This window comes from Paenibacillus typhae (genome assembly GCF_900099765.1).
GTDB lineage: Bacteria > Bacillota > Bacilli > Paenibacillales > Paenibacillaceae > Paenibacillus_AQ > Paenibacillus_AQ typhae.
The window spans coordinates 1-57,671 of sequence record NZ_FNDX01000033.1; the positions used below are offsets into that span (position 1 = coordinate 1).

Here is a 57,671-nt window from a genome sequence, read left to right on the forward strand (position 1 = left end):
CTTTTTTAGCATTTCATTTTCTGCCTCAAGGCGCTTAATCTTGGCCTCTGGATCTTCAGGACGTGTTCGGGGTCTGCCCATTCCTGGCCCTTTTGCCTTCCCTCTTTTTTCTCCAAGGCCCTTTACGCCCTCTGCCTCAAAGTGCTTCACCCATCGACGAACCAGTGAGTCGTTAATGCCCATTTCACGCGCGACACTCTTATACCCCAATCCCTTTTTGAGATAGAGGTCAACTGCCTTTTTCTTGAACTTCTCATCATACGTTCTTCTCATTTCGCCCATAAAAAATCCCCTCCATAGTAGACAGATTAAACGGCTTGCTTTTTTCTGTCTACTATAGGGGGATCATATCAAACCGGGGTGGTTTTATTTATTTTGGACTATGCGTATGCCGCTAAGGAACAGGTACATAATCCGTATGATAGCGGCCCTTTGGTACAATCATGGGGGAGCCGGCAACCGGGTCCTTGATTACCGCACAATCCAGTCCGAAGATGTCCTTAACCAGAGTGCTTGTAATGACTTTATCCGGCATGCCTTCAGCGACCAGCTTGCCTGAATGTAGGGCAAAGATATGGTCGGCGTACCGTGCAGACAGGTTAATATCATGCAGCACCATCACAATGGTAGTGCCGTGCTTGCGGTTCAGATCGGTCAGCAGGTCCAGAATCTCGACCTGGTAGGTGATATCAAGGAACGTTGTCGGTTCATCGAGGAACAGGATGTCCGTCTGCTGTGCCAGTGCCATGGCGATCCATACACGCTGGCGCTGGCCGCCGGACAGCTCATCAATATGATGATTGGCGAACTCCGTAATCTTCATAATCTCCATCGCTTCAGCCACGGCCTCATAATCCTTTTTGCTCCAGCCTCCGAACAGCGACTGGTGCGGGAATCTTCCCCGGCCGACCAGATCGGCGACAGTGATGCCTTCCGGGACAATCGGTGATTGCGGCAGCATTCCAACTATGCGGGCCAGGGGTTTAGAGGCGATCTTGGCAAGCGGCTTTCCGTCAATGGTGATGGAACCGGAGGAAGGCTTGATTAACCGGGCCATCGTTTTCAGGAGCGTTGACTTGCCGCAGCCGTTCGAGCCGATAATGACGCTGATCTTGCTGCTCGGCAGCACAAGGCTGACATCCTGGATGACCGTTTTATTCTCATAGCCTGCTACGAGGTGTTCGACTTGAAAAGTATGCGCCTGATTCATTATAGTTCTCCCTTCCGGTTCATCTGGATCAGCAGGTAAATCAGATACGGCGCTCCGAGCAGCCCGGTAATAACCCCAACCGGAAACCTGGTTACGAAGGCAAACTGTCCGATCAGATCTGCAGCCAGAACCAGAACAACGCCGACAAGCCCTGCCGGGATAACGCCGGAGAAGCCGACACCGACCAGTCTTTTGGCTATCGGTCCGGCAAGGAAGGAGACGAAAGCAATCGGGCCTGTTGTAGCGGTAGCAATCGCAATCATGCAAACGGAGGCTACGATAAGCAGGATTCGCGTTTTGTCGGTATGTACACCGAGCGAAGACGCGGATTGCTCTCCAAGCTCCAGTATATCCAGGTGCTTACCGAGCAGGGCAATGACAGGTGCGCAGATCAACACCGTCAGGACAAGCGGCGGAAGCTCGCTCAACTGCGAGCCGTTGAGACTGCCGGTCAGCCAGCGGATTGCTGTAGGCACATCCTTCTCGGAGCTGATCAGCAGGAGATAGGAAATGACCGCATCCAGCATCGCCTGTATACCAATCCCGACCAGGATCAGCCGCCCGATCGAGAAGGCTCTTCCCCGTGACAGGAAATAGATCAGAATGACGGTAGCCAGACCGGCAATCACTGCGGCAAAAGAGACCACAGCCCCGCCGGCATGCAGAATGACGATGCAGAACACAGCTGCTGCACTGGAACCCGATGTAATGCCGATTACATTCGGGTTAGCCAAAGGGTTACGCAGCATGGTCTGAAACGTATAACCGGCGACGCCAAAGGCAAACCCGGCAAACAGACCGGCCAGCATCCGCGGCAGGCGGATCGTATTGACGGCAAAGGATACACCCTTGAGCTGCTCCCCGGACAGCGCCCGGAGAACCTTGGACAGCGGATAGATGGTGTTCCCCAGCAGCAGCATAGCGATGCAGAGCGAGCAGGCCAGCACAGCAAGCAGGCCTGTAACCAGTATCCAGCGGCGGCGTCTGAGCCGCCTGCCTGCCATAATGAATTCAGTTGAAGTTGGATGTTTTGTCATAAGGACCGCACTTTCGATCTCATAGCTAATAGGATTAATATCGGTGCTCCGATGAACGCTGTCACTACGCCGACTTCAAGCTCTCCGGGACTGCCCAGCAGCCTGCCGATGACATCGGCCACGGTTAGAATAATAGCGCCCGCAATCGCGGACATGGGAATAACAAAACGCAGATCAGGGCCAAGAATCAGGCGGATTACATGAGTGGCGAGCAGTCCGATGAAGCCGATAGGCCCCGCGAGTGCAGTTGTCGCACCGCACAGGACAACACCGGCAAAAGCGGAAATAAACCGCAGGAAGCCCGTCTTTACACCCAGACCGGTGGCCACATCATCCCCCAGAGCCAGCGCATTAAGCGCAGGGGCGGTCAGCACAGCAATCAGCATGCCTGCAATCAGAAAAGGGAGGAAGGTGGAGATATTATCCCAGCTTCCTGAACCGACGCTGCCCACCTGCCAGAACCTGAATTTATCCATGACATAGGAACGCGGAATCATAATGGCGGTGACCAAAGAGGAAAGGGCTGCGCTGGTGGCAGCGCCCGCCAGAACGAGCTTAATGGGGGTGGCTCCGCCACGCCCCATTGAACCGATTCCGAATACGAACACTGCAGTCAGCGCAGCTCCGGCCAAAGCCAGCCAAATATATTGGCTGGCTGAGCTTATGTTCAGGAAAGCAATCCCGCACACCACAAACAAGGCGGCGCCGGTATTGACTCCAAGTATACTCGGGTCCGCAATAGGATTGCGGGTGACCGATTGCATAAGCGCTCCGGACACGCCGAGCGCCGCTCCGCACATTAAGCTGAACACGGTGCGGGAAATCCGTTTGCGGACTACGTTAGCCCCGAAGGACTGGACATCCGGATGGAATAACCCGTCCATCAGCTCCCGGAAGCTGGTCACCCGCGAGCCCAAGGCCAGCGAGGCTATCACGCATAAGCCCAGCAGGATGAAGCAGATGACCAGAACCAGCGTGAAGTTGCGCGGTGTATGCGCGGCAGGCTGTTTTTGTTCGGAAACTGTAGAACTATTCATTAATTTTGTCGATAGCTCCGCCGATCAAAGCCAGATACTCATCAATAGTGTAGGCGATGGACAGCGGGTTAGGCGTTCCGGCAGCTACCAGTGGTGTGTCGCTGTCAATGAAGGCAACAGATCCGCGCTCGATAGCCGGAATTTTGCCCAGCAGGGAATCAGCCTGGAGAGCTTTCAGCAATTCGTCATTGCCGTAGCCTACGATCAGGTCAGCATCATTCAGGGCTTCAACATTCTCGGCACTCAGGTTCAAAGAGTAGCTGGTAGGATCGGTAATCTGGGAGGTGATGCTCTCAGGGTATTCCATTCCCAGCTCGTACAGGAAGGCAACACGGGAATCAATCGGCGCATAGATGTGCAGCTGGGACAGGTCGTCAGCGGAGAAGTTCACCCATACAACCTTTTTGCCGGCAATCTGCGGGTAGGCGGCCAGCTTTTCTTTTACCATATCTTCAGTGTCCTTGATCAGCTGCTCGCCTTCTGCCTTCATGCCCATGCCTTCAGCATTAAGCAGAACCTGCTCGCGCCATGTGGTTGTCCAAGGGGAAGTCGGGTAAGCGACAACCGGAGCGATCTGGCTCAGGGTATCGTAATCTTCCTGCGTAATACCGGAGTATGCGGCAAGAATAACATCCGGATCTGCATCGGAAATGGCTTCAAAATCAAGGCCGTCTGTATCCTGGAACACGTTAGGTTCCGTTACGCCCAGCTCGTCCAGCTTCTCCTTGGTCCAAGGAAGCAGCCCGCTGCCGTCCTGAACGCCGAAGTTCGCAGCAGAGAAGCCTACAGGAACAACACCAAGTGCAAGCGCGACGTCATGGTTGGCCCACTGAATAGTAACTACACGCTCAGGCTTGCTCTCAATTACAGCCTCGCCAAGCGCAGTCTTGATGGTAATCGGATATTGAGATGCATCTGTAGCAGCAGGAGCTTCTGTAGCAGCAGGAGCTTCTGTAGCAGCTGGTGCAGTTGTAGCCGCAGCGTTTGTAGGGGAAGCAGCGTTATTTGATGCATTGTTGTTACCGCAGCCTACCAGCGCAAGGGTTAGCGCAAGCGGAGCAAGCAGTGTTCTAAACGTATACTTCCTTGCTATGTTCATGTGTTTCATTGGTGTGACCCCATCCTTTATGTAGTATATTTAGCAATACTTGATAACGATTCTCATTATCGAACAATATATATGCAATCGGGACCGGTGTCAATAAAAAAGTGGTAAATTAAATTTGGATTGATGGCATTTATGACCATTTTAAGTTGTCAATATCAACTGGAGCATTTAGCTCCGGCTTTGCGGACATAGTATAATAGGAGAGGATTTTTAAAAGAAGATTGGAGAGGAGCCTGCTTACATGGCACAATCATTGCAAGGAAAAGTAGCAATCGTAACCGGAGCTGCAAGAGGAATCGGAAAGGCAACCGCTGTTGCGCTTGCCAAGGAGGGCGTCAGCGTAGGTCTGCTGGCCAGAAGTGAAGCTGCACTGCAGGCACTGGCTGCTGAGATTGAAGGCTACGGAGTTAAGGCCGCTTTTGCTGTTGCTGATATCTCTTCCAAGGAACAGGTAGATGCAGCGGTTGAAGCGCTCAAGAGCGAACTGGGAGCTGCGGATATTCTGATTAACAACGCAGGGATCGCTACGTTTGGCACACTGCTGGAAATGGACCCGGAAGAGTGGAAGGGCATGATCGACGTCAACCTGATGGGCACCTATTATGTAACCCGTGCCGTACTGCCGCAGCTTATCGACAAGAATGCCGGAGATATCATCAACATCTCCTCAACTAACGGACTTAACGGCGCAGCCACCTCCAGTGCATACAGCGCCTCCAAATTCGCCATGATCGGCTTGACCGAATCGCTGGCCCAGGAGGTCCGCCGCAACAACATCCGTGTATCGGCGCTGACGCCGAGCACCATTGCTACAGATCTGGCGCTGGACCTGAACCTGATCAAAGAGAACAATGACGCGAAGTTCGTTCAGCCTGAGGATATCGCGGAGTTCATTATCGACCAGCTGAAATTGAACCCGCGTGTGTATGTGAAGACAGCGAGCTTTATTGCTACGAACCCGTTCTGATTTATCGTACGGATATAGGGTTAAAGGCCGTCCCGGAAGGGATGGCCTTTTCTGCTTACCGGCTGCTGCATAGCTCAGCCTACCCCATCCCTTTCTAATAAGGAGTAGAAGTTGTCACGATCCCGGTCATCGAATCTGCCGAGTGTACTTACCCTGACGAATTCATGCCCGCCATAGATGTCCATTTCCTCTCCGTCTTTGGTATAGAGCGCAATCATGTTCCCCTCCCGGTTGAGCTCCATGTAGCCGTAACTGTCTGCTTGAGGAGTTTCACCATAAAAGAGCGTAAATCTGATTTTGTCCACACTGTGCATGCGGGTTCTCCTTTCCTAATGATCATCCTGGGCTAAATTGTACTAGACGATGCAGGTGTTGGAAAAAGCCGACAGGTCGTATATTCTGCGGGATTACTTCTTTTATCAGAACTCTAATGGGGAGTTACCTGCACTTCCGTTTATTCGCTAATTTTTTCTTGACGGGAGGACATTAGGCGGTTAGTATACTGTGCCGTAAAAGCGGCGGGCTACCCATAGATTCATTTAATACGGTAAAACGGAGGGTCCCAGCAATTTAGTTGGATTTTTGCTACTTAGATCTGCAGTTTCTTAAGATTTATAAGCATTAGGTGTACAATCGCTACTTATTTGGGCCGCAAGCACTCCGCATACCTAAAATGAGCAGAACTAAGTAGCCTTTTTCCATTTATTATCCTCATTCATTGGTTTCCCCTGAAATTAGGTGGCGATTTTCCACTTAGTTTGTTTGATCCGGTCTATGCCATCCTGGAAAGTTTTCTAAAGCAGCTTTTGGAGTTATAAAAATACTGTAAGGAACAAATTTTCCCCGTATTCCCCACTCTCGTAATACTTCCGCCCTGTTTACACGCCTCCCCGTATGCGATGATAAGCACATCAAACGGCCGGGTTCACGGAATCCGGGACGCTTGAACTTCAGGCTATTGCGGTCCTTCCTTCTAACTCACTGTAAATGACATAGGGCCGCTGCTTTCCTGAAGGATGCTTATCCAGAGAGGAGGCGTCCAGGCTATCGTATTCCTTCCTTCTATACCCAGAGGATGATTCTAAATAGGGATACGGCTTTCCTGGACACTTTTACTATGAAAATAAACTCGATTTACTTACGAAGAGCCCGCAAGATCATTGTTGATCAAAATAACGGGAACGGACGGCTGCCGGAAGGGTATTTGGCGGCGGCGGCCCGCAATCTGGAAGCGCTGGGCTTTGCCTTGTCTCCTGCATTGTTCCGCGCGGTGCGTGAGCTGACGAAGGAAGCATTTGAGGCGCTGTACCAGCAGCTGGTTGCTGATTTAAAAGTAATGGTTGGTGCGCATGTAAAATATGTACCGATGTATCCCGGGTTTCCGGAGCAGGTGATGCTGGAGCAGGATGCCATCCTGTACCTAAACGCCATGTACCATTACTATACGTGGGATCTTCCACAATACGATGGGGCCGTAAAGAGACCGCCGCTGCAGGAACAGGGAAAGCTGAAGGTGATCGAGCTTGGAAGCAACGAGGATTTCTTCGCGATGATCCGCCGGCTTATTCTGGCCAAAGGCTCGATCTCCGCAGCCGATAAAGACGATATTGATGCTGTGATAGCGGCGCTCGAACCGGAGGAGCTGGATGAAATCCTTCCGGAGGAAATCCCGTTCAAGGAAAATGCCTCATTTGTGGCATCATCGCTATTGAGGCATGATAAGGCTGATCTGGCGCGGCTGGGCCGGTATTTCAAAACAGCGACCGATGTGCTGCGCCTCGCTGCGGCGTGGTCGGACGGCGATGTCAGCCTGGCGGTGCCGGCGCGTTTCCGTAAATTCAAGCGCAGCGAACGCCGTCTGCTGCTTGGGTTACTTGAGCAGTGTCATCCGGTTACCGAGGATATGCTGAGATATAAGGAACGCTGGATCCGCCTGGGTGAAATCCTGCATCCGTCTGAATACAAGCAGCGATATATGCGCTGTGAAGAAGCCTTTGATATCCTGCGGAATAACAAGCCGTTTGCAACCTTTAACAGCAGTGTGGAGCTGGCGATAAAGTACAAACAGGTCTGGGATGCGCTCGATCTGCTGATCAAACGTCCGGGCGAATTCGCGCGTAGACTGGATCAGCTGCTGCGCTCTACGGAGCATACTGATTACGTTGTGCTGGCCTTTGGCGAGGTGGCGGGGCAGGTAGCGACTCCGGTGCTGCTGCAGGTGAAGAACCATTTTGCCCATCGGCTGGATTCGCCTGAGCTGCGCGTCTTTTTTCCGAAAGGAAATGTCGCCAAAGCCTTTGCAGTCCCTGATACGCTGCCGGAGATTGATGCCGGAGTCTGCCAGGACATTGTAAACGTATGTGAGCAGGCGTTGATCGGGCGATTCGCGGCGCTGCCGCCTTTAGGAATGACATATGTGGATGAGCGGCTAAAAAGCTACCATGTTCCCTTTTCCCAGAGATCGGCCAGCAAAGCACTGCATACGCTTGTCCGGGGAAGCCGGCTGCCGGTGGGCGAAGGGGATACGATCCGCTTTTTCAGCTGGTGGAAAGAGGGGAAGGTTAACGGGGTTTCTACAGGCCGGGTCGATATTGACCTGTCTGCGGTCATGTATGATCAGAGCTGGAACTATGTGGAGCATATCTCTTATACCAATCTGCGCTCGTCCAACTATCTGGCAGCGCACAGCGGGGATATTGTCTCGGCGCCTCACGGGGCCTGCGAGTTCATTGATCTGCATATTCCCTCTATCGTCGAATATGGCGGAAGATATGTGGTGGCGTCGCTGAATGCCTTCACGGAGCAGCCGTATTGTGATTTGCCGGAATGCTTTGCCGGCTGGATGATGCGGAAGAAGCCCGGCTCGGGCGAAGTTTTTGAGCCTTCGACCGTAGCCAATAAGATTGACGTTACAGCCGATACACAAATAGCAATCCCTGTTATATTGGATCTGGTTGAACGGACGGTCATCTGGACCGATCTGTCGCTGACGAGAGCCCCCCAGTACTACAATAATGTGGAGGGTAACCAAAAGGGAATGGTACTGATCGGCAAAGCGATGACCCCTCGCTTAAAAAGCCGGATCTGTACGATTTGTTCATGCTCCATGTCAAAGCCCGGGGACAGCTTGCCGAATCGCCGCGCCATGCCGATACTGTATTCTCGGTGGAGCAGGGTCTGACTCCGTTTGATATCGAGCAGATTATGGCTGATTATGTGGTGTAGCACATACAAGAAACAGCGGCTGCCGTATAATGATCAGCCTAACTGATGAATCGGAGCGTTGTGATGGATTTTAAAGAAATTTTTATCGTAGCTGCTGGTGTAATCCTCTTTCTCATTGCCGGGTTAATTATCAATAAAGCCGGGGGCAATGACCATTTGAGGCTATTAAAATGGTGTTTGCGTATGACTACAGCGCTGTTAATTATCAGTGTGCCCGTAAGCTTGTATGGAGACTACCATAACGATAAAGCTTTTGATTTTTATGCTTTTGGTATACATGATTCTAAGGAATTTTTCAAAAGTTATCTCTTTGTGGCCCTTAATCTCTTCATTCTTTTCCTTCATATTCTCATGACAAGATTAGTGCGGTGGAGAGGTGTAACCAATATCTCAACAGAACAAAAGCTGAATATGCACATTACAACTACGCTGGCCGTATTACCGTTACTGCATGTATGGGCTTTTGGCTATCTGTTAGGATTCTGGTAGTCCGTTCGCCTCCCGCAGCACCTCAGCCCCGCCCGCTGCCATAAATTCCTTAACAAAGCTGTCGAACGCCTCAAGCGGACGTTCGCCGGTAATGAAGGCGATGTAAGCCTCGTTCCGCAGCTGAATCAGCTCCGGCCCGTTCTTGACCAGGGAGGGCGTTGCGACCTCCAGGGCATTGTAAATCCCGTCACGGTCGAGACCCAGCGTCGCCGCCCACTGCTCCCTGCGGTCGCCGGGCATAACCGGGACCGTCATGCCAAGACCGGCGCCGATGGTATTCTGATAGCTGAAGGTCTGGTCATACGGCGGAAGCACCACCACCTCTCTGTTCAGGCTGTCTGCCCACTCCCAGTGCTCCCCTTGAATGCCGAATTTCATTGCTGTGTCTTCCTGCGGGTCGGGATTGGCGCTGACGTAGTCAAGAATCTGCAGGATGGTCTCCAGCTTGCCCGGCTCCTTCACGGCATCCGCACCGATGGCGGTGAAGCTCATCAGCATATCGTAGGCTTTGGAGCCGCGTTTGCCGTCAGGCCCGCTTACCGGCCGGCCGAATACAATCCGCGCCTGCGGATTTTTGACGGTCAGCTCTTTCACGTTAAAGGTGGCGGCAACCGGCGTCTCCACGGTTTTTCCCAGCTCATCCGTTGTCCATGTGGAATAATCCCCGTTCTGAATCCAGTGGTAGTAGTTGCCCATGGAGGTCATGCCGATCCGGCCGTTAATAAAAGCATGGGAGAGATGCTTGTAGCCGCCTTTATTCTCCCCGGTGATAAACTCCGGATCAATAACGCCGTCCTGATACCACTTGCGCAAATAGCGCAGCGCCTCCTTCATTTCCGGCTGCAGGGCACCGATCCCCAGCTGCTGATCCTGCCTGCTGAAATAGAGCTGGTCGGCAAAAACAATCTGCCCGAACGCCCCGAAGACAACATTCATCCCTTCCAGCGACAGACCGTACGTATCCTTGACGCCGTTGCCGTCCGGGTCCCCATTAGCGAACGCATAAATCACCTTCTCAAAATCAGCCAGCGTATCAGGTACAGACAGGCCAAGCTTATCCAGCCAGTCCTGGCGGTAGACAACAGGAATCCGGTAGATGTTAGTCGGGTTAACAACGGGAATGCCGTAGTAGGCACCGTTAATGATGCCTGAATTCTGATAAGCAGGCGCATTCTCCCGGATCGCCTTCATGATATTAGGCGCATAGGTGCTCAGCACCTCCTGCGGAATTTCCGCCAGCACGCCCTGCTGCTGGTACTTCAGCAGATCCTGGGTCTGCCTGATCCGAAACAGGTCAGGAACCGCCCCCTGCACCAGCTCTAGCTCAAGCAGGGATTCATATTTGTTGTTTTCCAGATTCCAGACATCGAGATCGACGCCGAATTTCTGCTCCACTTCACGGACCACCGCCGCATCCTCAGGGACCGGGAGGTTCTGATGCATCGTCCACGAGATCGTGTAACCTGGGGCAGGAGAATCTGCGCTGCCGTCAGCAGCCGGTTGTTGTGCCGAAGCAGAGGACCGATTTACATCGGTTACGCCCCGCAGATCACAGCCGCTGAGCAGACCCAGAGCTGTGAGGATAACGGGTATTATCAGAAGAATGGCACTCCAACGGTTGTTCATTCTCATCCGGGTGTTCCTCCTGTCAGCTATGCCGGCGGCCGCTTGCGGACTAACCCTCATTAAGGGTACGCAAATAGTTACCGGGGGTGCAGCCGTACATTTCTTTGAACCGTTTGATAAAATAAGCCGCCGTCCCGTAGCCCACGCTGCCTGCGATCTGCTCAACGGTCATGCTGCTTTTCTCAAGCAGTGCTTTGGCATGTTCCATCCGCCGGGCGGTGACATAGTCGGTGTAGGTGATTCCAAGCTCTTCTTTGAAGAGTCTGCTTAAATATTTCGGACTGATATACACCTTGGACGACACGGCGTCCAGTGACAGATCACCGGCCAGATGCTCCGAGATATACTGCTTGGCCGCTTCAATGGCAGATACGGCCCTATCGCTGTTACGCTTGTCTGTTTCATTAACAAAGTCAGTCAGTGAGCCGGTGAGCCAGCTCTGAAAGCTGAGAATGTCGGGCATTCCGATATACTGCTGATACAGATCACCGGGCTTATAACGGACGCTTTTCAGATAATCCGAGTAGACAAACACGGTATTTCCCAGAATAAAGTGGCAATAATCCGCCGGATATAATTCTTCCCGCATGGCGGAGACGAGCTGCGCGACAATGGCTGCAAGCTCATCCAGCTGGCGGGATTGCAGCTTATCTTTGAATTTAACAAGCAGCGCCTGCGGAATTTCATCCAGACTGCTTTCCCGCTCCAGCAGGCTGCTGCCCTTCAGGACAGACTGCTCCGGGAGAAAGTAAGCATATTTCATCAAAAGCTGTGCTTCAGAATAGCTGTTGTGGAGGCCGGCAGCCTCCTGCACCCAGCAGCCCCAGGCAAGCTGGACTTCTGACTGAAACAGCTGTCTCCCTTCCCTGGAGATGAGCTGCGAGAGCTGGTCCAGCAGACTGTCCGAAGCGCTGCCGGCACACACGATGACGGCAATCCGCTTATCCGGCAGCTCCTCGGCAATGATCCGGCACTCCGGCAGGCGGACGGCCTCCAGCGCTCCGATGATGGTGCTCATCATATTCTGGGTATGCGCTGAGCTCATATGGCTCCAGGCTCGCTCTGTATTCACAAGCAGGCAGCAATAATGATTGTAAGCCCGCGAAATCCCAAGACATTGAAGCGCCTCGGCTTTCTCCTCCCGGCCGGAGCTCATGTGCAAAAGGCTTAACACAGCATTATGCTTGAGCACCGGCGCGCTGGCCTGCAGGCTCTCTTCCAGGCTGCTGACCTGCTCGCTGAGCCGGGTGAAGGCTGTATGGATCAGCCTGTATTCATTGGTCGCAGGTTCAGGCGCATGGCCATAGAGGTCCCGGATTCTGCCGACGAGCCTTTTGATCGGCGTATAGTTGGCTTTGGCCAGAATCCCCGACATAAACAGCCCAAGCAAGATGGCAAGCAGGCATAGTCCGGCAATCAGCTGCTGCATCCCGTTAGAAGGCGCATAAAAAAAGCTGGCGGGTACAGCGCTGACTATTTTCCACCCGGCGGCCGGCAGGGTCTGATAGGAGATGACATAGGGAGTACCGCCAAGCTTGCTGTCGAAGCTGCCGGCTTCCGCCGCAGACTCAAGCGGCACGCTGATACTTGCGCTATAGCTGCTCACCTGGTCTGAAGAGGTATCCGGAATGACCATCAGGCCGTTAGGGTCTACAATAAAAGTCCCTTCATATTGCGAGGGCATCATATTCTGAATAATAGCGCTGACCGCGCTCTGTTTAACATCTATAGCGACAATCAGATCACTCTCAGCCCCGGAGGACTGAAAAGGATAGCTATGGGCATAGGTAATGAGCGTATTGTGCTTGCCGCCCGGCACGCTGGAGTAAATATCCTCAGGCACTTCGCGGGCCGGAGTCCAGAGACTGCTCCCGGAGTTATTACGCATTCCGCGGATCCAGTCCATAAAAGCTGCTGCGCTGTCCCCCTGGTCAGCCTGGTATCTCAGCCCATACAGCGATGACAGCATGACCTGCTGCTGCGGAGCATACAGATGAACCGCCTGGATGAGATCGGAGTTGCCGGCAACCTCGGTTTTCAGCAGATTTTGCAGCCCGCTCACTTTACTGAGATTATGCTGAAAGGTAGGGTCACTGAATAAACGCAGAGCCGAGGTTCTGTCCAGGGAGAGCTCCAGGTAAATCTGCTGAACCCGCTGAAGCACCGAGGTGTCAATAGTCCGCGCGGTATTCTCCAGCACCAGCCGGTTGCTTCTGCGCAGCTCTTCTTTATAATGTCCCGAGAAATAGACAGAGAAGACGGAGCAGAGCAAGAGAACAATAACCAGAACAACGGACAGATAGGAAATAGCGAGGCCGGTAAATGCTGAGTTCCATTTTTTCATGGCGTATTCTCCTCCCAGGCGGATTATACACTACCCTCTGACAAGCCTATTCACGATTTATGTTAACAGAATATTAAATAACAAGATCTTCCCGTAATGCTCCCAAAGTGATACAAAAGCGAAATCGTCTTATTGCCGGTTAGCGCGGCCTGATGCTACATTGAGACCGATTCGAATCGACTACAATTGACGATAGGAGCCAATCACTTGAAAACAAAGACTGCCAAAAAGCTGTTATCTGTTGCTGCCGGACTCGCCATCCTTAATAACGCTGTTGCGCTGCAGCCTGCAGCGGCTGCTCCCGCGGATTCATCCATCCCGGTGCCTGCGGCTCCCGAGTGGGGACATTTCGTAGACAGCTACAAGAACAACACTTCTGTTAATCAGGCCGTTTATGCCAACCCTGCCATTGGCATTCTTTCCGGATTTCTTGAGCTGTGGAAGCCGGGTACCTCCTGGAATAACGGCACCAAGCTGAACAGCAGTGTGCTGGATGCCAACATTCAATATGTAGCCAACGTCGCAGCCACCCGGACCAAGGCAGAGGAAGACATGGCCTATTTCGATGACCGGCGGAATCAGACTTACGGTGCTGTTGACGGCCTGGGTTCCCTCTCGGAGGTATACCGCGCTAAATCAGGCACGTATACGACGATTACCGAAATTCCGGCCGATGCGACTTCAGTGAAATATACGGACGGCAACGGATCGAACAAAGCGGGAGATTCCGCCTCCGAGCTGGGCAAGATGGTTGACCTCATCGGCACCATCCGCGGCAATTATGCTTCAAGCAATCCGTCAAAAACGTTCTACAGCTATATGCGTCCATTCCGCTGGCTGGACACCTCCGTCATTGTGCCTACGCTTGTGCCTGCGATGAGCAATACACCTGCAACGGACGGCGGATTCCCGAGCGGCCATACCAATGCTTCGTATCTGGCTGCACTGTCGCTGGCGTATGCGGTGCCTGAACGGTTCCAGGAGCTGCTGACACGCGCTTCGGAAATGGGGAACAGCCGGATTGTTGCCGGAATGCACTCCCCGTTTGATGTAATGGGCGGCCGGGTATTGGCAACGGCTCTGGCAGCGGCGGCACTGGCTGATCCGGATAATGCGGAGCTGAAGAAGGCTGCTTATGATCAGGCTCATGAGAAGCTGCTGACCGAATCGGGAACGGCAGAGGACCGGTTCACTGATTATGCCAGAAATAAAGCGCAGTTCACCCAAAGGCTGACCTACAACTTCCCGCAGATTAATTCTACTGTTAAGCCTGCCGTGGTTCCCAAAGGGGCGGAGGTATTGCTGGAGACCCGCCTGCCTTATCTGAGCGCAGAGCAGCGCCGTGCGGTGCTGGCTACAACTGCAATCCAGTCCGGCTATCCGCTGCTTGATGATCCGGAGGGCTGGGGCCGGCTGAACCTGTTCGCTGCAGCTGACGGCTACGGAGCATTCAACAGCGATGTAACGGTATCCCTGGATGCAGCAAAGAGCGGCTTCTATGCAGCCGACCGCTGGCGCAATGATATTTCCGGCACAGGCGGACTGACCAAGGAAGGTACCGGAACGCTCAAGCTGGCCGGCAGCAATTCCTATTCGGGCGGCACCGAGGTGAAGGCGGGTACGCTTGAAGGCGATTCAGCTACAGCCTTTGGCAGCGGCGATGTTGTGAATACACATGGCTCTGTAGTGGAGAATGTCTATGGAAAAATAACAATCGGCGGAGCCTTCACGCAAGCGGCTGAAGGCACGCTGGAGCTGAACCTTACCGGCGCGGGCGATGTGCTCGACGTCAAAGGCAAAGTAGCAGCAAGCGGCAAGCTGCAGATCGATTTCGAAAACAGCTACGTGCCTGCCGGCGGCTTGATTCCGCTGATCACGCATGGCGACAACCAGCGGTCCGGCCAGTTTACTTCTGTCCAGATTAACGGTCTGCCAAGCACACGCAGCGCCCAGGTCGTCTATCAGTCCAACCAGGTTGCCCTGCTGGTTACCGATACAACCAGCGGCAGCAACTCCGGCGGCTCCCTGCCGGGCGGCTCGAACAATAATACTGGCGGAACCACAGGCGGTACAACTGCACCTGTAACTCCAACTGAGCAGCCGGGCGCCACAAACCCGGTAACAGCTTTGAATCCGTTCCAGTCTGCCGTAATTAGCCAGCAGGCTGTGCTGAAGACGGTGAGCGATGCCATTGCCAGAACACAGAACACGAATACGTCGTTCAGTGATACTGCAGGCCACTGGGGCAGCAAGGCCATTGCAGCGGCTGTGAAGCTGCAGATTATCAGCGGGTACGAGAACGGCTCCTTCCGTCCGGATACTGCAGTCAGCAGAGCGGAGTTCTCCGCTATGATCGCCCGTGCCTTCGGGCTCGCGGATAGTCCGGCTGCCGCCGGCTTCAGCGACACCGGCACAAGCTGGGCTGCCGGAGCTATCGGTGCCCTGGCCGGTAAAGGAATCGTAACCGGCTACGCGGACGGCAGCTTCAAGCCGAATGCGACCATCACCCGGGCGGAGATGGTGACGATCCTCTCCCGTGTCTTGAATTTCGGCGTACTTGAAAGCGGCGGTGCGGCTGAGTTTACCGATGTAAGCAGCAATTATTGGGCTGCCGCAGCCATCAAGCAGGCTGCTTCGGCCAAGCTGGTGCAAGGGGTGTCGGCTTCCTCGTTCGCACCGGGTCACAATGCGACCCGTGCTGAAGCTGTAACGCTCATTATCCGTGCCCTGGAGACCGACAGCTCGGTAAAGGCGTTAATCGCGGGACTGTAACAGGAAACGGAATCGTATAGGGTAGTTAAATAGCGCGTTTTGCAGGAGAGCGGTTCTTCCTCTTTTTTTGAGGCAGGACTGCTCTCCTGTTGTTATGTAATTGCTGGCGTATTGGCATTATAATGAGGCTGAGAGGAGAGGATCGTCCGTTGAAGCCTTTGGATTATGTGAGGAATATTGAGAAAATTGAGGTTGAGCTAACCCGGCTGAATGCGGCGCGTTCACTGGTTAATATACCGCGTCAGCTGGAGGTGCTGCCTGCAGGCGGGACTGTTCTGCTTCGTGACCGCACGGATGCGGGTTCAAGCTACTATAACCGGATCAAAGGCTTCGGTCCCGAGGACCTTGCTGAGCTTGATACGCTGTTAAGCCATTATCCTGAGGCAGCTCCCTGCTTTGATATGACTCCCCATTATATGACGGAAGAGGTAGCGCGGGCGCTCTGTGAGAAAGGGTTTATTCCCGCTGAACAGCTTGCCTTTCTATATGTGCATCCGCAGGCCATGGTGGAGCAGTCCACGGGCTTTCAGATTGAACGGGTTACGGAGGAGACGGCGGAACAATATATTGAGTGGATCCGAAAATCTGCCGGCGGGCTGAGGGTTACCAGGGATATGATTGCGCGGTCGCGGGAGTATTTTTACAGGGAGGATTTCCTGAATTATATGTTAAGCATAGACGGGAAGCCTGCCTCTATGGGCTCGCTGTTTCTGAGCGGGGAAGATGGTTATCTGGCTAACGACTACACGTTTCCGGAATACCGGGCCAGAGGCTGCCAGTCCGCACTGATTAAGCGCCGTCTCACAGACGCTGTAGCGCGCGGTGTCACAACCGTATATACCGATGTAGAATTCGGCTCAGCCAGTCATGCCAATATGGAGCGGGCCGGGTTCAGGATGGCTTTTCTCAACACGTACTGGATTGCCAAATAAGCGGCCAAGTATATTTGAACCTGTATGTGCTTAAAAAGAGGGCAGTCCCATTCAGCCGTTATCCGCCCGGGACTGCCCTTTGTCTTGTCAGGCATTAGGTGTAAAGATGCTGTTTTTGTACGACATAAGCGGTGCCAGCCAGACCATGCCGGTTCCTCGGTAGACGTTGACAAGACCTTCGCCGGAGGCGGCAGAGCCGAGCTTGGTTTTGCCGGACTTTTCCACAGTGAAATCAAGGGTATTGGACCACATCAGCGCAAAATTGCCGTCCACCTTCAGCACATCATTGTTAAGCTCGACCACAACCGCTTCTTCGGAAGGGATCGGCGCCTCCAGCGCGAGAATGCCCTTGCCGCGGGCGCTTAAGTTGAACAGGCCTTCGCCGCCGAGTGCGGCCGAGGACAGATTTTTGCGGGCAGAGACAGAAAGCTCAAGAGAGCTCTCACAGGCCAGGAACATGCCGTCATCAATAACAATATGATCGTTGTCGACATCAATCAGCCACAGGTATTTGTAAGTGGTCTCCAGCAGAATCGTTCCGGTTCCTTTGTACTGCGGCCTAATGGCTGTTGTTCCGGTTACCGCACTGGACATGATATTGCGCATCAGCCCGCCGACACCCTTCACACCAGAGGTCATTTCAATATTCCCGACCATATACTGCATAGCGCCTGCGCTAAGCACAACCTCGCTGTTATTCAGCTCAATCATCAGCTGCTTGTTGCGCATATTGCTTCTGCTCATAAAATAGTTGAATTGCGCTTCCATCATGCTGGTGCTGCTCAGATCCTCTTTATATTCAATCACTGTAAAACCGCCAAGCTGCTCCTTGATAATAACGTTGCTGTTGTCTTTGAGATTATTAATGGTAAAAGCCATAATGAGTCCTTCCTCCTGTCGTGTTCAGTGTGTAGTTGTTGCTACTTGCAAAATCCGCGTTCAGGCATAACTATTCGACAAAACTGCCCCATTACCTTTAGCGCGGGCGGCAGCCCGGTTTTCATTCTCTGTTCCCGGTCTGATAGAATAAGAGTATCATATTTTCGCTGGGAGGCAGACTGCAGACTATGGATAAGGATCTAAGCGCACAACTGGCACAGTGGCATGAAGAAGACGAGCATCAAAAAATAGTAGATACAATAAAAGAAATCCCTCCGGCGGAGCGCGGTTATGCAATCATCAGCAGCCTCGGGCGGGCATATAACAATTTAGGCCGGTATGAGGAGGGACTGGAGCAGTTTCAGCAGGTTGCGGCAGAAGGGGAAGAGGACCCGCTGTGGCATTTCCGCACCGGCTATTCCTATTACTATCTGGACCGGCATGAAGAGGCTGTGCAGGCGTTCAGTACGGCGATTGCGCTTGATCCGGGCGATGAGCAGTCCGCTATGCTGCTGGACTGGAGCCGGCGGAAGCTGGAGCAGGAGCGGCTGATTGCGGCTAACCGGGAGCGCAGCAGGGCCGGAGAGCGCAAGGGTGAGCTTTTTGAAGGAATGGACCTGGCGTCCTTCTGGGATGACAGCGATTATGCGCTGGATGCTTATGTTCTGGCGCCGCCGGACGATGAGCTGATCGTCTCGGTGGAGGAAGAACTCGGCTACAAGCTGCCGGCTTCTTATATTACGCTGATGAAGCAGCATAACGGCGGTGTTCCGCACAACACCTGTTTTCCAACCCTGGTGCCTACCTCATGGGCAGATGATCATGTCGCCATCACCGGGATTATGGGGATCGGGCGGGACAAATCCTATTCGCTGTGCGGCGATCTCGGCAGCCCGTTCATGATTGAAGAATGGGGTTATCCGGATATCGGAGTGGTTATCTGTGACTGTCCGTCCGCCGGGCATGATGTCATTATGCTGGATTACCGCCACTGCGGAAAAGACGGGGAGCCTGAGGTCATTCATGTGGACCAGGAAGCCGATTACGAGATTACGTATCTGGCACCGGACTTTGAGACGTTTATCCGCGGGCTGGTGCATGAGGAGTTATACGATACATCTGCAGAGGACAGGGAAGAGGATCTGCGCAAGGTACAGGAGGGCGAATTCTCGCCTTTGCTTGCCGAGCTGTGCAGCAGACAGCCTGATCCGGACCAGCTGGAGACACAGATTAGGGCTGTATGTACCCGTGTAGTCCGTGAGAAGGGCTATTTCTCCTTCCATGCCGATGAGCTGTCGCTGCTGATGTACGATGTGCAGTTCTGGCTGTATACTGCAAGCTATCCGCAGCCAAGCCGGGACGAATATCTGGAGGCCTATCCGAAGATGATTGCCTTCGGCGGCGCGTTCGGGCAGGGCGGCTATGCTCCCGGGTTCATCAGCGACTGGCTCGACCGGCGGATCAAAGAGGGGCAGATAATGAAGTCGCATGGAAAGCTGGCCTTCACTGATGAGGCGCGGAGCCATGTGAAGGAACGGCTGGAGGCAGCTGCATTGGCGGCGGAGCAGCCGGAGGAGGATGCAGCGGGGACAGTGGATCCGGCGACGGCAGCGGAAGTCGCCCCCTTTAAGCTGATTGGCCAGGCTGACGGCGGGATGTCCGTCATTCTGGTTGTCGGCAGCTACAGGCAGGAGGTGTTTGCTGCGAGGGCCGACGAGGGCTTTGAGGGCAACGGATACGACTGGGCCTCACTTGCCGCAGTATTCCTTGAAGAGCAGATGCCGCAGCTGCAGGAGCAGATTCATTTTGACCCTGAAGCGGATATGTTCTGTGCCTATTCCTCAGACGGGGCGGCGCTGCAAGCCTTCATCACCGGATTTAAGCGGGCCTGCGAGAATGAGGAGCTGATCGGGGAACTGTTTTCCCGGGCGGAGCTGGATTAGAGACTGTCCTTATTCCTTGAGGACCGCGCGAAGTTTTGATTTTTTATTTGCTTCAAATTGTATATAATTATTTGATAACAGCCGATGAACCTTTTAATAGATTTCCTGAGTGGAGCCACGCGTCCTGCAGCCTTCAAAGCGGCCTGGCTCTTTTGGCAAATTCAAAGAGATAAGGAAGGTTTTTTAATGAGCAGCGAACACAAAAAAACAGACGTTATCTTGATTGGTGCAGGAGTCATGAGTGCGACTTTGGGAGCCCTGCTGAAAGAGCTGGCACCGGACTGGAACATTAAAGTGTTTGAGAAGCTTGCAGGCGCGGGAGAGGAGAGCTCCAACGAATGGAATAATGCGGGTACCGGTCACGCTGCACTCTGTGAGCTCAACTATACCTCCGAAAAGCCCGACGGGTCGGTCGACATCAGCAAAGCGGTCAAAATCAATGAACAGTTCCAGCTGTCCCGGCAATTCTGGTCTTATCTGGTGCAGCATAAGCTGATCCGCCGTCCGCAGGATTTCATTATGCCAATCCCCCATATGAGCTGGGTCGAGGGCGAGAAGAATGTGGCATTTCTGAACAAGCGATTTAAAGCGCTCTCACAAAATCCGCTGTTCCAGGGCATGGAGTACTCCGAGGACCCCCGGAAGCTGAAGGAGTGGGTTCCGCTGATGATGGAGGGCCGCACCTCGCAGGAGCCGGTTGCTGCCACGCGGATTACTTCGGGGACGGATGTTAACTTCGGCGCGCTGACCCGGCTGCTGTTCGACCATCTGCAGAGCCGGAAGGTTGAGGTTCACTACAGGCACGCCATTAAAGATATCAAGCGTACCGGGGACGGTTTATGGAAGGTTAAGGTGCACAATCTGAGCAGCGGGCAGACGGAATCCCATTCCGCCAAGTTTGTTTTTATCGGCGCGGGCGGCGGGAGCCTGTCTCTGCTGCAGAAGACCGGGATACCGGAATCCAGGCATATCGGAGGCTTCCCGGTGAGCGGGCTGTTCCTGGCCTGCGACAATCCGGAGGTTGTGGAGCGGCATCATGCCAAGGTGTACGGCAAAGCCAAGCTGGGCGCCCCGCCGATGTCGGTGCCGCATCTGGATACCCGCTACATCAACAACAAGAAGGCCCTGCTGTTCGGGCCGTTCGCCGGCTTCTCGCCGAAGTTCCTCAAGACCGGCTCGAATCTCGATCTGATCGGCTCGGTGAAGCCAAACAATCTGTTTACGATGCTGGCAGCCGGCGCCAAGGAAATGGCGCTGACCCGGTATCTGATCCAGCAGCTGATGCTCTCCTGCGAGCAGCGCATGAACGAGCTGCGCGAGTTCATTCCGAACGCCAAAAGCGGTGACTGGAAGGTGGTCGTAGCCGGCCAGCGGGTGCAGGTCATCAAGGATACGCCTGACGGCAGGGGGACGCTGCAGTTCGGCACCGAGGTGGTCAGTGCCGCTGACGGCTCGGTAGCCGCCCTGCTCGGTGCGTCGCCGGGCGCATCCACGGCGGTTCACGTTATGCTGGAGGTGCTCAGCAAGTGCTTCCCGCAGCATATCAAGTCCTGGGAGCCGAAGATCAGGGAGATGATTCCTTCCTACGGCATCCCGCTGGCGTCCCGGCCGGAATTGCTGAAAGATATTATGGCCTCGGTGAACCAGACCCTGGGGCTGGGTGAAGAGGAGCCGCAGAAGCAGGCTAATTTCAGATAAAATAGGTAAAGGCAGGCCCCGGTTCAGAGGGGCCTGCCTTACTGCGTTTCTGGAGCTGTGTGCTGTGAGCTGTAAGCTGTGGCTGTGAAAAACGGATAAGGCCTGGGTTGCCGACTTGGGAGCGTCGTTAGCGGCCGCCTGAAAGCGTTTCGTAGAAAAGCTAGCATCGGAAGTATAGGCAGTCTGCAGATTTCAACCGCGGACAGCGGGAAGTAGACGGTTAGTTGGATTTTCGCCACTTAATTCTGGCGCTTCCCGTTATTTCCGGCGATTAGTTGGAAAAACGCCATCTAAATTGTGCAATTTACTGCTCCAGGAGCTATTTCGGCGCAATTAAGTGGCGTTTTTCCAACTAGTTTGCGGGCAGCAGAGTTTACTGAAGAATTAGATCGCGAATTTCCACTTAGCTAAGCGTAACGCACACGTTATATCTGACAAACTGCAGATTTTCCGGAAGCTATGCGCCTCCGGGGAGCCCGCTATTCCTCATCCCGGTACCTGCTGCGGTATACTGCAGGCGTAAGATGCTCAAACTTCTTAAAGGTCTTGATGAAATAGCCCGCATCGCAGAAGCCGAGAGCATCACTGATCCGGTTAACGGGCTGCTCCGTAGCCTTGAGCAGCTGTTTGGCCCATTCGATCTTCAGCCGCGGCGCGAACGCGGAATAGTTCTCGCCGGTTTCCCTGGTGAAGATCCGGCTGAAATAGCTTGGACTGATATGGCATTGTCTGGCCAGGTCGGCCAGGGTCAGATTTTTGTTCTTATGCTGGTAGAGATAATCAAAGGCCGGCTGCAGCAGCGGATTGGCGGCGCGGTACTGGCTCACGCTCAGCTCTTTGATTGAATGCTCGACCAGCGTGTTGGTTAGCTCGTTCTGTATCGCCTGCAGGCCGCCGACAGCCGGCACGGGAGAGGCGGCATAATCAACTGCCGGGCTCAGAGGCGCCTCGGGAAGCAGTGTTTTTTTGTACATTTGAATGGTGGCATTCTTGGTGATTGCTTCTTCAACTATATAATTGCAGAGGTGAAACAGCATGTTGGCAGTGGTCGAGACTTCGTCATAGGTCAATGTGGGCAGCGAGGCATATTCAGCTTCAAGTGCCTGAAATTTAAGCTCCGTATCGGCGCTCGGCGGCCGGGAGACGAGCTGCTCGAGCTGCTGCTGGTCCGAGTCACGAAGCCGGATCTGTCCGGCCATGACCGCTCCTATGTATTGATTGTCTATTATGATCGGCACGGCAATATCAATAATATTGAAGTGGCATTTGTAGATATAGGGGGCATTAAGCCGGACGGCTTCCAGGCCCCCTCTGGCATCGCATTTCTGGCAGAACGGCGAGAGGACATCATCCTTTCTTACGCCCTGGCAGAAGGGCTGGCAATAGCTGTGCCTGCTGACCGGAATCCCTTTGTAATTAACCGTGATGATTGCCATCTTGGTAACCAGCGCGAGGGAGTCCTGAAGCACATGCCATTTCTCGAGGTCTATAATGTTTTCCAGCTTGAACAGCGGATTGCTCATGAGTGTAAGATCCTCCTATCCGGTAACGAGTGCAAGATAATACTATTAACCAAGTATACAACAAGAAAACACAATGTGAAAACGCTTAATGTAGCAGGCAGAGTACAATGCTTAAAAAGAATGGGCAGACTATACTTGATTTAGATATGAAATAAGCGGATGCTTCCGAAGCCGTTTTTGCACGGGGATTCTCGGATAGTACAGCTCACCAGACTTTTAGGAGGAATTAAGATGAGAAAAGCCTTTATCAGCCCGACCAAATATGTGCAGGGTGAAGATGAACTGCTTAACCTGGGTTATTTTGTACAGACCTTCGGCCAGTCTGCTCTGCTGATCGCCCACCCGGATGATGTGAAGCGTGTGCAGGCCAAACTCGATTCCACAGCCGAAAAGTTTAAGATTACGCTCGTTGAGAGCAACTTCCGCGGCGAATGCTCGCGTGAGGAGGTTGCCCGCCTGAAGGAGCTGGCCCGTGAGCATTCCTGTGCCTGTACCATCGGACTCGGCGGAGGCAAGGCGATTGATACAGCCAAGTGTGTAGCTGAAGGCGAAGCGCTGATTATTGTGCCGACGATTGCGGCGACTGACGCACCGACAAGCCACTCGGCAGTTCTCTATACTCCGGACGGACAGTTTGATGATTATGCTTATTTTAAACAAAGCCCAAGTGTGGTTATGATTGATACAACAGTTATTGCCAATGCACCGACCCGGTTTCTGGTGTCCGGGATGGGGGACGCGCTTTCGACTTATTTTGAAGCGAGAGCAACCGCAAGTTCCTACTCCAATGTCAACGCCGGCCTGCCGAGCGGTGTGCGTGAGGGCGTGTGCGGACCTGCAAAGGGAACCAATACGGCACTGATGATGGCTAAGTTCTGCTATGAGACCCTTTTAAAAGACGGATTACATGCGAAGGTGGCCAGTGACTGCAATCAGGTGACACCTGCGCTGGAAAATATCATTGAAGCCAACATTCTGCTGTCCGGACTGGGCTTTGAAAGCGGCGGTCTGGCGGCAGCCCATGCCATTCATAACGGCCTGACCTCGCTTGAGGGCACACATCACTACTATCACGGGGAAAAGGTAGCCTTCAGCACGATTGCCCAGCTGGTGCTTGAGAACGCGCCGGCCGAAGAGCTGAACGAGGTGATGGACTTCTGCCTGTCGGTCGGCCTGCCGGTCAGCCTTGCTGACATCGGAGTAGACAGCATTTCGCAGGAAGAGCTGCTTGAAGTTGCGCAGAAGGCCTGCATTGCGGAGGAGTCGATCCATTCCATGCCGTTCCCTATTACCGTAGAGGCTGTAGCCGCAGCGATCCGGGTTGCCGACCAGCTCGGCCGGAACTACAAGCAGAGCAAGGGGGCATAACATGAAGAAAATTATCAACGCACCCGAGACGCTGGTACGGGAGATGTGCAGCGGGCTGGTGCTGGCCCACCCGTCCCTTGTTTTCAACAGTAAGCACAAGGTTATCCAGAAAAAGCAGCTGAACCCGGAGAAGGTAACGCTGATCAGCGGGGGCGGAAGCGGACATGAGCCTGCCCATGCCGGCTTTGTCGGCAAAGGGATGCTGGATGCGGCGGTCTGCGGCGACATCTTTGCTTCACCGTCCCAGATTCAGGTGTACCAGGCTATCCGTTCTACGGCCGGGCAAAAGGGGACTCTCATGGTTATCAAAAATTACAGCGGCGATATGATGAACTTCAAGAATGCCGCCTATCTGGCTGGCGAGGACGGCATAGAGGTCGATTATGTGAAGGTCGATGATGACATCGCTGTTGAAGACAGCCTGTATACCGTCGGCAAAAGAGGGGTAGCGGGCACAGTGCTGGTACACAAGATCGCTGGAGCGGCAGCCGAGCGCGGTTTGTCTCTGGCTGAGGTTAAGGCGGCGGCCGAGAAGGCAATCGCGAATATCCGCAGCATCGGCTTCGCCTTCACCTCCTGTACCGTTCCGGCCAAAGGCACGCCGACCTTCCAGCTGGAAGAGGGCGAGATGGAATACGGGGTCGGCATCCACGGGGAGCCCGGCATCCGCAGGGAGCCTGTAGTGAGTGCTGATGAGCTGGCGGCCAGAATGGTAAACGCGCTGCTGGAAAGCCTTTCGGTTGCTGGCGGGGCAGGATCACCTGAGGTTACCGTGCTGGTGAACGGCTTCGGGGCAACGCCGCTGCAGGAGTTGTACCTGCTCGGCAACTCGGTGATCCGTGAGCTGGATGCGAGAGGGGTTACCGTGCATAACGTGCTCGCCGGCAATTTCATGACGAGCATTGATATGGCCGGGGCCTCCCTGTCGCTGATGAAGCTGGACGATCAGCTAAAAGAGCTGCTGGCCGACGAATGCCATACGCCTGCACTGGTGCTGCAGGGACCGTTCGAGCCGGTGCAGTACACCGAGGTGGTCCTGACGCCGGAAACGGAGCAGGAAGTATCCTTTAAGTGCGATACAGATGCTGCGTATGCCAAGGTTACAGGGGACACCTTTACGCTGAATAACATGGTATATGCCATGGATAAAATGAGCGAGATCATCATAGAGAATGAGGTTCCGTTCTGTGAGCTGGACGCCCATGCCGGTGACGGCGACTTTGGAATGAGCGTGGCCAAAGGGTTCAAGCAGCTCAAAACCGAGTGGCCGGAGATTACGGCCAATCACGCAGCCGATCTGGGAAGCTTCCTGGATGCCTGCTCCCTCGTTATTATGGAGCACTGCGGCGGCGCCTCCGGCCCGATCTGGGGCTCCGCCTTCCGGGCGGCCGGCAAATATGCCGGGGACCGGAAGGGATTGTCCATACAGGAGCTGGCCGAAATGCTGGAGGCCGTGGTTAAAGGCATTCAGGATACAGGGGAGCGTGCCTTCGGCAGAGGGGCGGTTGTCGGCGACAAGACGCTGATTGATGCGCTGGTTCCTTATGCGCAGTCGTGGAAGGACAGCGCCGCGCAAGGCATTGACTTCGGCACTGCTTCAACCAAGGCGGCTGCGGCTGCTGTTGAGGGAGCACGGCAGACCGGGGAAATCGTTGCCCGGATGGGCAGAGCCGGTGCAGTCGGCGAACGCAGCATTGGGTATCCGGATGCCGGTGCTTATGCGCTGGGTGTGATTTTTACCGGGCTGGCGGAAGCGATGCAGTAAGGTGAAACGGCGGATTCGATTAATAAAAAGACCGTTCCCGGGAATACTCTTCCGGGAACGGTCTTCTTTGCATTTCAGCCAGGAGCCGCCCTTGCCTACCTCCGCACCGAAACAATCCGGTTGCGGCCCTGATGCTTGGCGGCGTAGAGCGCTTTGTCTACGGTTTTTAACAGGTCGTTCAGATAGGCGGATGCATCCTTGGGCTGTCCGGCCTTAAAGTCGGTGATGCTCAGCACTCCCATGCTGATCGTAACCGATACAGGATGCTCAACGTTGTCTATGCTCATTTTGTTGGCGGCCACGGCGGATTTAAGCTGCTTCGCAATAGTGACTGCTTCCGTCTCCTTCGTATCCGGCAGGTAGATGATAAATTCCTCGCCGCCATAGCGGGCCAGAATATCCTTCTCCCGCAGGAGGCGCTGGAGCACCTCTACAGTTCCGCAGATGACCAGATCGCCGGCCAGATGGCCGTACCGGTCATTGACTGCCTTGAAGAAGTCGATATCAATCAGGATCATGGCCGAAGGAAACGGGTGCTCACGGCTCTCTGTTACTTCCCTCTCCAGCTGCTGTGTGAGATAATGCCGGTTATAGCATTCAGTGAGGCTGTCGGTAATGGCCATCTTCGTCAGCTTGCGGTTGGTCTGGAACAGCTCCTCCTGCACCTTGATCAGGGATTCATTTCTTTCCTGAAGAATGGTATTCTGATGATTGGTCTCATCAATAAGCCGGCGGAGCTCGGTAATATCCTGAAAGGTAATGGTACGCCCAACTCTGACCGAGCTGACCATGATGGGTGCAGCATGAATGCTGAGGTACAGGTGGCCGCGGGGATGCAGGCATTCAATCTCGGCCAGCTCATCCGGATGTTCCCGGTACTTGTCCAGAAATGTCCTGATGGCATCGTTCGTACCCGGCAGAAGGGCTTCCATATGGAACCGGTCACCGGGGCGGAGCTTGGAGTAAGGATGAAGGGCCTGATTCATCTCTACTACCCTTTCCTGGTCATCCAGTACAAGAATGCCATATTCCATCGTATCAATGATATCCTGGTGGGCGATCGTTACAATATCGAATACTTTATCCTGGTGAATGGTAATCACAAAGAAAATAGCCGAGATGACGATGCCGAGCGAAGTGAATCCCGGAATGACAGGCAGGTAATCATCAAGGACGACATTCAGCAGGATGTCGAGCAGTAAAAATATCGTTACGGCAAGAATCCCTCTGAGCAAGGACATGATCTGGCTCTTGATCCGGGAAGCCTGATCGGACACAAGCGCAACATAAATGATATACAGGGACACGAGGGCATGAATAACAAGAATGGAAATGTTGATCCAGAAAATAGGGCCGTAGATTCTTTCTACATATCCCCCGTTCACCGGGCGGACGAACCATTCGTTCGGATTCAGGATGACACCAAGCGATGAGAAGACCGCCGGAAGGAACAGCAGGATTAAAAATTTTCGTTTCAGGAATTGTGACTGGCCAGAGATCAGTATGGTGAAGAAGATCCAGCCGGCAATCAGCAGGGATGCATCGACAAAGGCCGCTTTTACATAAAACAGCTGGAAGACCGGCTCGTCTACGGTTTTCATGGCGAACTGGCAGTAGGGCCATATCATCATAGAAAAATGAAAGCCCAGATACACTTTGTGTAATCTGGTTACGGTAACAGAAGCAAATATGTATATGAACAGCAGGAACAAGACAAAGCACATGATTAGATCAATCCACGATCCCAAATCCAATACGCCGCACCTTCTTGCATTAATTGGTAGATTATGAATTTCTGTGGGTCTTAAGACTTAGGTAATATTTCTAACTATATAATCAGCATTGCAAGAATACAAGATTTTTAGGTGAATCTATAATAAAGAGAAGGTAGAGTTAGCCCAGCCGTTGAATATAACCGTCAACTATACTATTACATTTCAGGCGTATCCGGGATACGCCTTAGCTGCAGGAGGAGAACCCCATGAAGTCGATCACCGTTCAGAGCCTTACTGATAAATTCCAGCTGGAGGTGCTTGCAGGAGCCAGCCGGATGGACCGTCTGGTCACACGGCCCCGGACACACCGGCCCGGGCTGGAGTTTGTCGGGTATTTTGATTTCTTTCCTATGGAGCGGGTGCAGGTGCTCGGCCGCAAGGAAATTAATTATCTGCTTACGCTGAGCGTAGAGGACCGCGTGCTGCATATCGGCAACATTGTCAAATATCATCCCCCGTGCTTCATTGTAACGACCGGACAGCAGGAAATTCCTTATCTTACACATTTCTGCAATCAGGAGGGGATTCCCCTCCTGCGGACAGCAGATACGACCAACGAGTTTATTGCCAAGCTAGACAGCTATCTGGTAAAGGCGCTGGCCCCCGAGCTGTCGATTCATGGCGTATGTGTTAACGTCTCCGGCATTGGCATTCTGCTGCGGGGCAAATCGGGCATCGGCAAAAGCGAAACCGCACATACGCTGATCCGCAGAGGCCACCGGTTCGTAGCGGACGATATTGTGGTGCTCAAAAAGCTGGGGCCGCATACGCTGCTTGGAACGCATAACGAGACCACCCGCGAGTTTCTGGCGCTGCGCAGCATCGGGCTGATCAATGTGGTCCGACAGTACGGGCGCAAGGCCTTCCAGGATGAGACCCGGATTGTGCTTGATATTGAGCTGTGTCCCTGGAGAGAGAATGCACTCAACAATGAGCTGGAGCTCGTTCCCCAGTTCACCGAATATCTCGGAGTGCAGATTCCGCATATCGAGGTTCAGCTTCAGCCGGGACGCGATGTCGCCGGATTAATCGAAGCGGCAGCCAACAACTGGTACCTGAAGCAGCTGGGCTACAGCGCTGTTGAAGAATTCATGAAACGGATCGAGGACGGAATGCAGCCGTAAGCCGGAGTGTAACCTCCAGGGGAAATATGCTAATAAGGTCATCAATAATAATTCTATCAGATAGTGAGGCAAAGCGGCACTCCAGGAAAGGATATATACAACTTCTTTCTATTGTGATACCTGCAGGGCACCGGCCAGAGGCGGCTGATGCCTCTTTTTTTTTGCCCAAAAACAGTAGTAACCGCTTACACTTCGTTGTAGAATGGATGAAAACAGCGGACAGCTGCTATTAAGCATGTAAGGGAGCACCAGGTATGGAGAAATTTTCGCCGGATAAAAAGTATATTCCGTTCACCTACAAAATGATGATTCCTTATCTGGTTCTGGTCCTTCTGACAGACCTGCTGGTCGGCTATATAGCCTACACGATGCTTGTTGAGTCCAGGACCGAGATGGCGGAAACGAATGTGCGGACGGCGCTTAAGCAGACGAGGAGCAATATCGAATACCAGACCGATGAGATCAAACGGATGAGCAATTCGCTGTTTCTCAATACGAACTTTCAGAATGCGCTGCAGTTCAGAGGCAGCCCGCTGGAGAATATGCTCAAGATGCGGGATGATATTGTCCCCTATATGAAGGCGCCCTTGCAGTTATACGGGAACAAGCTGCGGCTTGCGCTGTATACGGCTAATGAGCGCATGCTTGAGATTACCGGGGACGATATGGCGGAGCCTATCGGCAGAAGTGATTACTATGTGCTCTCAGGCCGGGTTATTGAAGACAAGGAATGGTTCCGGTCGATCGTGATGAATAACAGGGACAGCCTGTGGCTGCAGGCGGACAGTGATAGTAAGCTGGGTAACATTTCGTATTTCCGCAAGCTCGTTGCTTCCAACGCGGCTCCGTCAATCATCGGGTATATCCGGGTTACGGCGAGAATAGACGAGCTGTTCGGCAGCTTTGATACGTTCCCGGTCGATCAGGGGCTGGAGCTGCGGCTGGTTGACAGAGCTCAGGGGCTGACCATTTATGAGCAGGGGGCTCCGGACAAGCCGGCTAAGCCGGACCAATATCTGATTATCAGCGAGGATATTCCGATACCCGGGTATGTCATTGAGGCACGGGTGCCGCACAGCTATCTCAACAAGGATGCAAGCAGAATGCAGAAGGCCATTGGCGCAGTCTGTACGATCAGCTTCGTGGTTATGGCGGCGATCGGGTTCCTTGTGGCCCGTATATCCGGCAAAAAGATCAAGCGTATCGTCTATCTGGCCCGTTCCTTCCAGGAAGGGAACTTCTACAAGCGGATCGGGTTCCCGGGGAATGATGAGTTTGTGTATATTGCCAACAGCTTTAATCAGATGGCGGCGAGCATTCAGGAGCTGATCCGAAACGTCTATGTTCAGGGTCTTCAGAAGAAGCAGGCCGAGCTGGATGTGCTGCAGGCCCAGATCAGCCCGCATTTCCTGTATAACACCCTGTCGACTATCGGCAGTCTGGCCAATCTCGGGGAGGTCGGGAAGGTTACGCGGATGGTGAAGGGGCTGTCCAAGTTTTACCGGCTGACCTTAAACGAAGGGCGGGTCTATATCTCGATTGAAAAAGAGCTGGAGCAGGTCAAAATGTATCTGGATATCCAGCGGGTGAAATATGCCGACGCCTTTGAAGTCTATTATGATATTGATCCTGAAATTCTGCAGGTTCCGGTCATCAAGCTGATCCTGCAGCCGTTTGTGGAAAATATATTCAAGCACGCCTGGTTCGGCGAGAGTATAGCCATCCGGATTACGGGCCGGAGGCTTGGTGACCGGATTGAGCTGAAGGTGATTGATAACGGCATCGGTATGCGGCCGGATACGCTGCGCAGCATGCGCGCAGGCTCCTTTCAGCCGGGAAGCTACGGTCTGAAAAATGTGGAGGAACGGATCAAGCTGAGATACGGCAATGATTACGGGATTCAGATCGGCAGCTATTACGGAGCCGGAACGGCGGTACAGATTGTCCTGCCGGTTGAGAATGCGGAGATTCGCGAAGTGAGGGGAGAGTAGAGGATTATGGCCTTGGAGATAAATATTTTGCTGGTGGATGATGAGGCCATTGATCTGGAATGGCTGAGACGGCGTGTAGCCGGAAGCAGCCGCCTGCCGCTGCATAGTGTCAGGACGGCTGCCAGCGGCTTTGCCGCACTCAAAATAATGGAGCAGCAGCCTGTTGATATTATTCTCTCCGACATCCGGATGCCGATTATGACCGGGGTGGAATTTGCCCGCAAGGCAAAGGAGCTGAACCCGGAGGTGGAGATTGTGTTCATCAGCGGCCATCAGGATTTCAGCTATGCCAAGGAGGCGATCCAGCTGAATGCCTCCGATTATCTGCTGAAGCCTGTGGACGATGAGGAGCTGTACAGCATGCTGGAGCGGCTCTGCGCCAAGATCGAGAAGGAGCGCAAGCAGCATAACTCCTTGACGGAGACACTGTCTCTTGTCAATCAGGAGCTGCTGCTGCGCTGGTTCAGTGAGGCCGCCCCGGGACCGGCGCAGGCACATATTCTCGGTGTGCTCACGCCTTACCTGCAGGCACTGTCGGCTGTTGCAATTGTGGAGCTGGACGACATCGCCTGGAAAATACGCGGCTGGAGCGAAGAAGAACGGTCTGCCTGGAGCAGCAGGGCCGGAGGATTTATCCGGGAGTTCGCCCGGGCGCATAATCTGGGTATGGTGATTAGCGGCTATGACTATCACTTTATCATTCTGGCTGGGGTTCAGGAGCAGCATTTCACAGCCCTGCTGGAGGAGCTGATCCGGGCGTTCTATCAGGAATTTGCCTGCTCCATTACTGTTGGCAGAGGCATGTATGCGGCCGGGCCGGACAAGCTGCATGACTCCTACCGTCAGGCCCAGGCCGCGCTCAGCATCAAATGGATTGTCGGCAAGAACAGGCTCATTCAGGATGCATCGGAGTGGCACCCGAAGGAGAAGATCGCCTCCGATCTGGAGGAGATTGTGGACCGGATGCTGAAGGCAATGCTGGACTATGACCTTACGACCGTCGATGACTGCCTGCTGCAGCTGTTTGCCGGAGACAGCCCGATCTCCCAAAAAAATGATATCTACGATATCATCATCCGGATCACCTCCAAGCTGCACGCCGACCTGCGGCAGATGAATGAGCATCTGTACGAGATTCTGAACTGGGACGCCCATCAGCCGTTCGTGCTGTTCCAGTTCGAGACGGTGCATGATATCCTCTCCTGGCTGAGACGGAGGTTCTTCGAGCTGTCGGAGCGTCTGTACCTGAAGCGCCAGCGGCAGAAGCGCAAGCTGATTGATGAAATTACAGACTATGTGAAGGCGAGGCTGGACCAGAAGATTACCCTTAACGAGGTAGCCGCCCACTTCGACTTCTCGCCAAACTACCTGGGCCACCTGTTCAAGGTGGAGACGAACAGCCTGTTCAGCGACTATGTCGGCGAGCTGCGGATGAAGCGGGTCTGTGAGCTGCTGGAGGACCCGACCAAAAAGGTCTATGAAATCGCCGAGCAGGCCGGCTACAAAAATATTATCTACTTCAACCGGCAATTCAAGCAGTATATGGGCATGTCGCCGGGCGAGTACCGGAAGCGGAATAAAATATAATGCTGCAGCCTCTGTCCTTAAGGGACGGGGGCTTTTTTATATACTAAATCGTTGAATTAGTATTAAGTTTAGTTGTTTCGCTGAATTATGCAGGGGGGCCGCCCTGCTTATAATGTGAGATATAGAGAAGAGAGGGGTGCAGAAATGAAAGGGCATACATTCTGGAGTGATTTAAAAAATTATAAGGTTCTCTTGCTGATGCTGTTACCGGCGGTTGCCTTCTTCCTCCTGTTTGCTTACATCCCGATGGCGGGGATCGTTATCGCCTTTAAGAAATACGATTACGCCGGAGGGATCTTCGGCAGTGCGTGGAACGGGCTGGACAACTTCCGCTTTTTCTTTGAATCAGGAGATGCCTGGCGGGTTACGCGGAATACGGCGCTGTACAACATCGCTTTTATTGCAGTAAATAACATTCTGCAGATATTCGCCGCCATTATGCTGTTCGAGGTCGGGGGAAAGTGGTTCCGGAAGCTGACGCAATCCGCGCTGTTCCTGCCTTATTTTATCTCCTGGGTCGTGGTCGGGGCGATTGCCTATAACCTGCTGAACTATGATATCGGTACGGTGAACGCGATGCTCAGAGGGCTTGGCCTGGAGCCTGTCGATATATATAATACACCTGCTTACTGGCCTTACATCCTGGTGCTTGTAGCGGCCTGGAAGAGCCTCGGGTACGGAACGGTAATGTATCTGGCAGCGATAACGGGTATTGATACGGAAATGTATGAAGCTGCCGAGATTGACGGCGCGAATATCTTCCAGCGGATTATGAAGGTAACGATCCCGAATCTGATGCCGACGGTAATCATTCTGGTGCTGCTGGCGGTCGGGAACATTTTCCGCGGTGATTTCGGGATGTTCTATAATATGATCGGCAACAACGGGCTGCTGTTCTCCGCGACGGATGTTATTGATACCTTTGTCTTCCGGTCACTGATTACTTCCAATGACATCGGAATGTCGGCTGCGGCAGGTGTGTTCCAGTCGGTGCTTGGCTTCGCAACCATTATGACGGTGAACTACGCTGTCCGCAAATACGACAAAGACCGGGCCCTGTTCTAGGGACAAACGGGAAATGGAGGTAACGATATGAAGCAGCTTGACCGTAAAATTTTCTCAGCCATAGGCTATGTTTCACTGATCCTTCTCGCCGTGCTATGTATCTTCCCGTTCATTCTGGTTGTCTCCTCATCCCTGACGGAAGAGACCAAAATCGTAACGGACGGCTATCAGTTTATACCGACGGCCTTCTCCACCGAGGCTTACAGCATTCTTTTCAAATACCCGCAGGAAATGATTAACGCTTATCTGGTGACTATCGGGGTTACGGCGACCGGCACCCTGCTGGGATTGTTCCTCACTTCGATGACTGCATACGCGCTGTCCCGCAAGGACTTCAAATGGCGCAACAAGTTTTCGTTCTTCTTCTTCTTCACTACCCTGTTCAGCGGCGGACTCGTTCCGTGGTATCTGCTGATCGTTAACTATCTCGATATGAAGGATACACCGATGGCCCTGATTGTGCCGATGGTGCTCAATGTGTTCTACATTATCGTCATGAAGTCTTTTATGAGCAGCATTCCCGAAGCCATTGTCGAATCGGCCAAAATTGACGGCGCCGGCGACTTCCGGATTTATGTCCGCCTGATTCTGCCGCTGTCCAAGCCGGCTCTGGCTACAATCGGATTGTTCCTGGCTCTGGCTTACTGGAATGACTGGTATAATGCGCTGCTGTTCATCTCCAATGAGAACTTGATGCCGCTGCAGTATTATTTGTACAAGATGCTGGGCAACATGGACGGTATGCGCAAGGCGATGATGGGTGCGGGCGCTGTCGTAACTACAGCCATTCCGACCGAGAGCCTCAAAATGGCGATGACGGTTGTTGCCACAGGCCCGATTTTGCTCGCTTATCCGTTCGTACAGCGTTATTTTGTCCAAGGCTTAACGATTGGTGCTGTTAAAGGGTGAACCCGGAGTCATCCGGTTTATCAATAGATTTCATATTTAACTACAAGGGGGAAGGCTTGAGATGCTGAAAAGAAATAGAATGATGCTGCTGGCGCTCGTTTTAACCTTCGTTATGATTCTAAGTGCATGCGGAGGCAATAATAATGCCAATGCACCAGCTGAGCCTACTAATAGCGCTTCAGAGGCAGGCGGCAACAGCACGGATACGGGAACTGCAACAGATCCTGCGGCTTCCGGTACCATTGATACATCCAAAGAAGTGAAGCTGAAAATGATTTTTGTCGGACCTAAGCCGGTCGATTATGACAGCGTGTTCGCCGAAATCAATAAAGTGCTGAAGGAAAAGATTAATGCTACCATTGAAGGCGAGTTCCTCGACTGGTCCGACTGGGCGCAGAAATATCCGCTGAAGCTGGCGGCGAATGAGGATTTTGACCTGATCTACTCGGCGAACTGGGCCGGTTACAATGACCAGGCACTGAAAGGCGGCTTCCTGGAGCTGACCGATGAGCTGCTGAACAAGTACATGCCGGAAACCATGAAGGCTATGCCGCAGGTAAGCTGGGATCAGGCCAAAGTGAACGGCAAGCTGTACATGGTTCCGCAGAACAGAGGGGAGTCTGTTGAAAAGCTGATTCTCTACCGCGAAGATCTGCGCAAAAAGTACAATCTGCCTGAGATCAACAGCCCTGAAACCTATGCGACTTACCTGAAAACCATTGCTGAGAAAGAAAAGGGCGTTGCCCCGTTCACTCCGGAAACCGGAGACTGGAAATATCATAACCTCGACCGTGTCCTGCTGAAGCAGCAGAATGAATGGAATATGTTCGATCTTGACCTGCCATTCGCCTTCAAGCTGGATGATCCGACAGGTAAAGTATTCAACGTCTATGAAACTCAGGAATTCAAGGATCTGCTGGTATACTACAAGGATCTCGCCGACAATAACGCCTGGTCCAAGAACGTGCTGAACAGCAAAAACGACCATCAGGCTGACTTCAAAGCAGGCAAAACCGCCTCCATTACGCACAACAACGGTACGCTGGGTGCCCTGATGGCCCTGATGCGCCAGGAAAATTCACCTTACGAGGTAGCGCTGGCCGACATCAACCAGGGTAAGAAAAAATCGATCGCCATCTCGACACAGAACGGTACATCCATCCATGCGACCTCCAAAAATGTGGAGCGCTCCCTGATGATGATCGATCTGATGCAAAACGATAAACAGCTTCACGACCTGATCATGTACGGCATCAACGGCGTGCACTATGAGCCGGTCGGTGACGACAAATACAAAGCGCTTGAGAAGAACCCGAACTATACCGGCTTCTCCAACTGGAACTTCAACTCGCCGCTGAACCGCGACAATGAAGCATTCCCGCAGGAAGCTTCCGATCTGGTTAATAGCTGGGAAGCCAGCGTGTACCACTATGATCTGGAAACCTTTGTGTTCGACAACAGCAAGGTGAAGACAGAAATCGCCAACGTCGGCAACGTGATGCTGCGCTACGCTATTCCGCTGGAATACGGCGTAATCGAAGACATCGACAAAGGACTGGCTGAACTGAACAAGCAGCTGAAATCTGCGGGTCTTGATAAGATTCAGACCGAGCTGCAGGCACAGATTGATGCATTCCTGGCGAACAAGTAATAGAGTATACGAGCTATAGGCATATGCGGTCCGCTGGGGCGGGCAGGCGTAGGTTTATGCAAGAGCAGGGCAGTGATTTCCCGCTTTGGGAGGCACTGCTCTGTTTTTTTGCGCAATTGGCGGGATGGAGCAGTTGTAGCAATCGGAACAATTGCGCAAAATGGGCATTGTAGCAGCTGCAGTACACGGGGGGCTCTAACGGAGCATTTATAGCAGCTGCAGCACACGGGGTGTCTCGGGGTGTCTAACGGACACAGGAGGCGTTATTTGCCAATTTTCCAGCGTTCCGACTCTCTAACGGACTCAGATGACGCTATTTAGCCGGAAATGTACTGGTGCGGGTGAGTTTGGAGCAAATAACGTCGCTGGAGTCCGTTAAACCCGCCACCGGACTGTAATTGCGAGAATAAGGTCCGCTGAGTCCGTTAGGATGTATTGGCCGGGAGGGAGATTTGCGATTACAATGGGCATAGAGCAGTTGGAACATTTTAGAAGTCCGGTTCATTTTGTCCGCCTGGGAGGGAGCCATGTTTACCCCGCACACCGATTATGACTTCAGGATATACTCGTCCGATAGAGCGTCCAGCATCACCTTTTATCTCGAGCAGTACATACATGAACGGTTACCCAGTGTGGCTTGCAGTATTGAGGTTGTAAATAACAAGTTTACTGGCTGGAGTCATAGTGTCTGGTTTGAGATGGATCAGCTTAAGCGTTTTATTCACGAGCTGGAGTACTTGGATAGGTTAGAACATGCAGACTTAAATGCAATGTCGCGGGAGGAGTTTAAGATCTCGGTTAACCGTGCGAACAAGAAAGGCGATATCACCATCTTGTATACTCTTTCTAAACGCCAATACAGTCTAGGCTTGCCAGATATAACCCTATCGGGAGGGTATCTGTTCGACAAGGAATACCATGTGGTACTGGTTAAGAACTTCAAGCGCTTAATCTCGGTGGGCAGTTTGGGCACCAATCGGGACTTTACCTGTTGAACGCACTGAGACAGGAGGAGATCGTATTCCTTCCCTAATACCGGTACACATAAACCTTAGTCCGCAGATGGTCCTCACAGGTAATAATGCGCACAGGCTGCCTGTCCGGCAATGCAAAACAAACGCTGATTACCGTCGCACCCTGTGGCAGCTCCTGCCTGAACTTCCCCGCCAGACGCCCCATTGCTCCCGGAAACAGATAACAGAGCACAATGTCGGCATCTCTGTAAGAGTAGCTATAGATATCCCCGCGCTTAAAAATAACCCGTTTGTGCAGGCCCGCCCCGGCACTCTTATCCGGCAGCATGCGGGTGTACAATACGGTTAGCAGCCTAGAGAACAATAGGGGAATGCCGGAGTTTTCGATTCCGGTCAGCCGCTTGCCGGGACAACGGCGGATAACCTCCAGCCCCAGCGTTCCCCAGCCGGATCCGGCCTCAATCATATTGCCGTAGCCCCGAATCCGCTGCACCTCTGCTGCCACCGCCAGCCGGACAGGACCGGATGCGGGCATCGGCGAGATCCCGTTCCGCCAGCTTATGAGCACAATCCAGATCACGGATAGCAGAAAGGTGAATGCGGCAATCCAGGGGATCATTTCAATGATGGGCATAGGGCTCCTTTCTGACTCGCTTTTTGTACCATTATAAAATAGCACTTATCCCGTGTAACGGTTTGTTTGAGAAAAGAGGGAGGCACCTCAATGAGCGAATTTATATTTAATAGAGATGTTAAGCGGAGGGATGATCTGTTAGGTATCAGGGGAGAATGGGCTGATTTGAAGAACTCGCATAGTGTTAGAGATTTCAATTATATAGATGTCCATATTCTAAAAGAGCTTATTGATAATAAATACATAGATCCGCTTGATACCCAAAACGAATCTCCCAGCGTCGAAGAAATCTTTAGATTCATGAGCAAAAATCCAATTGTGCAGGCTAAAGGATATGCCGTTAGCCCTTTCCGTAAGGATTATAGGGTGTCGATAGATACGCTATATGTTCCGAAAAGATTCGTGTCCCGCAGATTTAAGCAGGAGTTTCTCAGCTTTTGTGCTTCAGCCGATGAACTCACTACTAAACCCCGGCTTACGCATGGTGGGATTGAGCGGCATGCAGGATATTCGAATGGAGTGGAACTAAATATATATAAAAAGGATGTGCACTATGAATCAGGCAGAACAGCTTCACACCCTTGCAAGGCGTTACTGCATGATTATGTCCCGGTATTGGGGCCGAAAATATTCACGGCTGATGAATGCCGGCAGGGACAGGACGGAAGACGGGGGTTATACGGTAGAGGCAGAGGAGCTTTTCCCCCGTTATTTAGTGCTGGATGCGATCCTTGCTGAGATTGAAAAGTCTGACGGGACAGAATTTGCAGCTGAGGAAGAAGCGCACAATAAGATTCTGGCGGCTGTCTGGAACGCGCATAGCCTGTTTACCGAGAATAAAGAGGGAATCTTTCAGCAGACCGCAGCGGCTGAGCGGCAAGCGTTAGCTGATTATCTGGATAAAAAAGCTGCTGCAGGGATAGTCCACGTATCTCCGCTGCCTTACCGGCGAACCTTGTCAGGGGTAGAGCGGACCTTGCTGTGGGAGGACCTGAGGGGGAGGTGGGGCATCAGTGATTTCTGGTACCCGCTTACTGATGCCAAGCCGGCGGATACCGAAGCCTTTATGGAGGACTATTTTGAAGAAGAGGTTGGCTTTGAGGCACTAAAGGCAATATTAAGTGCTCACGGGATAGATCGGGTTTTTGAGCTGCGGGAGTTCGATCATTCACCGGAGTATCAGCTTGATACAGAAGGGTTTAACCCTGTCTACACAATCAACGGCGAGGGCTACTGGTTTTCTGCCGAAATGGATTGGGTCATCTACGCTTCCCATGAAAATTCAATTACGATAGCGGGTGAGTGGCTGTTAACGGAGATAAAACAAATCTGGCCGGGCTGGGAGGAACGCCGATGGCTGGATTGGCAGGAGCGGCTGCAGCGCGGGGTCTAAGATATGGCGGATAAGCCACGGTGAGACAAGGTTGAACGCTTGAAAATACCAGCCTGAGCCCGGTAATGGCCATACCGGACCCAGGCTTGTTCAGTCTACAGCGAGAAAAAAGTGCGCAGCAGCCCGCGCTTCTTGGGCGGGGTTTTGAGCTTCATAGCGGCAAGGGGATGCATCTCCTCATAGGCGGCGGCTGCCTGAAGCCGCGGCTGCTGGATGCTCTCAATGGATACGGCCAGCTGCTGGATCATCCGGCGCAGATCCTCAAGCTCCTGGCGCTGCTGAAGCAGCTGTACGGAGACCACCTCGTCGGCCTTCTGGTCGAGTGAACGCTCAATACGGCCTAGCCGGGACCATACTTCTTGCAAAGGCGGCTCCGTTACGGGTAAAGCCCGGGTAATAGGCATCGGCTCTGCCTGCGGCTTATTCTCGGCCAGCGTGATGCTGTCCAGCGACTCGCCCTGTTCAAGCCGTTCTTTAATAGATTTAAGCAGGCTGACTTCCTGCGTGGTAAAAATATAATGACCGAACCGGTCCTTGGGAAAGCTGGCAGGGAACATCGCGGCCCAGCGTTTGATCGTGGTCTGGCTGACGGACAATTGCTCTGCAGCTTCCTTTGTTTTAAACATTTCCATTTTCCATTCCTCCGCTTGGGTATTTGGTGATATACCTATTCGCTCCTCAGGAGCGACTCCCTGCACGGGTGACAAAGGTGGTGCCGGTTCGCTAAACAAAGTGGTATTGCGAGCAAAGCCGAGATTAGCAGCGCCTTATGATTCTACATAAAGCGGCCGGATTTTGCTTTTTTCTCAAGATAAACAACCGCGAGCTCACCACGGCAACATTACAGGCGATCCTGCTCCAGCAGCTCCACCAATTCAGCCACACTGCTGAAAACGCCATCCGGCTCAACATCATAGGTCTGACTCTGAAAAGCCGACAGCCAGCGCACCGCATAGGTACGCAGTCCGGCAGCTTTGCCTGCCAGGATATCCGCATTGCTGTCACCGACAAACACAGCCTCGGCGGGGCTGATGCCGAGAATCTCCAGGGCGCGGCAGATGCCTTCCGGGTGAGGTTTCGGCTGCGCCACATCATCCCCCGTAATGGCAAACTCGCAGAAGTCCTCCATCTGCAGTGCCTTGGAGGAGATCCGGTATGCCCGCTGCCCTTTGCCGGTGATAACAGCCATCCTGATCCCGCGGTCTTTCAGCAGCTGGAGCAGACGGGCAATCTCGGTGTTCCCGACCGACTCCCCATTATGGCCCGTTTCATAGATCGAGAAATAATCCTGAACGGCCTGCAGAGCAGCGGCTTTATTAGTGAAGTTAGCTTCGATAATCTCCTCTTCGGTCGGGCCGAACATGGCCACCAGCTCTTCGTTCGTTACATCCCTGTCCTCGTATTGTTTAAACACCGTGCGGAAAGCCGTGAATGACAAGGGCAGCGTGTCAGCCAGCGTTCCGTCAAAATCAAATAGCACTGCTTTAATAGACATAATGTGGTGACTCCTTTATCAGATTGAATGCGCAGATAATCAGAAAAGCGATTTTCATTATTTTAGCAGAAGCTGAGAAAATGGTATGTTTGTTTATGCACAGAATCCTCAGGCAATACAAAGCCCGGAAAAGCAGAAGCTTTCCCGGGCTTTCAGCAATGTATATGATTTTACCAGGCGCAGATCCCGTTCACATCCAGAAACTCCCCGTTATGCCGCTTGCCGTCTGTGGCGTAGCCGACAATAATGGCTGCTCCCGCTTCCTTGGACTGGCCGCCTTCCGCGTTGTGGTTCAGGTCCGTCTTCGTAAATCCGGGGGTGACTGCAAAGACCTGGGCGCGGCTGTCCCTGAGTTCTATAGCCATAGCTGTGGTCATCGCGTTGCTCGCTGTTTTGGAGGCATTATAGTCGAAGCAGTTCAGCGGATATTCCGTATGCTGCATGAAGTGCAGAGAGGCCATGTCGGTCGAGACATTAATTATGGTCCCTTCATTCTGCCTGATAAGCGGAAGAAGCTGCTGGTTTAACCGGAACGTACCGAAGAAATTCACCTCAAAAGCCTGCCGCAGATCCTCCTCACGGGTAGTACTGAAGGAGCTGGAGAAAGCGCCGGGCATACCGGCATTGTTGATCAGCAGAGTAAGATCAGCGTAGCGGGCTTGAATTGTGGCGGCGGCCTGTGCGATGCTGTCCGGATTCGTCATATCCAGCTGCACAAGCTCCACATCCAGCCCCTGGCCGGTTAATTCGGCAACTGCTGCCTCCCCCCGTTCTGTGCTGCGTGATCCGAGTACTACCTTCCATCCGGCTGCACCCAACTGTCTCGCTGTTTCCAGTCCGATTCCTTTGTTGGCACCTGTTACAAACGCTATTTTCATCGTCGTTATCCTTCTTTCTGTTCAATGATATCGGTCTATAATCTGAAGCTTAATATGCTACACTAAGTGTAGGTCAACAGTGAATTTTCGGGAGGCAGGAAAAATGTTTACGATAGGACAGATTGCTAAAACGGTAGGGCTGAATATCGGGGCAATCCGCTTTTATGAGCGTAAGGGGCTTCTTGAGCCGGCGGTCCGCAATGAGCAGAATAACCGTCTGTACAGTGAAGAGGACATTGGCTGGCTGGAGTTCCTGAAATGTCTGCGGGAAACAGGGATGAGTATTGAAGAAATCAAGAGGTACTACGATATGGTTAAGGCCGGGACATCCACTCTGCCGGAGAGAACCCGGATGATTGAGGAGCAGAAGCAGGTGCTGCTGGATGATATCGAGAAAAAGAAGGCGCAGCTCATCCATCTGGAGCATAAGCTGGAGCGGTATTACCGCGGGGAGAACTACTAGTTTTTATCTGGTGAAATAAGTAGCTATAGAAGCAGCACAAAGGCCATCCTGTGAGGGATGGCCTTTCTTTTACCAGCGTCAATCCATTAATGGCTATGAACCATTGTTGCGTCCATTGCTTTGGTCAATGTAATGGTGCCGTCACCAGGCAGCCATTTCACATCCCAGCCGAGCAGCTCGGCAATGAAACGGACGGGAACCTGCACGCGGCCGCTGTCCAGGAAGACCGGAGCCCCGATGTTCTTGCGCTCCCCGTTCAGCTCCATGTAAGACTGTCCGGCCCGGAAGACGGCGGTGTTGTCTCGGTCCTTGATCCAGAGCGTTTTCTTGGTGTTATCCCAGGTAATATCGACACCAATGGCCTCACCGAGGTAACGGAGCGGGATGAAGGTGCTGCCGTCCTTCATGACCGGAGTAACGTCCATCTGGCTTGTAGTCCCGTTAACCGTTACGGCAGTACTGCCTTTCTTCATTGAAATGGTTGTCATTTCAGGGGCAGCGTCAGTCTTGCCATGGAACTTGTCCGGGAACTGGGCGACAATGCCGCCAGTCAGCTCGCTTGCTGTCATGAACATATGGGAATAGGCCGTGCGCTCGAAGCTATAAGCATTGGTGTAATCCTTATTTACATAGCTGTTGAAGGTGTCCAGCAGGTGGCCGATATGCATTTTCAGGCCTTCTGCGATTGCTGCCGTTTCAAAATAGGCCGGATTGGCGCTATGGAAGAACTCCGCCTGCTTCATGCGGTAATCCTCAAGCTCGGCAACAGCATTCTGGCGTCCGGCTTCGTCTTTAGCGGCAGTGGCTTTTACATAATCGACAAAATATCCGATATGGGAAGACCAGATTGGCTTAAATGCATCGCCGGCTGCTGTGCCGTATACGGAGGCAATGGCTGCAGACAGATCATCCGTATTGCTGTTCAGGGCAGCCGCTGCAGCAGTGAAGTCCGGGGCGCCGTCGATGCCTTTTTGCATGGCAAGCGCGGCCAGGGCAGCGTGCTCACCCAGCAGCTGTCCAAGTCCCGCGCGCAGATCAATTCCCGGCGAAGACGTTGTTGCGGCAGGGAATTTGGCAGGGAACTGGGCCTGGATGCCGGAGGCCAGTGCTTTGGCTGTCATGAACATATGGGGCGTACGCAGTCCGTGTATCCTTGTATGCAGCTGTATAATCTTTATTTACATAGCTGTTGAAGGCGTCCAGCAGATGGTTAATATGCATGTTCAGCCCGTCTGCAAGGGCAGCCGTTTCAAAATACGCCGGATTGGCATTGTGGAAGAACTCCGCCTGCTTCATCCGGTAAGCGTCAAGCTCAGCAACGGCCTTCTGGCGTCCGGCCTCGTCTTTGGCAGCGGTCGCTTTCACATAGTCAACAAAATATCCGATATGGGAGGACCATATGGGCTTGAATGCTTCGCCGGCGGCACTGCCGTAGACCGAGGCGATGGCGGCTGAGAGGTCATCTGTGTTTTTGCCGAGTGCGGCCGCGGCATTATTGAAATCTGCAGCACCGTCGTAGCCTTTCTGCATTGCTATGACAGCCAGCAGGGCATGCTCACCCAGCAGCTCACCGAGAGCCGCCTGCAAATCTGGTGCGGCACCCTTCGTATCCACTTCATGGGCGCTTGCCAGTACCGGTACAAATAAACTCAGGCAGAGCATCAGGACGGCAAGCTTACTTTGCAGCTTTTTCATTTCAGTTCACTCCTTCATCCAAAGTTGAGCCGCTAATCAAAAGCGGTTATACTCAGTGGAACGTAAGTATTCAGAAGTTGGATCACTTTTTATAAATTAAATTTTAAATATTAATTCATCCAACTACGCTGGGGAAATGGGGGGTAACAGTTGAACGAAGTCGCTGACGACGTACAATTAATGCAGCAGATCAGGCAGAAGGACCCGGATGCCCTCGAAAAGCTCTACGACCGGTATGAGCAGATGGTGTACAGCTTCGCATACCGGATTGTGAAGGATTCAATGGCGGCGGAGGAAGTGATGCAGGAATTATTTATGCGGATCTGGAAGAACCCGGAGCAGTATGACTCCGCTAAGGGCAAGCTGTCAACGTGGATGTTTACGGTTACACGGAATATTGCGATTGACCAGCTGCGCAAGAAGAGTACACGGCCTCCGCAGCAGTCTGCTGATGCGGAGGAATTGCAGCAGCTCCGCGATACCGGGGCGATGACGGAGGATATGGTTGAAATGCTGCTGGCAGGAGAACAGGTAAGAGAAGCATTGCAGGAGCTGAGCAGAGACCAGCAGCAGGTGATGGACCTAATCTATTATCAGGGCCTAACACAGCAGGAGGTGGCCTATCACGTAGCTGTTCCGCTGGGCACAGTTAAGAGCAGGGTAAGGCTGGCTATGAGGCAGCTGCAGAAACGGTTAATCCATTGGGGAAGGAGGGATCAGGCTCATGACTGAAGAGAATAAAGACTTGTGTGAATGGGCTGAATTGTATGCGCTTGGCGCACTGCAGGACGATGAAATGGAGCAGTTCGGCGTTCATTTACAGGAATGCCCTGAATGTGAGAAACTGGTAAAAGAATACCGCCGGGTAATTGAGCTGCTCCCTCTTGCCTCCGAGCCTGCTGAGCCGCCGGCAGAGATGAAGAAGCGCATTCTGTCCCGGGTATTGGAAGCAGATGCTCCGGTTCAGCAGGTTCAGAAGCCTGCGGGTGAAGCACCCAAGCCGGTTCGGGAGGAGCCTGAATATACGGTCAGGGCCGTGCCGGCACCCCAAAAGAAGCCGATCCTGCGTTATCTTAGCGCCGGGCTTGCTGCAGCAGTCGTAGTATTGCTCATCTATACAAGCCAGCTGCGCCAGGATGTCGATCAGCTGCAGCACCAGGTGGCCGTCAGCTCCGGACCGCTTCAGGGAATCAAGGTGAATGAGTCGGTTGTGCTTAGTCCGGCGGCAGTGGAGTCTGCGGTCAAGGGCCTGGCTACCATCATCGCGGACAACAGCGGCACACATCTCGTTGTGCAGGCCGAAGGTCTGCCGGAGCTTACAGGAACAGAAGTTTATCAGGTATGGCTGATCAAAGGCGATGTTCCGCAGAATGCGGGCACCTTCGTATCACAGGGCGGTAACGGGGCGCTGTATTATACCTTTGAGCCGCAGGAGTACGATACTGTTGCTATCACACTCGAGCCGGATGACGGCGGCGAAGCGCCTAGAGGCCAGATTGTGCTGGCGGCACCAATCAAGCAAGGATAAGTTGATCTTGGGAGAAAGCCGGGAGGAACGAGAGGATGAAAGAGAACGGGAGACTGCAAGCCGCAGCCCTGCCAGAGGTTGCACATCTCAAGGTTCACGGCAGAACAAACGGGAGCCTGGCTCCCCTGACGCTGTTCTGGACAGGCAGCGCACTTGAATTCAATATCAGGGGTTCGGAGGTGTGGATTGAGGCTGAAGCCGACTATGACCAGCATGAGCCGTGGATCAGCATCGTCATTAACGGTTCCCCTGTCAGCAGACAGATGGTAACCGCAGGCAGACACTGGATCTGTGTCTTCAGAGGCATGAATGAGCAGGCCGTGAAGAACGTGAAGATCATGAAGGAGCTGCAGGCGATGAGTGATGACCCGGGCTGTCTGCTGCAGATACACGGAGTTAAGTATGACGGGGAGTTTCTGCCGGTAGCGGATAAGCCGCTTAAGCTCGAGTTCATCGGGGACAGCATCACCTCAGGCGAGGGCGTGATCGGCGCCCAGTCCGAGGAAGACTGGATTCCCATGTGGTTCAGTGCTGCCGTGAATTATACCGCCATGACAGCCAGGGAGCTGGATGCGGACTACCGTGTCATCTCCCAGAGCGGCTGGGGGGTGCTGACAAGCTGGGATAACAATCCCGGGAAGAATATCCCCCTTTATTACGGGCAGGTATGCGGCCTGCTGGGCGGCGAGCGCAATGAAGCGCTCGGAGCACTGCAGGACAATGATTTTAAAGCCTGGGAGCCGGATGCAGTTGTGGTTAATCTGGGCACCAACGACGGCGGCGCCTTTTATTCGCCGGACTGGAACGATCCGGTCAGCGGCAGGTCCCGCAAGCAGCGGCTGAACGAAGACGGCTCCTTCAATGAGGAGGATCTGCAGGCTTTTGAGGCGGCTGCAGAAGCGTTCCTTGTAATGCTGAGATCCTGCAATCCGCAGGCCTATCTGGTCTGGGCTTACGGAATGCTGGGCGTTCCGATGCTGCCGGCCATCAGCCGTGCCGTTGACAGTTATATCCGTAAATCAGGGGACACCAGGGTCTCTGTATTCCAGCTGCCTAACATGACACCGGAAAGTGCCGGCGCTCGAAGCCATCCGGGAATATCGGCCCATGAGCAGGCAGCCCGGGCGTTAAGCGGCTATTTGAAGGAACTGCTGCACGCTTGACTCTGACGCCGCGTCGTACCTTAAGCTGAAAGCGAAAGGAGGATTCCATGAATTTACAGACGATAACTGCGGTAACCAGAAGCTTCAATGTATCCACCAGAACGCTCAGATATTATGAGCAGATCGGGCTGCTGACCAGTGTCAGGAGGGACGGTTACGCGTACAGGACCTATGATGAAGATTCGCTTAGACGGCTGGAGCAGATTCTGCTGCTTCGGAAGCTGCGGATACCGCTTAAGGACATTCAGGTCATTCTGCAGAGTGAAGACGCCAGGGCAGCCATCTCCGTATTTCAGGACAAAGTGATGACGCTGACCCAGGAGATAACAGCCCTATCTACAATAAGGGCGGTTCTGGATGAACTGCTTGAGGCGCTTAAAGGATCAGCTGAAGCCGCTATAGGCCTTCAATTATTGGCCGATAAGTCTGTTCTGCAAATCATTGAATCCCTTCCTTCTGCTAAATTCAGCCTTAAGGAGGAAACAGGTATGAGTGATTTGAACGCTGCCGGAGATCAGTTATCCCAGCTGAAGGATGTGAGGATTGTCTATTTGCCCCCTGCGACGGTGGCCTCCATCCACTGTGTAGGAGGTTCGCCGGAGGCTGATACGGGTACGGAGCTGCGCCGGTTTATGATCCGGACTGATCTGGCCCGGCTGAAGCCGGACCTGCGGCATTACGGCTTCAATCATCCGAACGGAGAGAAGCCGGATGGCTCTGACCACGGCTACGAGCGCTGGGTAACGATCCCTGCAGATCTGGAATTGCCGGAGCCATTTGTGAAAAAAGAGTTTCCCGGAGGCCTCTATGCTGCGCACATGATCCCTATGGGCAATTTCGAGGAATGGGGCTGGCTGTATAAGTGGGTGAAGAGCCACGGGGAGTATGAGCTGAATCCGGGCGACCCGGCCTGCATGGGCGGTCTGCTTGAAGAGCATCTGAACTACCTTAACCGTTATCTGCTCAGTAATGAGGAGCTTGAGCAGTGCATGCAGCTTGATCTGCTGGTGCCGGTTAAGCCCAAGGTTAATGCAGGCTAACTACAGAGCGGTTACCGGATTCATGAGAACGGCTGCCCTGTACACAAAAACCGGCTGGACGGTTAGTAATCCGTCCAGCCGGTTTCTTGTATAGAGGCAAGTTATGCGTATTTGCTGATCGTTGCGAGCAGCTGGCCCGCAATGTATTCCGTTCCAGATGCCAGATGACTCTGGTCAAAGCGGAGTCTTACAAATTTCTCGTCGGCATCAAGCGCTTCTGCCAGCAGGCCGGATAAGCCGCGGGCCCTACGGTCAATCTGCAGCAGCAGCTCAACGCCCTGCTCATCCGGGTACAACATGATTTCCAGCTCATCCAGACGGCCGCGGAACTGGCTGGAAGGCAGGAATTCAAACTCCTGAACGAAGGGGAGCCCGTTTCTTTTGCCGTAATGAGGAGCGTATTCACAGCTGACCTCGCGGAGCCGGAAGCCGAGCTGGGCTGCAGCATCCAGAACAACCGCCGAATGCGGATGAGGCAGCACCTGGAGGTAGTCCTCGTCCTTCGGATCGAGGGCTTCCTTAATATCCAGCCCGGTATGAATCCATACGGGAGTTTTGCCCATGGTCACGGGAGTAACGGACGGGAGCTGGAAGGATACAGGGAACTCATAGACCTTCTCCGCCTCCACGGTGAAACCGGAAGCCAGCAGGAACTTGGCAATGGTCGCCTCTACATGGCTCTTGGAATCGTTATGCTCCTTCACGTAGCGGGTCTTGACGAAGGCATATACATCGTCCACCTTCTGATCCACACGGCCCCCCTGGATGCGGACAACTCCGCTAAGCGTATCCCCGGCTTTTACTACATCCTGATGAAGCATGAGGTTGACTTCAGCGGCGCCAATCCCGGCGCTTGCGAGCATTCTTTTGAACATGGACATGCTGTGAATCTCCTCCTTATCGGTAATAACTCTGATACGGAGGCAGCCCCGGCCTGGTTTCAGCCGTTTATTTAAAATTCGATTTAATTACGACAGCTGTACATAGAACGTAGTGGACTCCCCGACCGTGCTTTTGGCATACAGCTTACCCTTATGCTGCTGCTCGACGATCGACTTCGCGATCGCGAGGCCAAGCCCGTAGCCGCCCTGCTTGCGGGCGCGGGAGGTATCGGTACGGTAGAACCGGTCAAAGATCCGGTTCAGATGCTCAGGGGCGATGCCTTCACCGGTATTGGTGACAGACAGCAGCACATCGTTATGCTGCCTGCGCAGAGTCAGGGTGATTTCGCCCTTCGGCCCGGTGTACTTGACGGCATTGTCCAGCAGGATCATAACGACCTGCTTGATCTGCTCACTGTTGCCGTTTACGCTCAGATTAGGCTCGATATCATACTCCAGCGCCACATTCTTTTCGAAAATGACGGCCTCCATCGTCAGGATGATATTTTCTACCGCTTCGCTGATGTTGAAGGGGGCATGGATCATCCCGGTGCGGGAATCATCCATTTCGGTCAGATAGAGCAAATCATTTGTCAGCTTGGCCATCCGCTCCGTCTCCGATTTGATATAGTGCAGCCACTTGGACTGCTCAAGAATAGTATCTTCGGGATTCGACAGCAGCACATCGGTATTTGTATTAATAATGGCGAGCGGCGTCTTCAGCTCATGCGAGGCATCGGCGATGAACTGCTTCTGCTTGTCGAAGGCTTCCTGTACCGGCTTGATGGAGCGGTTCGCAAAGTAGCGGCTGGTAAAATAAAGGATAACCAGCATCACCACACCGACAACGGTGAAGATGTAGATCAGGTTCGTGAGAATCTTCTGCCGGGAGGTAATGTCCAGGAAGACAAGCATATGCCCGTCAGCAGCGGGTTTGGTTTCAAAGGCCCAGAGACTGCCGTCCAGCTCGAATCTTCCGGTTGTCTTATTCATATCAATGGCCTTCTGCAAAGCCTGTGCATAGAATTCATCGTCCATGCTGAGCTGTGAGACAGGCGTACCAGTCTGCTTCCAGTCGTTATCCGTCTCGATCATGAAGGAAATTGAACGCTCCGGCGGCGGACTGCCGCCCATTCTCCCGAAGCTGCCGCCGCCAATATCCTGGCGCTGCGTTCCAGTGTCTGTGCCGCCGTCCGGCGCGCCGCCAATACCTCCGCCGCGGTGCTCGCCGCTGCCCGGCTTCTGGAAGGCCTCGGTAATCCGCTGAAGATCCATGCGGATGTCATTCTGGACATTCAGGTAGTTGATGATATATATGGTGGCAAAGGCGACCAGCATCATCACGGAGATCGTCACCAGATTGACAATCAGGAAGCGGTTTCTGAGCTTTTTGAACATCAGGCATTCACCTCTAATACATAACCCACATTACGGATCGTGCTGATGCGTGTGGAGGCCCCGAGAAACGTAAGCTTTTTGCGCAGAAAAGAGATATAGACCTCCACATTGTTATGCTCGGCCTCAGAATCAAAGCCCCAGAGCTTCTCAATAATCTGCTCCTTCGAGGTGACGGACTGCTTGCGGACCATCAGCAGCTCCAGCAGCTCGCTCTCCTTCAGATTCAGCTTCATTTCCTTGCCGCCCACCATCAGCTTCAGGTTCGTCGTATTCAGCTCCAGATCCCCGTATTTCAGCGCATCATCCGGCAGCACCTCGCCTTTGCGGCGTAGTACCGCGCGGATTCTCGCCAGCAGCTCCTCCGAGGAGAAGGGCTTGGCGATATAGTCGTCAGCCCCGTAGTCGAGCCCGGTCACCATATCGGTGGTATCCCCTTTGGCCGTCAGGAAGATGACGGGGGTCGGGATGCCTTTTTTGCGCAAGGCCCGCAGCAGGCTGATCCCGTCCATCTCCGGCATCATGATGTCGAGCAGGAGCAGATCATAGATTCCGCTCAGCGCGTAATCAAACCCGGTTCTGCCGTCATGTACGGCGTCTGCGGAATAGTTATGCTTTTTCAGGATTTGGGTCACGGCCTCGGCCAGATGCACCTCATCTTCCACAATTAATATTCTCATAGGTCTATCATCCCCAGTTTAGCTTAATGTCTGTCTTGTAACTTACGTCATTATAGCAAGATTACCTTTAATCAACCTTAACTGCGGAGGCGGGATTTTTAAGCTTCTACTATGTACGGGTGGTTCTCTAAGCCCGCAGAAGCCCTTTGTAAAGCCGGTGTAAAAAAATAAACGCAGTGTAAATTCCATTTAAGATTCATTAAAGGTTCGCCAACTAAGATACATTCATAGGCAAACGAGACACACGAAACACTCTATTCAAGAAAGGATTTGATCCCAATGGCTATCGAGGTTTTTAACCGCTACGAAAACAAATACCTGTTCGATCATGCAGCCTACCTGAAGCTCTATAACGAACTGCTCGAATATATGGAACCGGACGATTACAACAAACAGCATGAGTTCTATTCCATTACTAATCTGTACTACGACACAACGAGCAATACGCTGATCCGCAACAGCCTGTCCAAGCCGAAATACAAAGAGAAGCTGCGCCTCCGGGCTTACGGTGTTCCGAATGGAGATTCCAGGGTCTACCTGGAAATCAAGAAGAAGGTCTTCGGCCTAGTCAATAAAAGAAGAACCTCGCTCAAGCTGCACGAAGCCTACGATTTTGTCCGCACAGGTATCCCGCCTGAGTACAAGGACTACATGAACAAGCAGGTGGTTGAGGAAATCAAATACTTCCTGAGCTGCTACGATCTGAAGCCGATGGTGTACCTGTCCTATGACCGCAAAGCCCTGTTCTGCAAAAATAACCGCGATCTGCGCATCACCTTTGATACGAATATCAGAAGCCGGCGGTATGATCTCAGAATGGAGCACGGCACACACGGCGAGCTGCTGATGGAACCGGGCCAGTGGCTGATGGAGGTCAAAGCCGAGAAGACGATTCCGGTCTGGCTGTCCAAAATGCTCTCCGAGCATCAGATGTACCGCACCAGCTTCTCCAAATACGGCAACGAATATAAAAAAATGCTGAGAAACAGCAAAGTAGAAAGCGAGAGTGTCCTGTATGCTTGATTCCATCTTCACCGCCGTCTCTGACAGTACGGCTTTAACCTTTGGCAACGCGGTTCTGACGATCCTGATCTCCCTGGCGCTGGGTGCGCTGATCAGCTTCACTTATATGAAAACAAGCCCGGCCGGCTATTCGCAAAGCTTCACGCTCACCATGGTACTGCTGCCTGTTATTGTAGCCATCATCATTCTCCTCATCGGCAGCAACGTTGCCAGAGCCTTCAGTCTGGCCGGAGCGTTCTCGATTATCCGCTTCAGAAGTGCGCCCGGCGATCCTAAGGACATCACCTTTGTCCTGTTCACTATGGCATCGGGCCTAGCCTGCGGCGTCGGCGCTTATGCTTACGCAGTCCTGTTCACCATTATTCTCTGCATCATCATGGTAATCCTAAACCGCACCGGTTTTGGCGTAAGAAAATCAGCGCAAAAAACGCTGAAGGTAACCATCCCGGAAAATCTGGGCTATGAAGAAGCTTTTGCCGAAGTATTCAACAAGTTCAATGTCGCTTATGAGCTGAAAAAGATCAGAACCACCGAGCTCGGCAGCCTCTATGAGCTGGTGTATAACGTTACTCTTAATGAGCACACGAGCCAGAAGGAATTCCTGGATGCCATCCGCACCCGGAACGGCAATCTGGATCTGTCGCTTACGATGTGCCCTACTACGACAGAATACTAAACCGGAAACTGAAAGGATGGATCCGATATGAGTAAATTTATAATGGCAAGCAAAGCGGGGCTGATTCTGCTGCTCGCAGCCGTCATGTCAGCCTGCAGCACAACCAGCAATGCCTCTACCTCTTCGTCAGCCGGTGCAGCAGCAGTGACTACTGCAGCTGCTACCAGCGGGGCTGCAGCAAATGTCCAGCTGGCAAGTGTGAAGGCGGCGGACCTCGTCAGCTTTGATGAAGAAGATGTGGCCGCAGCCTGGAGCGCTGACAGCGCCACAACGATTGCGTTAAGCGGAGACAGTGCCACTGTGACTGGAACCGGCGCGGCTGCTTCCGGTAACACTGTCACAATTTCGGCTGGAGGAACTTATGTGCTGAGCGGCACCCTGAGTGACGGGCAGATCATCATCGATGTGCAGGATGACAGCAGCGTGCATCTTGTGCTGAACGGGGCAGAGCTCACGAACAGCAGCAGTGCGCCAGTCTACATTAAGGAAGCCGGCAAGGTAATCATGACGCTGGAAGACGGTACGGTGAACACCGTAACCGATGCCGCAAAATATGTGTACCCGGATGCAGCTACGGATGAGCCGAGTGCAGCGATTTACAGCAAGGCGGATCTGACCATTAACGGAACCGGGACGCTGAAGGTTAACGGCAACTTTAACGACGGTATTACAAGTAAAGATGATCTGAAAATCGTCTCCGGCACCATTGAAGTACAGGCTGCAGATGACGGCCTGGTCGGTAAAGATCTGGTAGCTGTGCAGGACGGCAGCATTACCATTACAGCAGAGGGCGACGGCATCAAGTCGACTAATGATGAAGATACCGAGAAGGGCTTCATAGCGATCTCCGGAGGAACCTTTGACATCAAGGCAGCAAATGACGGCATTCAAGGTGAAACCTCCCTTGTCATCGACGGAGGTACGTATAACCTGGTCACCGGTGGAGGCAGTGCCAACGCTGAAGTGAAGACAGGCGATGAAGGCGGCTTCGGTGGAGGCGGCTTTGGCGGAGGCGGCATGGGCGGCGGAATGCGCGGACAGGCTCCGTCTGGTGACGGTACGCAGGCTGCGCCGCCGGAAATGCCGGATACTGACGCAGTGGCAGGCGCTACAGCTGAGTCAGCAGAAGGGACTACAGCACCGGCACCAGCAGACAACAGTGCTGCGGCATCCACGGATACTGCAGCCACTGCCGAAACAGAATCGGCCAGTATGAAGGGCCTGAAATCAGGCGGTGACCTTACCGTTAACGGAGGCAGCTTCACGATTGACTCCGCAGATGATGCAGTACACAGCAACAGCAACGTATCAATTACGGATGGCGAATTCGAGATTACAGCAGGCGATGACGGCATTCACGCCGACAGCCTGACAGCGATCTCCGGCGGCACCGTGAACATCACCAAGAGCTATGAAGGGATTGAAGGAGGCAATATTACCATCTCCGGCGGTGACATTGATGTGGTAGCCTCCGACGACGGCGTCAACGTAGCGGGCGGCAATGATACTAATGGCGGCCAGGATCAGTTCGCAAGCTCCGGCAGCAACCTGCTGACTATTACCGGCGGCACACTGACTGTAGATGCTTCTGGTGACGGTCTTGATTCTAACGGCTCAATCACAATGAGCGGCGGTACCGTTACCGTCTACGGCCCGACCAATGACGGCAACGGCGCCCTCGATTATGACGGTTCCTTCGAAATCTCCGGCGGATATCTGGTTGTGGCAGGAAGCGCGGGTATGCTTCAGGCACCTGGCGATGCTTCCAGCCAATACTCCATCGCCATGACCTTTACGGATTCGCAGGAAGCCGGACAGCTGGTAAACCTGAAGGATAAGGACGGCAACACCATTGCCACCTTTGCTCCGTCGAAGAGCTACCGCTCGGTTGTAATCAGCTCGCCTGACCTGAAAGAAGGCGGCTCATATACCCTCTCCACCGGCGGCAGCTCGACAGGCACCACAGTTGACGGAGTGTATACAGACGGTACTTACAGCGGCGGCACAGAAGTTGTAAGCTTCGACCTCTCCAGCAGCGTGACCTGGCTGAATGAATCCGGTGTTACCGAAGCAACCCAGGGTATGGGCGGCATGGGCGGCGGCCGCGGCCAAGGCGGCTTCGGCGGCGGTACTAGACCTGACCGCGGCACCGCTGGCGGCACTCCGCCGACCGGAACTCCGCCGACTGGCGCTCCGTCTGCCGGGACCGGCGGGACAACGCAATCCGGAACGGATAGTGAGACTCAGATGTAAGAGCGGCAATTAAAGCCTGACAATAGATCACTGAACAGCAAAACAGCACGTTCCCCCTTAGCGGGGAAACGTGCTGTTTTGCCGTGTACTGTTTCTACTTGGGTTCTCGCTCCAGCGCTCTGAGGAACTTTTCCGCTTCGGTGTTCTTTTTCCGTGAATTCGTTAGCAGCCGGATGCCCCCTCCAATCATCAGCAGAGCCACAACGACAGTGTTCATATAGGATTGAATCCGGGCAATATAGTAGCCGTAGTTAAAGTCCAGCTCCGGAACAACAATCCGGATGAACAGGTAATACACGCCCAGGAACAGGAGAGCGCCGCCGATCCAGCCCTGATACCGGGTCCAGCCTTCAATGACCGGCCTGTCATAGAGAGGCTCCCTGCCGTATTTGCTGGCCTGCTGCATCCCGTCAAAAAAGCTGTAAAACCAGGCAATCGGAATAAAGAACAGGAACAGCGAAAGATTCAGCAAATCCAGAATATAGATGCTTCCGAGGAAGATGAGCATCAGCTGGAGGCCTCTTTTTTGCAGCCCCAGATACATATGTCCGGCTCCGGGGAAGGCTGCCAGCAGGGTAGCGATCACCTTGCTTTTTTTGCCGGTGCTTCTGCCGTGCTCAAGCTGCTCGAAGATCGTCTTGTCCTCCAAGAGCTCGCCGGCCTGCTTGCGGTTCACATGCTGGGCTGCATCGAACATGCAGTACAGCCACAATACCGGCAGCAGGAGCAGAAAGACCAGAAACGTCTCCTGCCCGGTAATGCCTGCTACAAATACGAGCATAATGCCAAGGCCGAAGAACCCGATCAGGAACGATAACCCGCGCTGCAGCAGGCCTAAATGCAGATGGCCAAGACCCGGAACAAAAGAGAGGAGGATGGTGTAGAACCGCTCGCTCTCCCGGCGCGGCTCCATATTTTGCTGCGGCGGATATCCATATCCCTCCTGCGGCGGGTATCCATATGCAGGCTGTTCCAGCGGCCCTTCAGGGCTGCCGGGCATTTGACCCTGCGGGTGGGGATAATGCTGGTAGTATGGCGGATAATCCGGTTCCCGGATCAGTCTGATTACCATACCGAACATGCTGATGAACCAGAGAACGGCTGCTGCTAAAAGACACAAGGCGGCAAATCCCTCATTATTTCCCGCAACGAGGGCAAGAAAGGCGACGCCCAGGCTTCCAAAAAAGATAAAACCGTAAATAAACCCCTTCAGCCGGCTTCCGTAATAATAGTGCCCAAGGCCAGGAATCATGTTAAGCAGAAAAGCCAGCATCTTGCTGCGCTGCTGCGGCATTGGCGTTCAGTCCTTTCATTTCTTATGGTTTATGGAGGGCAGGCTTGATGTTTTCGAGCCACCCGGTTGCTTTTTGGACCATTTTCTCGCTGTAAGGTTGCTTAATTCCGGCGCCGGCATCCAGATTACCCGGAGCGATCCGGTCAAATACCCCGGCGGAGATAAACAGCATCGTTATACAGGCCGCCGCGATGTAATGTACCCATTGGTTGCCCAGTATCTTGTACAGCCGGCCGCCTGCCTGCCTGGTTGCGGGCTCTGCTGCAGATGGATAAGGCGTAATCCGGCCCATAATTTGTCCGGCAAAGGCCTCTCCGTCAGGCAGCTCCGGTACCGTGCAATGCTCCAGAGCAGTCATATAGGAGTGAAGCGCTTCAGGATCTTCCAGAAGCAGTCTGTCCATCTGTTCGCGCTCCGGCCCGGTCATCTCTCCCTGTACGTAACGTATCCAATCCTGCTGGTCAGGTTTATTCATCCCGCGGCGCCTCCTTCCAGTGTGTTCTGATCCATTGCCGTGCCCTGTACAGCCTCGACTCCACCGTTCTTACCGAGATCTGCGACTTCAGGGCAATCTGCTCATAATTTTCTTCTTTTAAGTAGAAATCAACGATTATATCACGGTGCTGATGGGGGAGGGACAAAATATTTTGCCGCAAAAGCTCCTTCTCCTCCTTCTTCAGCAGCTGGCGGACAACGTCTGCCTGATGGTCGGCGGTCTGCAGGATTACATCTTCGCTGTTATTAACCTCCGCCTTCCGGCGCTCCAGCTTGCGTTTGATATCGATTGCTTTATGCAGGGCGATGCGGGTGATCCATGTTTTGAATCCTTCTGAACGGTACTGGGGGAGAGACTTATAAATTTGGACAAAAGCTTCCTGGGCAGCATCCTCGGCATCCTGAGCCTGGTGAAGCACAGAATAGGTAACCTGGTAGATATGCCGCCCGTAACTGTCGATAAGACAGCGGAACTTGGCGTGGTCGCCCTGTAAAATCTGCTTGATCAAACGTTCCTCATCAATGAGTCCTCTCCCCCTTCCCACCGTAATAGACGAAGGTCCTTTGCCAAACCCTGCGGGTATGGAATTCTTTTTTACAGAAAAATAGACACCCCTCTTAAGGGATGCCTATCGCACGGCCAGCTACATGAAATCAAAGAAATACCGGATCACATGGAAAAAGATCGGCGAGGTGTACGCCAGGCTGTCGACCCGGCTCAGATAGCTTTTTTGCAGGGCGGCGAATTTGTCATCATCCCCGATTAGCAGGTCACGCTTCAGTACAGAGACAGTCAGGCTGCCGAAATAGCCGCTCAGGCTGATCAGCACCCCTGACAGCAGACCGAACAGCGGAGTGAGCGGGGTCAGGTACGGATAGATGAGATAGGATACGGCGGTTGTGGCCACAAATCCGCAGACAAAGCCTTCCCAGGTCAAATGCGGGTTGGCGGTCGGTACGACCTTATGCTTGCCGAAATAAAGCGACCCCAGATAGTGGGCCACATCGTTCAGCTGGGTGAGCACCACCAGGAAGAGCACCAGCCCCGCCCCGTATTCCGGAGTGGAGAACTGGAAATAGGCCAGATGGCTGAGCCCGAATACCATCAGCATCATCCCCCACTGGGTGGAGCTGACACTGCGCAGAAAGCCGAGCGTCCCCTTGTTCAGCAGCCGGGGGAGCGGCAGCAGCAGGAAGACGTAGACCGGAATAAAGACGATGAACATCCCGTACCACTCGATATAGATCCAGTAGAACTGCAGCGGAATCGCCAGATAAGCCCACAGGAACAGCCTGCGGTCAGCCTTGCGCGTACGGATCATAGAGAAATATTCTTTAAGCGAGAAGAAGCACAGCACCATCAGCGACAGCAGGGACACCACTGCATTGAACAGTGTGGCCAGGCAGAAAATAAACAGCATGCCCCACCAGGTTTTGATGCGGAAGCCGATACCGGTATAATCCTTGTCCTTCTGAAGCCTGCTGACGGCGAGATAGATCAGATGAATGGCCGAAAGGCCGGCCGTAATAAGGAGTAGCGTGAATAAAGAGCTGTTCAAGAGCCGATCACCAGCCTGTTTCAGGATAGGATTCCATTAAAGGAATCATATGTTATTATGAAGGAAATGTCCGAACATGATAAGGGGAAAATTTGTAAATGGAAGGTAATCAATCGGTCTTTATTTT

Annotated in this window: 48 protein-coding genes and 1 pseudogene (1 of these 49 running past the window's edge); 25 read left to right on the forward strand and 24 right to left on the reverse strand. The window is 53.2% G+C overall.

The annotated features are described in order from the left end of the window. The 5 genes from BLR64_RS21355 to BLR64_RS21375 all read right to left on the reverse strand — a co-directional run. Nucleotides 1–282: transposase (locus BLR64_RS21355; RefSeq protein ID WP_090717237.1), on the reverse strand; the 282-nt coding region annotated here is incomplete at its 3' end. A 112-nt stretch (nt 283–394) separates the two neighbouring features. Beyond that, a complete protein-coding gene (locus BLR64_RS21360; protein ID WP_090717239.1) occupies nt 395–1,210 on the reverse strand; it encodes an ABC transporter ATP-binding protein in 816 nt (271 codons plus the stop codon). Continuing rightward, a complete protein-coding gene (locus BLR64_RS21365) occupies nt 1,210–2,247 on the reverse strand; it encodes a FecCD family ABC transporter permease (RefSeq protein ID WP_090717242.1) in 1,038 nt (345 codons plus the stop codon). Before BLR64_RS21365 ends, BLR64_RS21360 begins: the two co-directional genes overlap by 1 nt. Beyond that, nucleotides 2,244–3,284, reverse strand: coding sequence for a FecCD family ABC transporter permease (locus tag BLR64_RS21370; RefSeq protein ID WP_090717244.1), 1,041 nt, complete (start codon nt 3,282–3,284; stop codon nt 2,244–2,246). Before BLR64_RS21370 ends, BLR64_RS21365 begins: the two co-directional genes overlap by 4 nt. Beyond that, complete coding sequence (locus BLR64_RS21375) at nt 3,277–4,383, reverse strand: iron-siderophore ABC transporter substrate-binding protein (protein ID WP_090717347.1); 1,107 nt, start codon at nt 4,381–4,383, stop codon at nt 3,277–3,279. The genes BLR64_RS21370 and BLR64_RS21375 overlap by 8 nt, the downstream gene beginning before the upstream one ends. A 250-nt stretch (nt 4,384–4,633) precedes the next feature. Here BLR64_RS21375 and BLR64_RS21380 point away from each other — a divergent pair, with 250 nt between their 5' ends. Continuing rightward, a complete protein-coding gene (locus BLR64_RS21380; RefSeq protein WP_090717247.1) occupies nt 4,634–5,359 on the forward strand; it encodes a 3-ketoacyl-ACP reductase in 726 nt (241 codons plus the stop codon). Between the two features lie 74 nt (nt 5,360–5,433). Here BLR64_RS21380 and BLR64_RS21385 read toward each other — a convergent pair whose 3' ends face one another. Continuing rightward, entirely contained in the window at nt 5,434–5,673 is a 240-nt protein-coding gene (locus BLR64_RS21385) for a hypothetical protein (protein WP_090717249.1), read from the reverse strand. An 803-nt stretch (nt 5,674–6,476) separates the two neighbouring features. Between BLR64_RS21385 and BLR64_RS21390 the strand changes: the two are divergent. Continuing rightward, nucleotides 6,477–8,584, forward strand: a pseudogene (locus BLR64_RS21390) (TerD family protein). Nucleotides 8,585–8,647: 63 nt separating this feature from the next. Continuing rightward, nucleotides 8,648–9,073 (forward strand): hypothetical protein, encoded by a 426-nt coding sequence (locus BLR64_RS21395; RefSeq protein WP_090717252.1) that lies wholly within the window; start codon nt 8,648–8,650, stop codon nt 9,071–9,073. Here BLR64_RS21395 and BLR64_RS21400 read toward each other — a convergent pair. Together BLR64_RS21400 and BLR64_RS21405 are read right to left on the reverse strand one after the other, a co-directional pair. Beyond that, nucleotides 9,059–10,699: an extracellular solute-binding protein gene (locus tag BLR64_RS21400; protein WP_090717350.1), complete on the reverse strand. Its 1,641-nt coding sequence runs from the start codon at nt 10,697–10,699 to the stop codon at nt 9,059–9,061. The genes BLR64_RS21395 and BLR64_RS21400 overlap by 15 nt on opposite strands. A gap of 49 nt (nt 10,700–10,748) precedes the next feature. Beyond that, nucleotides 10,749–13,043 carry an AraC family transcriptional regulator gene (locus BLR64_RS21405; RefSeq protein WP_090717254.1) on the reverse strand — a complete coding sequence of 765 codons (2,295 nt, stop codon included), beginning with the start codon at nt 13,041–13,043 and terminating at the stop codon, nt 10,749–10,751. 207 nt (nt 13,044–13,250) lie between these two features. Here BLR64_RS21405 and BLR64_RS31065 point away from each other — a divergent pair, with 207 nt between their 5' ends. Both BLR64_RS31065 and BLR64_RS21415 read left to right on the forward strand, forming a co-directional pair. Continuing rightward, entirely contained in the window at nt 13,251–15,815 is a 2,565-nt protein-coding gene (locus tag BLR64_RS31065; protein WP_090717257.1) for an S-layer homology domain-containing protein, read from the forward strand. Nucleotides 15,816–15,964: 149 nt separating this feature from the next. Next, nucleotides 15,965–16,747, forward strand: coding sequence for a GNAT family N-acetyltransferase (locus BLR64_RS21415; RefSeq protein WP_090717259.1), 783 nt, complete (start codon nt 15,965–15,967; stop codon nt 16,745–16,747). Nucleotides 16,748–16,834: 87 nt separating this feature from the next. On the opposite strand, the gene BLR64_RS21420 is transcribed toward BLR64_RS21415, so the two are convergent. Beyond that, complete coding sequence (locus tag BLR64_RS21420; RefSeq protein WP_090717262.1) at nt 16,835–17,626, reverse strand: AIM24 family protein; 792 nt, start codon at nt 17,624–17,626, stop codon at nt 16,835–16,837. 188 nt (nt 17,627–17,814) lie between these two features. On the opposite strand from BLR64_RS21420, the gene BLR64_RS21425 reads away from it, so the two are divergent. Together BLR64_RS21425 and mqo are read left to right on the forward strand one after the other, a co-directional pair. Beyond that, the gene (locus BLR64_RS21425) at nt 17,815–19,569 is read left to right on the forward strand and encodes an Imm51 family immunity protein (protein WP_090717264.1); all 1,755 of its coding nucleotides are present in this window, start codon (nt 17,815–17,817) and stop codon (nt 19,567–19,569) included. Between the two features lie 186 nt (nt 19,570–19,755). Continuing rightward, complete coding sequence (mqo, locus tag BLR64_RS21430; protein WP_090717267.1) at nt 19,756–21,267, forward strand: malate dehydrogenase (quinone); 1,512 nt, start codon at nt 19,756–19,758, stop codon at nt 21,265–21,267. A gap of 479 nt (nt 21,268–21,746) precedes the next feature. On the opposite strand, the gene BLR64_RS21435 is transcribed toward mqo, so the two are convergent. Beyond that, nucleotides 21,747–22,790, reverse strand: coding sequence for a PocR ligand-binding domain-containing protein (locus BLR64_RS21435; protein WP_090717270.1), 1,044 nt, complete (start codon nt 22,788–22,790; stop codon nt 21,747–21,749). A gap of 231 nt (nt 22,791–23,021) precedes the next feature. Here BLR64_RS21435 and BLR64_RS21440 point away from each other — a divergent pair, with 231 nt between their 5' ends. Then, nucleotides 23,022–24,158: a glycerol dehydrogenase gene (locus BLR64_RS21440; RefSeq protein WP_090717272.1), complete on the forward strand. Its 1,137-nt coding sequence runs from the start codon at nt 23,022–23,024 to the stop codon at nt 24,156–24,158. Between the two features lies 1 nt (nt 24,159). Further along, nucleotides 24,160–25,923 carry a dihydroxyacetone kinase subunit DhaK gene (gene dhaK / locus BLR64_RS21445; protein ID WP_090717275.1) on the forward strand — a complete coding sequence of 588 codons (1,764 nt, stop codon included), beginning with the start codon at nt 24,160–24,162 and terminating at the stop codon, nt 25,921–25,923. A gap of 95 nt (nt 25,924–26,018) precedes the next feature. Here dhaK and BLR64_RS21450 read toward each other — a convergent pair whose 3' ends face one another. Continuing rightward, nucleotides 26,019–27,677, reverse strand: coding sequence for a histidine kinase N-terminal 7TM domain-containing diguanylate cyclase (locus tag BLR64_RS21450; RefSeq protein WP_090717278.1), 1,659 nt, complete (start codon nt 27,675–27,677; stop codon nt 26,019–26,021). 227 nt (nt 27,678–27,904) lie between these two features. Here BLR64_RS21450 and hprK point away from each other — a divergent pair, with 227 nt between their 5' ends. The 6 genes from hprK (at nt 27,905) to BLR64_RS21480 (ending at nt 36,025) form a co-directional block, all read left to right on the forward strand. Continuing rightward, on the forward strand, nt 27,905–28,822 hold the full coding sequence (hprK, locus tag BLR64_RS21455; protein WP_090717280.1) for an HPr(Ser) kinase/phosphatase: 918 nt from the start codon (nt 27,905–27,907) through the stop codon (nt 28,820–28,822). Nucleotides 28,823–29,076: 254 nt separating this feature from the next. Then, a complete protein-coding gene (locus BLR64_RS21460; protein ID WP_090717283.1) occupies nt 29,077–30,813 on the forward strand; it encodes a sensor histidine kinase in 1,737 nt (578 codons plus the stop codon). A 6-nt stretch (nt 30,814–30,819) separates the two neighbouring features. Beyond that, nucleotides 30,820–32,400: a response regulator gene (locus tag BLR64_RS21465; protein ID WP_244157802.1), complete on the forward strand. Its 1,581-nt coding sequence runs from the start codon at nt 30,820–30,822 to the stop codon at nt 32,398–32,400. A gap of 144 nt (nt 32,401–32,544) precedes the next feature. Continuing rightward, on the forward strand, nt 32,545–33,465 hold the full coding sequence (locus BLR64_RS21470; protein WP_090717285.1) for an ABC transporter permease: 921 nt from the start codon (nt 32,545–32,547) through the stop codon (nt 33,463–33,465). Between the two features lie 27 nt (nt 33,466–33,492). Then, nucleotides 33,493–34,374, forward strand: coding sequence for a carbohydrate ABC transporter permease (locus BLR64_RS21475; RefSeq protein ID WP_090717288.1), 882 nt, complete (start codon nt 33,493–33,495; stop codon nt 34,372–34,374). Nucleotides 34,375–34,435: 61 nt separating this feature from the next. Next, complete coding sequence (locus tag BLR64_RS21480) at nt 34,436–36,025, forward strand: ABC transporter substrate-binding protein (protein WP_167360751.1); 1,590 nt, start codon at nt 34,436–34,438, stop codon at nt 36,023–36,025. 1,029 nt (nt 36,026–37,054) lie between these two features. On the opposite strand, the gene BLR64_RS21490 is transcribed toward BLR64_RS21480, so the two are convergent. Beyond that, nucleotides 37,055–37,633 (reverse strand): class I SAM-dependent methyltransferase, encoded by a 579-nt coding sequence (locus tag BLR64_RS21490; RefSeq protein ID WP_090717293.1) that lies wholly within the window; start codon nt 37,631–37,633, stop codon nt 37,055–37,057. A gap of 553 nt (nt 37,634–38,186) precedes the next feature. On the opposite strand from BLR64_RS21490, the gene BLR64_RS21495 reads away from it, so the two are divergent. After that, a complete protein-coding gene (locus tag BLR64_RS21495) occupies nt 38,187–39,026 on the forward strand; it encodes a hypothetical protein (protein WP_090717296.1) in 840 nt (279 codons plus the stop codon). Between the two features lie 95 nt (nt 39,027–39,121). Here the strand turns inward: BLR64_RS21495 and BLR64_RS21500 are convergent, their stop codons facing one another. The 3 genes from BLR64_RS21500 to BLR64_RS21510 form a co-directional block, all read right to left on the reverse strand. Next, nucleotides 39,122–39,658: a MerR family transcriptional regulator gene (locus tag BLR64_RS21500; RefSeq protein WP_090717298.1), complete on the reverse strand. Its 537-nt coding sequence runs from the start codon at nt 39,656–39,658 to the stop codon at nt 39,122–39,124. Between the two features lie 209 nt (nt 39,659–39,867). After that, nucleotides 39,868–40,521, reverse strand: a complete 654-nt coding sequence (locus BLR64_RS21505) for an HAD family hydrolase (RefSeq protein WP_090717301.1) — start codon at nt 40,519–40,521, stop codon at nt 39,868–39,870. Nucleotides 40,522–40,691: 170 nt separating this feature from the next. Then, a complete protein-coding gene (locus tag BLR64_RS21510; RefSeq protein WP_090717303.1) occupies nt 40,692–41,399 on the reverse strand; it encodes an SDR family NAD(P)-dependent oxidoreductase in 708 nt (235 codons plus the stop codon). 103 nt (nt 41,400–41,502) lie between these two features. On the opposite strand from BLR64_RS21510, the gene BLR64_RS21515 reads away from it, so the two are divergent. Continuing rightward, nucleotides 41,503–41,862: a MerR family transcriptional regulator gene (locus BLR64_RS21515; protein WP_090717306.1), complete on the forward strand. Its 360-nt coding sequence runs from the start codon at nt 41,503–41,505 to the stop codon at nt 41,860–41,862. 86 nt (nt 41,863–41,948) lie between these two features. On the opposite strand, the gene BLR64_RS30880 is transcribed toward BLR64_RS21515, so the two are convergent. Both BLR64_RS30880 and BLR64_RS30885 read right to left on the reverse strand, forming a co-directional pair. Next, complete coding sequence (locus BLR64_RS30880; RefSeq protein WP_244157803.1) at nt 41,949–42,989, reverse strand: copper amine oxidase N-terminal domain-containing protein; 1,041 nt, start codon at nt 42,987–42,989, stop codon at nt 41,949–41,951. Continuing rightward, nucleotides 42,898–43,557, reverse strand: coding sequence for a hypothetical protein (locus tag BLR64_RS30885; RefSeq protein WP_244157804.1), 660 nt, complete (start codon nt 43,555–43,557; stop codon nt 42,898–42,900). The genes BLR64_RS30880 and BLR64_RS30885 overlap by 92 nt, the downstream gene beginning before the upstream one ends. A gap of 150 nt (nt 43,558–43,707) precedes the next feature. Between BLR64_RS30885 and BLR64_RS21525 the strand changes: the two genes are divergently transcribed. The 4 genes from BLR64_RS21525 to BLR64_RS21540 are packed head-to-tail and all read left to right on the forward strand — an operon-like array spanning nt 43,708 to nt 47,288. After that, complete coding sequence (locus tag BLR64_RS21525; RefSeq protein WP_244157805.1) at nt 43,708–44,289, forward strand: RNA polymerase sigma factor; 582 nt, start codon at nt 43,708–43,710, stop codon at nt 44,287–44,289. Then, nucleotides 44,282–45,085 carry an anti-sigma factor gene (locus BLR64_RS21530; protein ID WP_090717308.1) on the forward strand — a complete coding sequence of 268 codons (804 nt, stop codon included), beginning with the start codon at nt 44,282–44,284 and terminating at the stop codon, nt 45,083–45,085. The genes BLR64_RS21525 and BLR64_RS21530 overlap by 8 nt, the downstream gene beginning before the upstream one ends. Nucleotides 45,086–45,120: 35 nt before the next feature. After that, nucleotides 45,121–46,248 carry an SGNH/GDSL hydrolase family protein gene (locus BLR64_RS21535; RefSeq protein ID WP_090717311.1) on the forward strand — a complete coding sequence of 376 codons (1,128 nt, stop codon included), beginning with the start codon at nt 45,121–45,123 and terminating at the stop codon, nt 46,246–46,248. 47 nt (nt 46,249–46,295) lie between these two features. Then, on the forward strand, nt 46,296–47,288 hold the full coding sequence (locus BLR64_RS21540) for a MerR family transcriptional regulator (protein ID WP_090717314.1): 993 nt from the start codon (nt 46,296–46,298) through the stop codon (nt 47,286–47,288). A gap of 101 nt (nt 47,289–47,389) precedes the next feature. Here the strand turns inward: BLR64_RS21540 and BLR64_RS21545 are convergent, their stop codons facing one another. From BLR64_RS21545 to BLR64_RS21555, 3 genes are all read right to left on the reverse strand, one after another. Then, entirely contained in the window at nt 47,390–48,169 is a 780-nt protein-coding gene (locus BLR64_RS21545) for a sporulation protein (RefSeq protein ID WP_090717316.1), read from the reverse strand. Between the two features lie 87 nt (nt 48,170–48,256). Further along, on the reverse strand, nt 48,257–49,567 hold the full coding sequence (locus BLR64_RS21550) for a sensor histidine kinase (protein ID WP_090717319.1): 1,311 nt from the start codon (nt 49,565–49,567) through the stop codon (nt 48,257–48,259). Then, complete coding sequence (locus tag BLR64_RS21555; RefSeq protein WP_090717321.1) at nt 49,567–50,244, reverse strand: response regulator transcription factor; 678 nt, start codon at nt 50,242–50,244, stop codon at nt 49,567–49,569. The genes BLR64_RS21550 and BLR64_RS21555 overlap by 1 nt, the downstream gene beginning before the upstream one ends. 279 nt (nt 50,245–50,523) lie before the next feature. Here BLR64_RS21555 and BLR64_RS21560 point away from each other — a divergent pair, with 279 nt between their 5' ends. Genes BLR64_RS21560 through BLR64_RS21570 form a run of 3 tightly spaced genes read left to right on the forward strand, consistent with a single transcriptional unit; the run spans nt 50,524 to nt 54,196 of the window. Further along, nucleotides 50,524–51,267, forward strand: a complete 744-nt coding sequence (locus tag BLR64_RS21560) for a polyphosphate polymerase domain-containing protein (RefSeq protein WP_090717324.1) — start codon at nt 50,524–50,526, stop codon at nt 51,265–51,267. After that, on the forward strand, nt 51,260–51,943 hold the full coding sequence (locus BLR64_RS21565) for a DUF4956 domain-containing protein (protein ID WP_090717326.1): 684 nt from the start codon (nt 51,260–51,262) through the stop codon (nt 51,941–51,943). The genes BLR64_RS21560 and BLR64_RS21565 overlap by 8 nt, the downstream gene beginning before the upstream one ends. 27 nt (nt 51,944–51,970) lie before the next feature. Beyond that, the gene (locus BLR64_RS21570; RefSeq protein WP_090717329.1) at nt 51,971–54,196 is read left to right on the forward strand and encodes a carbohydrate-binding domain-containing protein; all 2,226 of its coding nucleotides are present in this window, start codon (nt 51,971–51,973) and stop codon (nt 54,194–54,196) included. 94 nt (nt 54,197–54,290) lie between these two features. Here BLR64_RS21570 and BLR64_RS21575 read toward each other — a convergent pair whose 3' ends face one another. From BLR64_RS21575 to BLR64_RS21590, 4 genes are all read right to left on the reverse strand, one after another. Continuing rightward, nucleotides 54,291–55,490 (reverse strand): hypothetical protein, encoded by a 1,200-nt coding sequence (locus tag BLR64_RS21575; protein WP_090717332.1) that lies wholly within the window; start codon nt 55,488–55,490, stop codon nt 54,291–54,293. A 22-nt stretch (nt 55,491–55,512) separates the two neighbouring features. Beyond that, on the reverse strand, nt 55,513–55,965 hold the full coding sequence (locus tag BLR64_RS21580) for a hypothetical protein (RefSeq protein WP_090717334.1): 453 nt from the start codon (nt 55,963–55,965) through the stop codon (nt 55,513–55,515). Next, nucleotides 55,958–56,494: an RNA polymerase sigma factor gene (locus tag BLR64_RS21585; protein WP_090717337.1), complete on the reverse strand. Its 537-nt coding sequence runs from the start codon at nt 56,492–56,494 to the stop codon at nt 55,958–55,960. Before BLR64_RS21585 ends, BLR64_RS21580 begins: the two co-directional genes overlap by 8 nt. Nucleotides 56,495–56,629: 135 nt before the next feature. Then, nucleotides 56,630–57,544 carry a phosphatidate cytidylyltransferase gene (locus BLR64_RS21590; RefSeq protein ID WP_090717340.1) on the reverse strand — a complete coding sequence of 305 codons (915 nt, stop codon included), beginning with the start codon at nt 57,542–57,544 and terminating at the stop codon, nt 56,630–56,632. A 98-nt stretch (nt 57,545–57,642) separates the two neighbouring features. Here BLR64_RS21590 and BLR64_RS21595 point away from each other — a divergent pair, with 98 nt between their 5' ends. Then, nucleotides 57,643–57,671, forward strand: the 5' end (the start) of a protein-coding gene (locus BLR64_RS21595) for a hypothetical protein (RefSeq protein WP_090717342.1). Its footprint extends 517 nt past the window's final position; only the first 29 of its 546 coding nucleotides appear in the window; the start codon lies at nt 57,643–57,645; its stop codon lies beyond the right edge, outside the window.

What these genes read in the sequence shown, in the direction of transcription:
- BLR64_RS21360 (WP_090717239.1), bottom strand. Translation starts at nt 1,210, where the DNA reads ATGAATCAGGCGCATACTTTTCAAGTCGAACACCTCGTAGCAGGCTAT.
- BLR64_RS21365 (WP_090717242.1), bottom strand. Translation starts at nt 2,247, where the DNA reads ATGACAAAACATCCAACTTCAACTGAATTCATTATGGCAGGCAGGCGG.
- BLR64_RS21370 (WP_090717244.1), bottom strand. Translation starts at nt 3,284, where the DNA reads ATGAATAGTTCTACAGTTTCCGAACAAAAACAGCCTGCCGCGCATACA.
- BLR64_RS21375 (WP_090717347.1), bottom strand. Translation starts at nt 4,383, where the DNA reads ATGAACATAGCAAGGAAGTATACGTTTAGAACACTGCTTGCTCCGCTT.
- BLR64_RS21380 (WP_090717247.1), top strand. Translation starts at nt 4,634, where the DNA reads ATGGCACAATCATTGCAAGGAAAAGTAGCAATCGTAACCGGAGCTGCA.
- BLR64_RS21385 (WP_090717249.1), bottom strand. Translation starts at nt 5,673, where the DNA reads ATGCACAGTGTGGACAAAATCAGATTTACGCTCTTTTATGGTGAAACT.
- BLR64_RS21395 (WP_090717252.1), top strand. Translation starts at nt 8,648, where the DNA reads ATGGATTTTAAAGAAATTTTTATCGTAGCTGCTGGTGTAATCCTCTTT.
- BLR64_RS21400 (WP_090717350.1), bottom strand. Translation starts at nt 10,699, where the DNA reads ATGAACAACCGTTGGAGTGCCATTCTTCTGATAATACCCGTTATCCTC.
- BLR64_RS21405 (WP_090717254.1), bottom strand. Translation starts at nt 13,043, where the DNA reads ATGAAAAAATGGAACTCAGCATTTACCGGCCTCGCTATTTCCTATCTG.
- BLR64_RS21420 (WP_090717262.1), bottom strand. Translation starts at nt 17,626, where the DNA reads ATGGCTTTTACCATTAATAATCTCAAAGACAACAGCAACGTTATTATC.
- BLR64_RS21425 (WP_090717264.1), top strand. Translation starts at nt 17,815, where the DNA reads ATGGATAAGGATCTAAGCGCACAACTGGCACAGTGGCATGAAGAAGAC.
- mqo (WP_090717267.1), top strand. Translation starts at nt 19,756, where the DNA reads ATGAGCAGCGAACACAAAAAAACAGACGTTATCTTGATTGGTGCAGGA.
- BLR64_RS21435 (WP_090717270.1), bottom strand. Translation starts at nt 22,790, where the DNA reads ATGAGCAATCCGCTGTTCAAGCTGGAAAACATTATAGACCTCGAGAAA.
- BLR64_RS21440 (WP_090717272.1), top strand. Translation starts at nt 23,022, where the DNA reads ATGAGAAAAGCCTTTATCAGCCCGACCAAATATGTGCAGGGTGAAGAT.
- dhaK (WP_090717275.1), top strand. Translation starts at nt 24,160, where the DNA reads ATGAAGAAAATTATCAACGCACCCGAGACGCTGGTACGGGAGATGTGC.
- hprK (WP_090717280.1), top strand. Translation starts at nt 27,905, where the DNA reads ATGAAGTCGATCACCGTTCAGAGCCTTACTGATAAATTCCAGCTGGAG.
- BLR64_RS21460 (WP_090717283.1), top strand. Translation starts at nt 29,077, where the DNA reads ATGGAGAAATTTTCGCCGGATAAAAAGTATATTCCGTTCACCTACAAA.
- BLR64_RS21465 (WP_244157802.1), top strand. Translation starts at nt 30,820, where the DNA reads ATGGCCTTGGAGATAAATATTTTGCTGGTGGATGATGAGGCCATTGAT.
- BLR64_RS21470 (WP_090717285.1), top strand. Translation starts at nt 32,545, where the DNA reads ATGAAAGGGCATACATTCTGGAGTGATTTAAAAAATTATAAGGTTCTC.
- BLR64_RS21475 (WP_090717288.1), top strand. Translation starts at nt 33,493, where the DNA reads ATGAAGCAGCTTGACCGTAAAATTTTCTCAGCCATAGGCTATGTTTCA.
- BLR64_RS21480 (WP_167360751.1), top strand. Translation starts at nt 34,436, where the DNA reads ATGCTGAAAAGAAATAGAATGATGCTGCTGGCGCTCGTTTTAACCTTC.
- BLR64_RS21490 (WP_090717293.1), bottom strand. Translation starts at nt 37,633, where the DNA reads ATGCCCATCATTGAAATGATCCCCTGGATTGCCGCATTCACCTTTCTG.
- BLR64_RS21495 (WP_090717296.1), top strand. Translation starts at nt 38,187, where the DNA reads ATGAATCAGGCAGAACAGCTTCACACCCTTGCAAGGCGTTACTGCATG.
- BLR64_RS21500 (WP_090717298.1), bottom strand. Translation starts at nt 39,658, where the DNA reads ATGGAAATGTTTAAAACAAAGGAAGCTGCAGAGCAATTGTCCGTCAGC.
- BLR64_RS21505 (WP_090717301.1), bottom strand. Translation starts at nt 40,521, where the DNA reads ATGTCTATTAAAGCAGTGCTATTTGATTTTGACGGAACGCTGGCTGAC.
- BLR64_RS21510 (WP_090717303.1), bottom strand. Translation starts at nt 41,399, where the DNA reads ATGAAAATAGCGTTTGTAACAGGTGCCAACAAAGGAATCGGACTGGAA.
- BLR64_RS21515 (WP_090717306.1), top strand. Translation starts at nt 41,503, where the DNA reads ATGTTTACGATAGGACAGATTGCTAAAACGGTAGGGCTGAATATCGGG.
- BLR64_RS30880 (WP_244157803.1), bottom strand. Translation starts at nt 42,989, where the DNA reads ATGTTCATGACAGCCAAAGCACTGGCCTCCGGCATCCAGGCCCAGTTC.
- BLR64_RS30885 (WP_244157804.1), bottom strand. Translation starts at nt 43,557, where the DNA reads ATGAAAAAGCTGCAAAGTAAGCTTGCCGTCCTGATGCTCTGCCTGAGT.
- BLR64_RS21530 (WP_090717308.1), top strand. Translation starts at nt 44,282, where the DNA reads ATGACTGAAGAGAATAAAGACTTGTGTGAATGGGCTGAATTGTATGCG.
- BLR64_RS21535 (WP_090717311.1), top strand. Translation starts at nt 45,121, where the DNA reads ATGAAAGAGAACGGGAGACTGCAAGCCGCAGCCCTGCCAGAGGTTGCA.
- BLR64_RS21540 (WP_090717314.1), top strand. Translation starts at nt 46,296, where the DNA reads ATGAATTTACAGACGATAACTGCGGTAACCAGAAGCTTCAATGTATCC.
- BLR64_RS21545 (WP_090717316.1), bottom strand. Translation starts at nt 48,169, where the DNA reads ATGTCCATGTTCAAAAGAATGCTCGCAAGCGCCGGGATTGGCGCCGCT.
- BLR64_RS21550 (WP_090717319.1), bottom strand. Translation starts at nt 49,567, where the DNA reads ATGTTCAAAAAGCTCAGAAACCGCTTCCTGATTGTCAATCTGGTGACG.
- BLR64_RS21555 (WP_090717321.1), bottom strand. Translation starts at nt 50,244, where the DNA reads ATGAGAATATTAATTGTGGAAGATGAGGTGCATCTGGCCGAGGCCGTG.
- BLR64_RS21560 (WP_090717324.1), top strand. Translation starts at nt 50,524, where the DNA reads ATGGCTATCGAGGTTTTTAACCGCTACGAAAACAAATACCTGTTCGAT.
- BLR64_RS21565 (WP_090717326.1), top strand. Translation starts at nt 51,260, where the DNA reads ATGCTTGATTCCATCTTCACCGCCGTCTCTGACAGTACGGCTTTAACC.
- BLR64_RS21570 (WP_090717329.1), top strand. Translation starts at nt 51,971, where the DNA reads ATGAGTAAATTTATAATGGCAAGCAAAGCGGGGCTGATTCTGCTGCTC.
- BLR64_RS21575 (WP_090717332.1), bottom strand. Translation starts at nt 55,490, where the DNA reads ATGCCGCAGCAGCGCAGCAAGATGCTGGCTTTTCTGCTTAACATGATT.
- BLR64_RS21580 (WP_090717334.1), bottom strand. Translation starts at nt 55,965, where the DNA reads ATGAATAAACCTGACCAGCAGGATTGGATACGTTACGTACAGGGAGAG.